Here is a 57,671-nt window from a genome sequence, read left to right on the forward strand (position 1 = left end):
CCGGCGTGGCCGTTCAGGTGCTGATGGGTGAAGCTGCCTGACTGTTCGTGAACGGCGTAGTCGTTGCGGCAGATGCATTTTGTTTCCCCTACGGCTTCAAGCGCGCCTAAGATCTCGCGAATTTCACCGCGCAGTCGCCAGGCATCATGACCCACGCGCGCAAAGGTCAGTTCTGCTTCACTGAGGTTCATTAACCCTGCAATATCGCGCGCATACTTACCCGGGTTTTCTTCTTTTAGCGCCAGCCAGCGCGTGTAGTGATCCATTGTCTTTTCCTTCTGAATAGTTTCCCCGCGGGGAATTACCACTGATAACTCACAAAAATCTTGCCGTTACGACCGTCCTGCGGAATACCCTGAGGAGACCAGTACTCCTTGTCGAAGGCGTTACCCAGCACCAGCGTGGTGGTGATGCCCTTTAGCTGCTCCTGGCCCTTATAGCTGATGTAGATGTCGTTGACCGCATAGCCCGGCTGTTTGCTGTAACTGCTGCTGACATGGGTTGAACGATCGACAAAGGTGCCGATCCAGCCCACGGAGAAGCCGCTTTGCGCCACCGGAATATCCAGCCTGCTGGTGACGGTGTCCGGGTTGATGCTGGAGATGTACTCGCCGGTATCGGTATCTTTTCCGCGCGTGCGGTTATAGGCCAGATCGAGGTTAAACAGGTCGGCCGAGTATTTTGCCATCACGTCCCAGCCCCAGATTTTGGCGTTCGGAACGTTGTACGACATGGTGGTCGCCGCGGCAAAATTGACGGTGGTGGAGATGTAATCTTTGGCTTTGGTATCGAAATAGCTGGCCTTGAACTCCAGCCCGTCGTTGGCGAGCATCAGGTCGTCAAAGCGCAGGCCAAAACCAAACTCCTGCGTTTCGTTGGTTTCCGGGCGCAGGTTCGGGTTAGGCACCCAGTAGTTAGTGTAGAAACTGCCGATGGAGAAGTGTTTGGCGTCGTTATACATCTCGCCCATGGTCGGGGCGCGGAAGGCCTGAGCGTAAGAGCCAAACAGCATCAGCCAGTCGGTAGGGCTGACGGTTAACCCGGCGCGGGAGGACCACTTGTCGGCATCCACGTCGTCGTAGCCCTCGCTGCTACCCCGATAGTTGTCATAGCGCGTGCCGCCCAGCAGGGTAACAGGCAGATCGCGCAGGGTGATTTCATCCTGCAGCCAGCCGGAGCTAAAGTCGATTTTCGCCTCCGGGAAGCCGGTGGTGGTGCCACCCGGACGTTGTTCCTGACGATAATATTCCCCGCCGTAGGTCAAAAGGTGAGAGGCAAAGGTGTCGCCGAACAGGCGGGTACGGTTTTCTACTTTGCCGCCTTTGGTGGTCTGCTTGCGGAACTCACCGGTGCTGTCGATGTTCTGGGCATTTATGCGCACCTCTGACCAGTAAACTTTTGCATCGGCGTTCAGCCAGTCGTTCCCTTCCGGCGCCAGACGGTAACCCAGCAGTGCATCACGCTGGATGGTGGAGCGGTCGGTGATGGGGTTGCTGCTGGTGGCATCGGGGGTTTGCGGGTTTTTCGGCTCCTGCGCGGCGTTGTTGTAGTAGCGCAGGGAGCCGCTTAACGTCTGAGCCGGGTCGATTTTCCAGCTGCCTTTCGCCAGCATGTTATTAATGGATTCGTCGTTTGGGGCACGCTTGCCGTCGCTCTGGCGGATATCGCCGCGGTCACGGCTGGACCATGACACCAGACCGTCAAGCGTATCGGTGCGGCCATAGGCGCTGGCCCCCATCCCGAGGCTATGATCGCCTGTCGCACCGGTACCAAATACGCGGTAACCGCTGTTTTTGCCCGGTTCCAGGAGATCTCTGGCGTCAACGGTGTCATAGGAAATCACGCCACCCAGCGCACCGCTGCCGTAGAGCAGCGCCGACGGACCGCGCACAACTTCGATACGTTTGATCAGCGCCGGGTCGAGGAACGTGCTGTTGAGGTGTCCGGTGTCGGTACCCTGACGCACGCCGTCAAATAGCACCAGCACGCCGCGTCGGTCATAACCGCGCAGATTAACGTCCTGACCGTTGGTGCGGCCGGTGCCGTCCAGCGTCAGGCCTGGCACGTTACGCAGCAGGTCGGCGGCAGAGCTGGCGGTCTGTTTTTCCGGGGCAGCGGCGTCAATCACGCTCACCATCATTGGGGCTTCGAAGGCGCTACGGGCGTTGCCGGTAGCGGTGACGGTTATTTCATCTGCGGCAGCAAACGCGACGCCCGGCAGGGTACTGACAATCGCCAGCGCCAGAAGTGACGGGCGTAAACATGCGGTATGCAGGTGTGGCATAGCAACTCTCCATAAAGAATCGAAAGCGCTGGCTGCCTGGGGATCACCTGGGTGGCTGGCGAATGTTTTGGTTTATTTTGTGAGGATCAATTTTCCGGCATTCGTCTGGCGCAGCAGGTAGTGCTGGCCGGCATGCTCGATAATCACCCGCCCCTCATCACCCAGCAGGCTTTTGCTGTCGATGCGACGATCGGTGGAGGCAGGGGCGGGCGCTGTGTGTGTTTTTGCTGGCGTTGCCGCGCGGTTATCCGTAGGTGACATAATGTTTATAAATAACAATCAATGTAACAATGATAATCATTATCAATAAACTGCAATTTCACGGCAAGCGTTTTTGTGAAAATAATGTGACGGGATCAAATTTTGGGGGAAGGTGCGGTCTGATGCCCTCACCCCGACCCTCTCCCACAGGGAGAGGGAGAAGGGCACGAACCGTAGGCCGGGTAAGCGCAGCGCCACCCGGCGGGGGTCAGAAGCGCGTATCTATCGCAGACGCCAGCTTTTCCAGCAGCAGTTCGCTGTCTTCCCAGCTCAGGCACGGATCGGTGATTGACTGGCCGTACACCATCTGCTGTCCGGCAACGATTTTCTGCGTGCCTTCCTTGATAAAGCTTTCGGCCATAATACCCGCGATGGCGGTTGAACCGCTGCGGATCTGCTGGCAAATTTCATCGCAAACGTCCAGCTGGCGGCGGTGCTGCTTCTGGCAGTTACCGTGGCTAAAGTCCACCACCAGATGTTCCGGCAGATCGAATTCGGCCAGTGTTTCGCACGCGGCGGCGATATCGTCGGCATGGTAATTGGGTTTCTTCCCGCCACGCATAATGATGTGCCCGTAAGGGTTACCGCTGGTCTGGTAGATAGTCATATGACCACTTTTATCCGGCGACAGGAACATGTGGCTGGCACGCGAGGCGCGGATCGCGTCAACAGCGATACGGGTGTTGCCATCGGTCCCGTTTTTAAAGCCGACCGGACAGGAGAGGGCGGAGGCCATCTCGCGGTGGATCTGGCTTTCAGTGGTGCGTGCGCCGATCGCGCCCCAGCTGATCAAATCGGCAATAAATTGCCCGGTCACCATATCGAGAAATTCAGTCGCCGTTGGGACGCCCAGCTCGTTGACCTGGAGCAGCAGCTTGCGTGCCAGTTCGATACCGTGATTCACACGATAGCTGCCGTTGAGATCGGGATCGGAAATCAGCCCTTTCCAGCCCACCACGGTACGCGGTTTTTCAAAGTAGGTGCGCATCACAATTTCAAGGCGATGCTGATACTTATCCCGCAGTCCCTGAAGGCGTTTGGCATAATCCAGTGCTGCATCCAAATCGTGGATAGAGCAAGGGCCAATCACGACCAGAAGACGCTTGTCTTCACCGTTCAGGATTTTTTCAATACGTCGGCGGGAGGCCGTAACATATTCCGCAACCGCGGCGGAAACGGGGTGCCGCTGAGCCAGTTCAGCCGGAGTGACCAGGCTGTCAATGCGCGCCGTGCGGAGTTCGTCGGTTTTATTCATGATTTGTCTCAGAAAATTTTTGCTTCATCGGCAGACTACCGGGAAGTGATGGGCATCACATTAAACCAATCCCTGCTGATTTCAAGTTCGGGGCGATACCGCCCCGTTGTTGCAGAGGATGATACCCGAATCTGAGTTAATGTACTAGCATATTAGTACATTCGACGATTAAGTCCCATGATGTCGAGAATTTTGGTGGCGATCTCTTCTACCGAATAGTTAGTGCTGTTCAGCCACGGGATCTGGTTTTTGCGGTACAGCGCTTCCACTTCGGAGACCTCCATGCGGCACTGGCGCATGGAGGCGTAGCGGCTGTTCTCGCGGCGCTCTTCGCGGATCGCGGCCAGACGCTCCGGGTTAATCGTTAGTCCGAACAGTTTGTGCTGCAGCGGCTTGAGCGCAGCAGGCAGCACCAGGTTATCCATGTCGTCGGCAATAAAGGGGTAGTTGGCGGCGCGAATGCCGAACTGCATCGCCAGATAGAGGCTGGTCGGCGTTTTACCGCAACGCGACACGCCAAGTAAAATCACCTGTGCCTGGTCGAGATTGCGCAGAGAAATACCATCATCATGCGCCAGGGTGTAGTCGATGGCGGCAATACGCGCATCGTATTTGGTCAGGTTGCCAGGGTTCAGCCCATGGGTACGGTGGGCGATAGGCGTCGGGTCAAGCTTCAGCTCGCTCTGGAGCGGGGCCACCAGCGCCTGGACGATATCCTGGCAGAAGCCCTCGCTTTGCAAAATGATGTGGCGAATTTCGGGGATAACGATGGAGTAGAACACCAGCGGACGGACGCCGGTCTGCTGGTAGATGGCGTCGATCTGGTCCTTCACCGCTTTGGCGCGGCTCTCATTTTCCACGAACGGCAGCGTGATGCTGTTAATCGATACGGGGAACTGCGACATGACCGCGTGGCCCAGCACCTCGGCGGTGATCGCCGTACCATCAGAAATATAAAAAACGTGACGATCGACAGCATTATCCATTTTACCCACCCTGAATATCATACGTAATTGTCTGAAAGCATAAATTAAAAAAGTAATTTACACAGCAAAGAACTTATCCTAATTATGAATGAAACACTGTTTTTGATTTTCCTGAAAAGTGGATTTCATTTTTCAAATAGCGACTTTATTTTTGTGGTTAACGGCTGAATATAGAGGAATCATCGGGTTAATCGCTGGTGGGAAACTATCCGAAAAGTTGAAAATTTAAATTGCTTACACGATTCACCGTTTTTTTAGCGCAAATAAATATGCCAGTATAAATACGTAGTCAGGTGTTACTTACTCCGATCAAATATCACAAAAGGATTGTTTCGATGTCCAACAATGGCTCGTCACCGCTGGTGCTTTGGTATAACCAACTCGGCATGAATGATGTAGACAGAGTTGGGGGCAAAAATGCCTCCCTGGGTGAAATGATTACAAATCTGTCCGGTATGGGTGTTTCCGTACCAAACGGGTTTGCCACAACCGCCGATGCGTTTAACCTGTTTTTAGACCAGAGCGGTGTAAACCAGCGCATTTACGACCTGCTGGATAAAACGGATATTGATGATGTGACCGAGCTTGCTAAAGCCGGGGCGCAGATCCGCCAGTGGATCATCGACACACCTTTCCAGCCGGAACTGGAAAAAGCCATTCACGATGCTTACAACCAGCTCTCCGCTGACGATGCGCAGGCCTCCTTTGCCGTGCGTTCTTCCGCAACCGCAGAAGATATGCCGGACGCGTCGTTCGCCGGGCAGCAGGAAACCTTCCTGAACGTTCAGGGCTATGATGCGGTGCTGGTGGCCGTGAAGCACGTATTTGCTTCCCTGTTCAACGACCGCGCCATCTCCTATCGCGTGCACCAGGGCTACGACCATCGCGGCGTCGCGCTCTCCGCTGGCGTCCAGCGCATGGTGCGTTCAGACGTAGGCTCATCCGGCGTGATGTTCTCCATCGATACCGAATCGGGGTTCGACCAGGTGGTGTTCATCACCTCTGCATGGGGCCTGGGTGAGATGGTGGTGCAGGGCGCGGTGAACCCTGACGAATTTTATGTACACAAGCCTACGCTGGCCGCGGGTCGCCCGGCGGTGGTGCGCCGCACCATGGGCTCGAAAAAAATCCGCATGATCTATGCCCCAACTCAGGAGCATGGCAAGCAGGTTAAGATTGAAGATGTGCCGCAGGAGCAGCGCGACCGCTTCTCCCTGACCGACGCCGAAGTGCAGGAACTGGCGAAGCAGGCGGTGCAGATTGAAAAACACTACGGCCGTCCGATGGATATCGAATGGGCGAAAGACGGGAACACCGGCAAGCTGTTTATCGTCCAGGCGCGTCCGGAGACCGTCCGTTCTCGCGGTCAGGTGATGGAGCGTTATACGCTGCACGCCCAGGGCAAAATTGTGGCGGAAGGTCGCGCGATTGGTCACCGCATCGGTGCCGGTCCGGTGAAAGTGATCCACGACATCAGCGAGATGAACCGTATTGAGCCAGGCGACGTACTGGTGACCGACATGACCGACCCGGACTGGGAACCGATCATGAAGAAAGCGGCGGCCATCGTCACCAACCGCGGCGGTCGTACCTGCCATGCGGCGATCATTGCCCGCGAACTGGGTATTCCTGCGGTTGTCGGCTGCGGTGACGCAACCGAACGCATGAAGGACGGACAGAACGTAACCGTCTCCTGTGCCGAAGGCGATACGGGCTACGTGTATGCCGATATCCTCGACTTCAGCGTGAAGAGCTCCAGCGTGGATACCATGCCGGATCTGCCGCTGAAAATTATGATGAACGTCGGTAACCCGGACCGTGCGTTTGACTTCGCCTGCCTGCCGAACGAAGGCGTTGGCCTGGCGCGTCTGGAATTTATCATCAACCGCATGATCGGCGTGCACCCGCGTGCGCTGCTGGAGTTTGACGACCAGGACGCGAAACTGCAGAACGAAATCCGCGAGATGATGAAAGGCTACGACTCGCCGAAAGAGTTCTACGTTGGCCGTCTGACCGAAGGGATCGCCACGCTGGGCGCGGCGTTCTACCCGAAACGCGTGATCGTGCGTCTGTCTGACTTTAAGTCAAACGAATACGCCAACCTGGTCGGCGGTGAGCGCTACGAGCCGGAAGAAGAGAACCCAATGCTGGGCTTCCGCGGCGCCGGACGCTACGTGTCCGACAGCTTCCGCGACTGCTTCGCGCTGGAGTGTGAAGCGGTGAAACGCGTGCGCAACGACATGGGGCTGACCAACGTCGAAATCATGATCCCGTTCGTGCGTACGGTGGATCAGGCGAAAGCGGTAGTGGACGAGCTGGCGCGTCAGGGGCTCAAGCGCGGTGAAAACGGACTGAAGATCATCATGATGTGTGAGATCCCGTCCAACGCCCTGCTGGCCGAGCAGTTCCTCGAGCACTTTGACGGCTTCTCTATCGGCTCGAACGACATGACGCAGCTGACGCTGGGTCTGGACCGTGACTCCGGCGTGGTCTCTGAGCTGTTCGATGAGCGTAACGAGGCGGTGAAAGCGCTGCTCTCCATGTCCATCCGTGCGGCGAAGAAACAGGGTAAATACGTCGGGATTTGTGGTCAGGGTCCTTCTGACCATGAAGACTTTGCCGCCTGGCTGATGGAGGAGGGGATTGATAGCCTGTCCCTGAACCCGGACACCGTGGTGCAAACCTGGCTGAGCCTGGCGGAACTGAACAAGTAACGCCAGCATGACCCGAAAAGGCGAGGATATTATTCCTCGCCTTTTTTATTTCATTTCATATTTGCTCCCCATCACAAATAAAGTAAAAAACCAAATATCATAATTTGTCTGTTAATTTAGACAATTGTTAGCGCGCAAAGCGTTGCTAATACTTGAGCCTTACTGCGCATTTCTCTTCAGAAGATGCGCAACTGGTTGAAATACGTTTTAACCTGATAAAAAGGCAAATAACAATGACACTTTCCTCTGTATTGCGTACCAAAGATAAAATAGGTTATGGCTTAGGTGATATGGCCAGCGCGCTGGTCTGGCAAACGGCCACGTTATTTCTTGCTTACTTCTATACGGATGTTTTTGGTTTACCCGCGGCCATTATGGGGACCATGTTTTTAGTGGTGCGCGTGGTTGATGCGTTTGTCGACCCGTGCATTGGCGCACTGGTTGACCGCACCCAGACGCGTCATGGTCGTTTCCGTCCCTGGCTGCTGTGGTTTGCCATTCCTTTTGGCGTGAGCTGCCTTATCACCTTCTATGTACCGGACGTCGGGCCGACGGCTAAAATCGTTTATGCCTGCCTGACCTACGCTATCCTGAGCCTGATTTACTCCGCGATTAACGTGCCTTACTGCGCCATGCCGGGCGCACTGACGCTGGACCCGCGCGAGCGTCACTCCCTGCAGTCATGGCGCTTTGGTCTGTCATTTATTGGCGGGTTGATTGTGACGGTTATCGCATTGCCGCTGGTCTCACTGCTGGGCCAGGGCAACGTGCAGAAAGGCTATTTCTATGCCATGAGCCTGATGGGGCTGCTGGGCATTGTGCTGTTCTTCTGTTGCTTCCTGATGACCCGCGAGCGGTATTCTCCGCGCAATGATACCTCCGGCTCCATGCTCACCGATTTAAAACTGCTGGGCCGCAACAGCCAGTGGCGTATTGTGTTCCTGTTTAATATTTTGCTGCTGACCGCGGTGGTAACGCGCGGCTCCGCCACGATGTATTACGTGAACTACGTGCTGTTGCGCCCGGATCTGGTATTTGCCTTTATTGTTTCCGGAATGGTGGCCTCCTTAAGCGGCGCATTATTATCTGAACGGCTGCTGGGGAAATTTGACCGCGTTCGTGCTTACCAGTGGACGATTATTTCCTTCGTCATTTTCGGCGCGCTGATTTTCTTCCTGCCGCCTTCGCAGGTCTGGCTGATCTTCGGCCTTAACATTGTCTTTAGCTTTATTCAAAACCTCACCACACCGCTCCAGTGGACCATGTTCTCCGATGTGGTCGACTACGAAGAGCATCGCAGCGGCCGTCGCCTGGACGGGCTGGTCTTCTCCACCGCGCTGTTTGCCATCAAATTTGGCCTGGCGCTCGGCGGGGCGGTGGTGGGCTGGGTACTGGGCATGGTGGATTATACGCCGGGCCAGGCAGCCCAGACGCCGCACGTGCTGTCGACCATTAACGCGCTTTTCACCCTTATCCCATGCGCGCTGTTCCTCTGCATGGTGGCGCTACTTTCCATCTACAAGCTTAACAGCCGGCTGGTGGATTCCATCGCCCGTGAGCTGGCCAGCAAGCGTGAGGTCAGACCCGAAGCGGGGCAGCTCAGCCCGGCAACCCCTTCCGCACTACAGGAGTAAAACATGACAGCTATCTATAAGGACGCGGGACGTCCCGTGCACGAGCGCGTCGCCGATTTACTGGCGCGTATGACCCCGGAAGAGAAGTTCGCCCAGATGCATGCCTACTGGCTGATCCTCGACGAAAACGGTAACCACCGCGAGAGAAGCGATCTGAGCGACGAATTCGCCGGTGTGAGCGAGCAGGCGTCGCTCGGGGAACGGCTAAAACTGGGCGTCGGGCAGATCACCCGCCCGCTGGGCACCCATATTGTTGACGCAAAAACCGGCGTGCGCGCGGCGAACCGCCTGCAACGTATGATGATGGAAGAGACCCGTCTCGGCATTCCTGCGCTGTTCCACGAGGAGTGTCTGGTAGGACTGCTGTGCAAAGACGCAACGCTGTTCCCGTCCTCGCTGAATTACGGTTCCACCTGGAACCCTGAACTTGTGCAGCGTGCAGCAGAGCAGATTGGCAAAGAGGCGCGCTCTGTGGGCTGCCAGCAGGGGCTGGCCCCGGTACTGGACGTTTCCCGCGACGTGCGCTGGGGCCGCACCGAAGAGACCTTCGGGGAAGATCCGTGGCTGGTGGGGGTGATGGCGACGGCATACGTCAAAGGGTTGCAGAGCGACAAGCGCGATCTGCTGGCGACGCTTAAGCATTACGTGGGTCACTCGTTCAGCGAAGGGGCGCGCAACCATGCTCCGGTCCACCTGGGCTTTAGCGAGCTGAACGACACCTTCCTGCTGCCGTTTGAAATGGCGGTCAAGCTGGCCAATGCCGGTTCGGTGATGCCCGCCTATCATGATATTGATAATCAGCCGGGACACAGTGACAGCTTCCTGTTGACCACCGTGTTGCGTGAGCACTGGGGTTTCGATGGCATCATTGTCGCGGATTATGGCGGCGTCAGCCTGCTGCATCAGCACCATGGCATTTCCCACGATGCGGCGGAATCGGCCGCACTGGCATTTAACGCCGGGCTTGATGTTGAACTGCCGAAAGATGACTGCGCACGACACCTCGCAGAGGCCGTTGAGCGTGGGCTGATTTCCATGGACAAAGTCGATGAAATCGTGGGGCGCGTGCTGACCGAAAAATTCCGGCTGGGGCTGTTTGAACACCCGTATGCCGACGAAAACGGGATCGATCTGCAAAACGAGGCAACCCGCCAGGTCGCGCGGGACGTGGCGACGCAATCTGTCACGCTTCTGGAAAACAACAGCATTTTGCCCCTCGGTGGAAAACCGCGCGTGGCGCTGGTGGGCCCGACCGCAGACGATCCGCTGGCCCTGCTCAGCGGCTACAGTTTCCCGGTTCACCTGATTATCAGCGATATGGTGGAGGAGACTTCGCAGGTGACGACTCCGCGCGCGGCGCTGGAACATTACCTGGGCACAGCGAACGTGCGCTACGCCAAAGGGTGTCACATTATCGAAAAACGCATGGCGGGTGCACCTGTCTTCCCTGGCGACAGCGGCGGTAAACCGATGCAGCAGTCACCGGTTTCGCAGAGTACCGCCTTGATCCCCGAGGCGGTAAACGCTGCGCAGCAGAGTGATGTGGTGGTGGCCTGCGTCGGCGACCTCGCAGGGCTGTTCCAGAGCGGCACGGTAGGGGAAGGCTCCGATACCGACTCGCTAAACCTGCCCGGCGTGCAGCAACAGCTACTGGACGCGCTGGTGGCAACCGGAAAACCGGTCATCGTTGTCATGACCGGCGGGCGTCCCTACAACCTGCAGGGGATGGAGGATAAGGTCGCGGCGTTGATGATGGCATGGGCGCCAGGGCAGGAAGGTGGCTGGGCGATTGCGGACGTGCTAACCGGTCGCGCCGAGCCGCAGGGGCGCCTGGTGGTGAGCATGCCGAAAAGCGCCGGCGCGATGCCGTATTACTACAATCACAAGCTGAAAAGCGGCGGGACGCCGTTCGCGTTCCACTTCGGTGCACGTTATCCGTTTGGTTTCGGTCTCGGCTGGACGCAATTTAGCTGGGGAGCCGCGAAGGTAGCGGCAGCGAGCGTGCCAGTCGACGGCGAGGTGGTCATCAGTCTGGATGTCACCAATAACGGCGAACGCAGCGGCAGCGAAGTGGTGCAGGTTTACGTCAGGGATAAGGTCGCCACGCAGGTACGACCGCTCCAGGAGCTGAAGGCCTTCCAGCGCGTCACGCTCTCGCCGGGGGAGACCGCCACGCTGAACTTTACGCTGCCGGTGGAGATGTTTAACTTCACCCGTCGTGATGGCAAGCGCATTGTTGAGCCGGGTGAGTTTGAACTGCAGATTGGCGCATCGTCGGCGGACATCCGTGAGATCGTGTCGGTCAACGTCACCGGGGAGACGCGGGTTGTACCTGCTGAATGGCGGATGATCAGTACCTGTGAAGTGACACGCGCGTAGTCAGGATAAAAAAAAGCCCATCGTGGGAGATGGGCAAAGACTACACACAGCAATTCGTTGTTTCACTCAGGGGATTTCCATGCTTATAAATCAAGGTGTTGATCTATAACCGTGAGCTAATAGTAGGCATGTGCGCTTTTAGCGTCGATCAGATTCGTCTCAATAGTTAAAGAGAAGTAAAGATTTCTTGAGGTTTATAGCAGACTTACTGTTGAAAGGGCGGGTCTGACCAGTGTACAACGAATAAATACTTTAGCAGCGTTTAAGTATTATGGGGAAGAATGTAGGCCGGGTAAGCGTTAGCGCCACCCGGCAACAAAACTTAATGCGTGTTCTTCTCTTCCAGCTCTTCCAGTTCGCCCAGAATCACGTCCGGGTCAGTTTCCGGCGGTGGAATTTCATGCACCCAGGCGGAGAACAGACGCCAGGTCACGGCGAGCAGTACCGGGCCAATAAACAGGCCAATCATTCCGAAGGCAATCAACCCACCGATCACCCCGGAGAGGATCAGAATCAGCGGCAGGTCTGCGCCCATGCGGATGAGGATGGGGCGAATCACGTTATCCATGGTGCCGACCACGCAGCTCCACACCAGCAGAACCGTTCCCCACGTGGTGTCACCTGTCCAGTAAAGCCAGATAATGCTGGGAACCAGCACCAGTAAGGGGCCCAGTTGCGCAAGACAGGTCATCAGCATGACAACGGTAAAGACGGTCGCGTACGGGACACCGGAAATCGCCAGGCCGATACCGCCCAGCACCGCCTGTACCAGGGCCGTTACCACCACGCCAAGCGCCACGGCGCGCACGGCCTGTGCCGCCAGCAGCACGGCGGCATCGCCGCGTTTGCCCGCCAGTCGGGTGGCAAAGTGACGAACGCCTAACGCCACCTGCTCGCCGCGCCAGTAGAGCAGGGCGCTGAACAGCAGCATCAGGGTACAGTGCATCATAAAGCGACCAATATGGGCCGCCTGACCCACAAACCAGGTGGTGGTGGTGCCAATATACGGACGCACTTTCGCCATCAGCGCGCTGCCGCCCATCTCCAGCAGGCTGTGCCAGCCGCTATAGAGTTTGGCACCCACAACAGGGATGCTGTTCAGCCAGGCGAGATCCGGCAGCGTCAAATCGCCACTGGTAACGGCACGAATCACCGGACCACTGGAGTCCACAAGGCTATTAACCAGCAAGGCAATCGGAATAATAAACAGCAGGAACAACAGCAGCGTCATCACCAGTACGGCGAGACCGCGACGGCCGAACAGCAGTTTCTGCAAACGCAGCAGCAAAGGCCAGGTAGCCACCACAACGGTTCCGGCCCAGGCGAAGCCGAGAATAAAGGGTTGAACGATCCACAAGCATGCAATAATCATGAGGGCCAGGAACAGCACCGACAGCAAAATTTGCGCAACATCCCTGGGCTGGCGAACATTGACCATAAATAAAACTTTCCTTAAAAGAACGCCAGTATGGCTGGCGGGAACGGAAAACCGCGTCTCTCTAATCATTAATGATCTCAGCGGTTTTTGACAGGCGGATTTTGCCCGTAATTCTACGAAGCACATAAGAAAAAAATGTGATAAAACTTTCCAGACACAACGCAAACGATTTCACATTACTCTAATTAGGGTCGACAGTAATGATCCCACAGATTTCTCAGGCACCTGGCGTCGTTCAACTGGTGCTTAATTTTTTGCAGGCACTGGAGCAACAGGGTTTTACAGGTGATACCGCCACGAACTATGCCGACAGGCTGACGATGGCCACCGATAACAGTATCTACCAGCTTCTTCCCGATGCCGTCGTTTTCCCTCGTTCAACCGCCGACGTGGCGCTGATTGCCCGGCTGGCCACGCAAGAGCGGTTCGCCTCTCTGGTCTTTACGCCGCGTGGCGGCGGCACCGGGACCAATGGTCAGGCGCTGAACCAGGGCATTATTATTGACATGTCGCGCTATATGAACCGCATCATTGAGATCAATCCTGAAGAGGGATGGGTGCGGGTTGAAGCGGGCGTCATCAAAGATCAGCTAAATCAGTATCTCAAGCCTTACGGTTACTTCTTCGCGCCGGAACTCTCCACCAGTAACCGTGCGACCCTTGGGGGCATGATCAATACCGATGCGTCCGGTCAGGGGTCGCTGGTCTACGGAAAAACCTCCGATCACGTGCTGGGCGTGCGTGCGGTTCTGCTGGGTGGCGATATTCTTGATACCCAGCCGATGCCGGTCGAACTGGCGGAAACGCTGGGTAAAGATAACACCACCATCGGGCGTGTTTATCGCACGGTGCTGGAGCGCTGTCGTGACAACCGCCAGCTGATCCTCGATAAATTCCCCAAACTGAACCGCTTCTTAACGGGCTACGACTTGCGTCACGTCTTTAACGACGATCTGACGCAGTTCGATTTAACCCGGGTGTTGACCGGCTCTGAAGGCACGCTGGCGTTTATCACCGAGGCGCGGCTGGATATCACCCGTTTACCGAAGGTGCGTCGCCTGGTGAACGTCAAATATGACTCCTTCGACTCCGCGCTGCGTAATGCACCGTTTATGGTTGAGGCGCAGGCGCTGTCGGTAGAAACCGTCGACTCTAAAGTGCTGAATCTGGCGCGGGAGGACATTGTCTGGCACTCCGTGCGGGAGCTGATTACCGACGTGCCGGATAAAGAGATGCTGGGTCTCAATATCGTGGAGTTTGCTGGCGATGACGCGGAACTGATTGAAAGCCAGGTGACGACGCTCTGCCAGCGTCTGGATGATCTAATTGCGCAGGGTGAAGGCGGCGTGATTGGCTGGCAGCTCTGTAACGATCTGGCCGGTATTGAGCGTATCTATGCGATGCGCAAAAAAGCCGTGGGCCTGCTCGGCAATGCAAAAGGCGCAGCGAAGCCGATTCCGTTTGCCGAAGACACCTGCGTGCCGCCTGAGCATCTGGCGGATTATATCGTTGAGTTTCGCGCGTTGCTGGACAGCCACGGCCTGAGCTACGGCATGTTCGGCCACGTCGATGCCGGGGTGCTGCACGTGCGCCCGGCGCTGGACATGTGCGACCCGCAGCAGGAGATCCTGATGAAGCAGATCTCTGACGATGTGGTGGCCTTGACCGCCAAATATGGCGGTCTGCTGTGGGGGGAGCACGGGAAAGGGTTCCGCGCGGAATACAGCCCGGCCTTCTTCGGCGAACAGCTCTATGCGGAATTACGCAAGGTCAAAGCGGCCTTCGACCCGCATAACCGCCTCAATCCCGGAAAGATCTGCCCGCCTGAAGGCGTGGATGCGCCAATGCGCCAGGTGGATGCCGTAAAACGCGGGACTTACGACAGGCAGATCCCAATTGCGGTACGTGCCTCCTGGCGCGGCGCGTTGGAGTGTAACGGCAATGGTCTGTGCTTTAACTTCGATGTGAAAAGCCCGATGTGTCCGTCGATGAAAATCACCAGCAACCGTATCCATTCTCCGAAAGGGCGGGCGACCCTGGTGCGCGAATGGCTGCGCCTGCTGGCCGATCGCGGCGTTGATCCGCTCAGGCTGGAGCAGCAGATACCGGAAAAACGGGCCAGCCTGCGCTCGCTGATTGAGCGCACCCGCAATAGCTGGCATGCCAGTAAGGGCGAGTATGATTTCTCCCATGAGGTGAAAGAGGCGATGTCCGGCTGTCTGGCCTGTAAAGCCTGCTCGACGCAATGCCCGATTAAGATCGATGTGCCGGAATTCCGCTCGCGCTTCCTGCAGCTCTACCACACGCGCTATCTGCGCCCGGTGCGAGACCATCTGGTGGCAACCGTGGAAAGTTACGCACCGCTGATGGCGCGCGCGCCTAAGACCTTTAACTTCTTTATCAACCAGCCGCTGGTGCGCAAGCTCTCCGAAAAGCATATCGGTATGGTCGATCTGCCGCTGCTGTCGGTGCCGTCTCTGCAGCGCCAGCTTGTCGGGCATCGCTCGGCAAACATGACCCTGGAACAGCTTGAGGCGCTCACCCCCGAGCAAAAAGCGAATGTCGTGCTGGTGGTGCAGGATCCGTTCACCAGCTACTACGACGCCCAGGTGGTCGCGGACTTCATCCGCCTGACCGAAAAACTGGGGTATCAGCCCGTGGTTCTGCCGTTCTCGCCCAACGGCAAGGCGCAGCACATTAAAGGCTTCCTGACGCGTTTTGCGAAGACCGCGCGGAAAACCGCTGACTTCTTAAACCGTGTGGCGCAACTGGGTATACCCATGGTCGGCGTCGATCCGGCGCTGGTGCTTTGCTATCGCGATGAATATAAACAGACGCTGGGTGATAAGCGCGGCGAATTCCACGTCATGCTGGTGCATGAGTGGCTGCCGGCAGCCCTGGAAGCGCGCGCGATTCAGGATGTCAGCGGTGAACCGTGGTATCTGTTCGGCCACTGCACGGAAGTGACGGCGCTGCCCGGCGCCCCGGCGCAATGGGCATCCATTTTTGCCCGGTTCGGGGCGAAGCTGGAGAGCGTTAACGTGGGCTGCTGTGGGATGGCCGGTACGTACGGTCATGAAGTGAAAAACCACGCCAGTTCGCTCGGCATCTATGAGCTGTCCTGGCACCAGGCCATGCAGCGTTTGCCGCGAAACCGCTGTCTGGCGACGGGCTACTCCTGTCGCAGCCAGGTGAAACGGGTAGAAGGTAACGGCGTACGCCACCCATTACAGGCTTTACTGGAGATAATTGGATGATCTGGAAACGTGCCGTCACGCTGCAGGCGCTGAATGCCATGGGAGAGGGGAATATGGTGGGGCTGCTGGATATCCAGTTTACCCGCATTGGCGACGATGATATTGAGGCCACAATGCCTGTCGATCATCGGACTCATCAGCCGTTTGGTTTATTGCACGGCGGTGCGTCCGTGGTGCTGGCCGAAACGCTGGGCTCGGTTGCAGGGTATCTCTGCACCGAAGGGGAACAGAAGGTGGTCGGGCTTGAGGTGAATGCCAACCACATTCGCTCAGTGCGCAGCGGACGCGTACGCGGTATTTGCCGCGCGCTCCATGCCGGCAGCCGTCACCAGGTGTGGCAGATTGATATCCTCGATGAGCAGGATCGCCTATGCTGCTCGTCGCGTCTGACGACGGCGGTCGTGTAAAGTTTTCAGATGAATTGCCTTTGGTCAAAAACTAGCCAGCAGGTTGTGATATACTGGTCAGGATTTGTACATAAGCGAGGACATCATGGATACTGAAATAACCCCAACACAGCTGGCAATTGAATATTTACGTCGCGATAAGAGCAACCTGTCTCCGGCGCAGTACCTGAAAAAGCTGAAACAGCTTGAGCTGGAATTTACAGATTTGCTGGCGCTCTCTTCGAATGAACTGAAAGAAGAGATCTATTTTGCCTGGCGGTTGGGCGTTCACGTCCATTGAGTGAGTGTTGTTGAAAAGGCCGCAATTGCGGCCTTTTTTGTGCCTGACATTCAGTATCTGGCAGGAAGTTTGTTGATTTTAAGGAGACGGCCTTCTTCCATTTCGATAAACCCGCCGGTTTTTAAATCGGCCAGAATACGCATGACCCCGCTTCGGGAGAGCTGGGTTTTCTCCCTGATATACCTTTCCGCCGTCACGCTGCCGCGATAGCTCTCATCTTCCTCCATCAGCTTTATGAGCTGCTGGCGAATCATCTCATACGCCGTCGGTGCCCCCTGAGGCATCACGTTGTTATAAAGACGGCTATAAACAAACATGAGCTGTTTTGAAAGCAGCCCCCACAAGGCCTTTTCTTTGATGATGTCATTAACCCGCTTGGCGGTGAGCGTGCCTATCAGGCAAGGGCTTACGGTCTTGAGGTAGTCATTAAAATAAATGTCGGTCAGATTAGCGAGGCCGAAGAGGGCGGGGCTGCGGGCCGTGGAGAGCATCATATCGTCGCTTCTTCTGTAGATAGCGACCGTCCCCTCAAGAATTAAATAGCACATTCCCTGACCATCGATCTGAAGGTCAAGTCGCTCGCCGCGAGCGGTTTGTCGTGTCGTACAGTCAGGCAATAAGTGAGAAATAAGCTCTTGCGCGTAGGGTGAGCCACGTTGAGGCTTTTCTGGAAGGGACATGGTCGCTGCTAACCTTTAAATAAACCTGGCTAAGTATAGCGTCTATCGTCTCTGGCGGCACGGCGGCGGTCAATATTTTCGTGGCAGATGATGAATGTCGAGCAACACGCCACGCTCCATGGTGATGTACTTCCCGGTGCGCAGTTCCGAGAGGATACGCATAATTCCGCTGCGTGAAAGATAGGTCCGGCTTTTGATGTAGGCTGCCGCCGTCGTATTTAACCGGATTGCGTCGGGTTCCTGCATCAGTTCTACAAGCTGGAAGCGGATAATATCGTAGGCCGACATTTGCGATATTTGTGCGCAATGTTCGTAGACCCGCGAGGCGGTATAAATAAGCAGCTTAGAAAAGTGCTCCCATAAATTATGTTGCGACACAATTTGATTGAAGCTCTCCAGCGGCACGCGGGCGATCTCTGCGGTCTCCAGCGCCCGGACATACAGGTGCTCAGAGGAAAACTGACTGCTGACACCGAGAATAAAAGGGGCCGATTCAGAGTTTAAAACAATGCCGTCGCCGCGCCGATGAAGCGCCACGCTCCCCTGGAGAAGCAAAAAGCATTGCCGAATATCATCTTTATAATAATGTACCGTTTCGCCACGGCCGATGATCATTCTGTTGGCCACGGGCAAAACATGTTTAATCAGCGTGTCTATATGGGCGAACGGTTTTAAATCCAGAACTGAGGACTGGTGATTATTCAGTTGGGTGGTTAAACGCGTATTCATAAGATACCTCACAGCGACGCTTTGTATGATCAATTTTTGATCTGCGAATGGAATTATCTTAAAAATGAAGAACTCAGGGAATATTCCCCGCAGGTCTAAAAGTAGACCGGGGGATCTCAGGCGTCTAACGTTCTGAATCACAGGAGAAAGTGTGTCGGGTCTACAATTAGACTCGCTCACTATTCGATAATTTTCTGCTGTGATAAATGTTGTTTTTTCGTTAAATCACAGTCTACAGCTAGACCATAAAAAAGTTGTTTTCAGGAAAATGATTATATAAATTTTATCCAGTCAGTCAGAAAGACCTTATGCTATCGATTGGGAAATAAAAGAATGTTAACTGGTTCTTTTATCGGCTTTCTGCTACGTGAATTTCAATAATAAATAAAGTTATCCAGTAAACAGGAACATGATGATTATGAAAAAGAATATTATTTTAGCAATGGTAGCGGCAGGTTCCGCCTTAATGATGGGCAATGCCTTTGCGGCTGCGGGCACCGTAAACTTTAATGGCAACATCCTGGATTCAGCCTGCGATGTTGCGGTGGCCTCTCAAAACCAGGTGGTGGTATTAGGTGATTATTATAAAACAGAATTTCCAACCACCGGTTCAAGAACGGCGGCAACGAAATTCAATATTATTCTGAAGAATTGTCCGGTAACCGTGACCAGTGCCAAAGTCCGTTTTGACGGCACGCCCGATATGACCAATACGGATCTGCTGGCGATTGATACGTCCGTCGCCGGTGCCGCAACCGGGGTTGCCATCAATTTGATGACTGCTGATAAAGCTGACCTGCCGCTGCATAGCAGCAATAGCTACAACTATTCGTTAAGCAGCAGTGCTGACAATACGTTGGATTTCTATGCGCAGTATATTTCAACGGCGGCAGCGGTAACATCCGGTCCTGCAAACTCCGTCGCTAACTTCTCTGTTGTTTATAACTAATTACTCAGCAGCAAAAAGTCCGCTCCGCAAGGTGTTGTGTGGGGGCAGTCATTGCCCCCTTGTATCAAGAGGTTCAAAATGAATGTTATTAGCAAAGCCCTGCTGAGCGCGGCTGTTATTATGGCGTCGCTGTCACAGGCTTCTGCCGGGGTTATTATTGGCGGTACCCGCGTTATTTTTGATGGTGGAAAAAAAGAAGCCTCCATCAGCATCAATAATGCGGATGAAGCCCCTTACTTAATCCAGTCCTGGATTGAGATGCCAGAAGGTAATGCTAATAAAGCGCCTTTTATCATCACCCCACCGCTCTACAGGCTTAACGGTGGTCAGCAGAATATTGAACGTATTTTGATCACCGGCTCGTTGCCGCAAGATAAGGAAAGTCTGTTCTGGCTGAACATTAAAGCGATACCGTCAGCCACGAAACAGGTTAATTCATTGCAGATTGCCGTGAAGACACGCATCAAGCTTATTTATCGTCCGGAAAAGCTGAAGGCGTCAACGCCGGAGGATCAGGTAAATAAATTAACCTGGTCCCGCAGCGGAAATAAAATCCAGGTCTCTAATCCTACACCCTATGTCATTAACTTTAATGACATAAACGTCGGGGGTAAAAAACTGGAGGAGGCCTCCTGGGTGGCACCGGGCGCAGTGGCTGCATTTAGCTTACCGCCCGGCATTTCTGGCAATCAGATCCAGTTCAGCGTGATTAACGATTATGGCAGCCCGGGAATAAGACACCAGGCCAGTTTTTAATAGTTGAAAAACGGGCGCTCTCATTAGTGGGTCAGGTTTATGATGATGGCAACGAAAAATATAAAAATGCAACCCGCGCGTCTGGCTGTTTATATCACCTTCGCGCTGACGCATGCTGTATCTGTGGCGCATGCCCGGGAAACCTTTAACGCCGAGCTGGTGGAGCTGGATAATCCCGGGATGGCAAAAGCCGATTTATCTGCGTTTGAATCCGGTTCGCAGGCACCAGGGAAATACCATGTTGATATCATTCTTGACGACCAGCTTATTGAGACGGGCGATATTGATTTTATTGCAGTAAACGATGAGAAGGGAAATGACAGCCTGCTGCCTTGTCTGAGTATTGCACAGCTAAAAAGCTGGGGCGTCAAAACCGCACTGTTCCCCGGCCTGACGAGCGAAACGACATCCTGTGTCAACCTGCAGGCAATCCCGCATGCCAGTACCGATTTTCAGTTCGGCGCGCAGCGGCTGGTCATCAGTATTCCTCAGGCCGCGATCGATCTGCCTGCACGAGGGTATGTTTCGCCGGAACAATGGGATGAAGGGATCACCGCCGCGATGCTCAACTACAGCCTGAGCGGGGCGAACAGCCGGGCAAAACAGGCCGGCATTAAGAACAGTAACAGTCAATACGCCAACTTACGCCCGGGCATTAACGTTGGGCCGTGGCGGCTGCGCAACTACACCACCTGGTCGCGGGATGAGACGGGCCAGGACACGTGGGATACCGTCTACACCTACGCACAGCTGGCCATTATCCCGCTCAACGCACAGCTCACCCTGGGCGATAGCGCCGCGCCCGCAGACGTGTTCGACAGTATGCCGTTTCGCGGCGGACAACTGGCTTCCGACGACGACATGCTGCCGGATTCGCTGAAAGGCTATGCACCCGTGGTTCGCGGTATCGCGCGGACCAATGCCCAGGTGGTGGTGCGGCAAAATGGCTATCAGATTTATCAGACCTATGTTGCGCCTGGTGCATTTGAAATTACGGATATGTACCCCACGGGCGGCGCGGGCGATCTGGATGTCACCATTAAGGAAGCTGACGGCAGTGAGCAACATTTCACTCTACCGTATGCCTCGTTGCCGGTATTACAACGCGAGGGGCGCCTGAAATATGCGGTGACCGGGGGCCAGTACCGCTCTTATAACCATAACGTTGATAAGACGCCGTTTGGGCAAATCACCGGGATCTATGGTCTTTCGCGGGGCGTCACGCTCTACGGTGGGTTGCAGGCGTCGAGCAAATACCAGTCTGTCGCAGCCGGGCTCGGGAAAAACATGGGCGATTTGGGTGCGATTTCTGCGGACGTGACCCAGGCCTGGTCCACCCCGCAGGACGGCAAAAAATCCAACGGGCAATCCTGGCGCGCGCGTTACAGCAAGAACTTTGTGGGAACCGGAACCCAGTTTTCGATTGCAGGCTACCGCTACTCGACCCGCGGTTACTACGGCATGCAGGAGATCCTCGATTCCTGGGGTGACAGCACTGCGCTTCAGGACCGGCGTCGCAACCGGGCCGAACTGACGATGAGCCAGACGTTGGGCAGCAATCTGGGTTCGCTGACCCTGAGTGCGGCCCGTGAAGACTACTGGAATTCGGGTAAAACGATGGCGTCATACAGCCTGGGTTACAACAACTACTGGCACAACATCAGTTACGGACTGACCTGGACTTACAGTAAAAACGGCAGTGCGGGTTCTTATGATGGTAATAAACGATACGACAGCGATCGGCTCCTGGCTTTCAACGTCAGTATTCCCCTTGAGAAATTTTTGCCGCAAACCTGGGCTAACTATGGCGTGAGCGCCAGTCAGCATAACGGCACCACACACAACATCGGTCTGAACGGGGTGGCGCTGGAAAACCATGCGCTGAACTGGAACGTGCAGCAGGGGTACGGGTCGGATGGCGTGGGCTACACGGGCAACCTGAATGGTGATTATAAAGGAACCTACGCTGAACTGACGGCGGGCTACAGCTATGACAAAAACAGCGAGCGCCTTAACTATGGCCTGCAGGGAGGCGTTCTCGCTCACCGGGAAGGGATCACCTTCTCACAGCCTCTCGGTGAGACCAATGTGCTGGTTAGCGCCCCGGGTGCGCACGATGTTGATATCCGTAATCAGGCGGGGGTCAAAACGGATTACCGGGGCTATACGGTGGTCAGTAATCTCTCCGTTTACCGTAAAAATGAGATCGCCCTTGCTCCGGAAAGTATGCCGGATGATGTTGAGCTGGAGATTAATACCCGCACAGTGACCCCGACGCGTGGCGCGATCGTGGTGGCTGATTATCAGGCGAAGGTGGGGCGCCGTGTGTTGTTTAATTTAACGCATAACGGCCAATTTGTTCCCTTCGGGGCAATGGCGAGCCTGAACGGTGTGGATAACAGCAGCGTTATTGTTGGCGATAAAGGACAGGTCTATCTCACCGGTCTGGATGCACGGGGAACGGTCGTTGTGACCTGGGGGACGGAAAGCGACCGGCAATGCCGCGCACCGTTCGTCCTCCCTCCGCCATCATCGGCAGGCGGAATTACCGAACTCAACGTCAATTGTCTTTAGGGTTTTTTAAAATGCGCTTAATTACGATGATATGTCTGCTGTGTATCGCAGCAGGCTGGAGCAGTGCCCATGCAGGCACCTGCACGACGATTACGCCCCAGGAATCTACGTTGTCCATCGACACCATTACGGTGCAGCGCGATGTGGCCGTTGGTACCGTTTTATTTTCGCGTAATGCGTCAATCACCAGCGCCTATTTAACGGGATGCACGAGTCCGGTAATGCTGGGATTTAGCATGCGATATCTGAATGCAACCCAGAGCGCTTTCGGAAATCACGTCTATGACACAAACGTAAGTGGAATTGGTATTCGTTTTTCATCTGGGGGATATTTTGAAAATCCGACCAATACCTTTTCTTATACCGCGCAGGCCAGCTATGTCGAATGGTGGGGCGGTAAAATAGAACTTATCGTGACCGGACCGGTCGCGTCAGGTTCACTCACGCCGGGAGTACTGGGCGTGGTGATGCTGCAGGGGAGCGATGGCATTTACCGTGATGCTCTGACGACCACGCTGCTGGGGGGAACGGTTAACGTGCTGGCCTGCAGCATCACCACCCCGCAGCTGACGTTCCCTATCGGCGATATTTCTGCGGCGACGTTTGGCTCGACGGTGGGCACCACACCGGCGGGCGCCCGGAATACGCAAAATCTTGGACTTAACTGCGATCCTGGCGCCAACGTGAATGTTTCGATCAGCGGTATTCAGAACCCGGACGTTGCGACGACGAGCGTGCTGGCACTTACGGGGCAAGGGAATACCGGCACGGCGAAAGGGGTTGGCGTTCAGTTGCTCTATAACGGCACGCCGCTGGCGTTAAATACGCGCCTGCCGTTAACCGTTGCCGCGGGCGGTCAGCAGACATTTCCGTTAACGGCGCGTTATTACCAGACAAAAACGACGGTTGAGCCCGGCACGGCCAATGCCTCTGCGACCTTAAATTTGACGTATCAGTGATGGATAAAGCGATGAATATTTTGCGCACGGCCGCGCTCGCCGCCACAGTAATAAGCAGCAATATCTTTGCGGCGGACAGCGTTAATGTCAGCGTTACCGGCAATATTATTGCCGCTCCGTGTATATTCAATGGAGGGAATGCCAGTCTGAATATTAATCTTGGCAATATACAGGCATCAAATATGGCTACGCCGGGATCTTCATCCGATCCTGTGCCCTTTAACCTGTTATTTACCCAGTGCCCGACGGGGACGCGCAGCGTGACGGTCTCCTTTACCGGCACTCCCGATCCGGATGCGGGAGCGGATTATTACATGAACAGCGGTTCGGCCACGCACGTTGCGATTGCGATGAGTGAGGCCGCGACAGGCGTGCTGAAAGGAACGGGTGCAAGCCTCACTCAACCTGTTTCAGCAGACAGAACGGCAACGATAGCCATGCTGGCATCGGTCAGATCCTTCACCGGCGGTGCGACGCCGGGGAGCATCAGTGCCGTCGTGGTCATGACGATGCAGTACAACTGATATGCTGAATATTGTGATTAAAGAGACCGACGCATTTTTCAGAGCGGGGTTGCAGTGTTTTCTTGTGGACTTCTTCTTTCATAATTTCAAACATCTGCTTCACTTTGACGGCGAACTTTCTCATGAAAATGTCAGTGCCGCCGATATTATTTTTCTCTCTTTATGTCAGGGGGAAACCCTGACCTGTTATCCTGAATTACAGGCGCGGAAAAAAGGAATTGTGGTTGGGCTGGTGGATGATGAACACCGTTTCTCGACATATCCGTCCTGTTTTCAGGATATGATTTTTATCTCGCGCCGCGCGTCGCTGGACAGGATCACCGAGGCGCTGTTTATCGCATGGTACCGCACACAGCTCTCAAGCTTTCACTGGAGGAAGAGAAGCTGCAGCGAATGCCAGCATAAAATATTATCGCCACAGCAAATTCGCGTTATGGTGAATTTTTACAGAGGATTATCGGTAGGGCAGATCGCGAATAAGCTTAAAACAAGTGATAAAACTATTTTTACCCATAAATATTTGCTGATGCAAAAATTCAACCTGCGCAGTGATTTTGAGCTGGTGGCTTTGATTCACAGGATGGTGGAGAAGAATACCCCTGGAAACCGGTTGCGAGACTATCTGACTCACCATCATGGTTAACCAGTATTCCCAATAACATACCAGGGGCGCAATAGTGTCATTCATTATCGCGCCCCTGATTCTGCGAATTACAAAACCGTTAAGCCTCTTTTCCTTACACGTTCACGGCATTGATCAACCGCGTTTTCATCGTCTGGTAAGACGATGCCGCAAAATCCTCCGCCCAGCGCTGGTCCTCAATGGCTTCCAGCGTTACCGCGCAGTACTTGGTTTCCGGCGTTTTAGAGACAGGGTCAAGGTTGTCCTGCGTTAACTCGTTGCAGGCGCCAATCCACCACTGGTAGGTCATATAGACCGCACCGGCGTTGATACGCTCACTGATGCTGGCGCGGGTGATGACCTTGCCCCTGCGTGAACTAACCCACACCAGCTGGCCGTCACGGATGCCCAGCTTATCCGCATCGGCTGGATGCATCTGTACCCGGCCAGGTTCGTCGGCCAGGCTTTGCAGCGCGGCGCAGTTCCCGGTCATTGATCGGCAGGAATAATGTCCCACTTCACGCACCGTGCAGAGCACAAGAGGGTAGTCATCATCAGGGGTTTCTGCCGGTGCGCGCCACGGTGCAGCAAAGAGCTGCCCCTTGCCGGTTGGGGTGTCGAACTGATTGTCTTTGTACAGGTATGGCGTTCCCGGATGATCCAGCGTCGGGCACGGCCACTGCACGTGGCCCATTTCGCCCATTTTTTCATAGGTCACCCCATAGAAAAGAGGGCACAACGCGCGCATCTCGTCCCAGATCTGCTGGTTATCGTCGTAGTGCATCGGATAGCCCATTTCGGTGGCGAGCAGGCTGATGATCTCCCAGTCACGCTTAACGTTGCCGCTGGCCTGAATGGCCTGGCCAAAACGCTGGAACCCCCTGTCGGCACAGGTAAAGACGCCGCCGTGTTCCCCCCAGGAGGTGGCAGGGAGCAGCACGTCAGCCACTTCCGCCGTTTTGGTCATAAAGATGTCCTGAACCACGACAAAATCGAGAGCGTCAAAACCGCTGCGGACCAGGCCGAGATCGGCTTCCGTCTGGAGCGGATCTTCCCCCATGATGTAATAGGCTTTGACCTTGCCTTCCAGCGCCAGGTGAGGCACTTCGGTAATGCGCGTCCCGACGCGATCGTCCATCTTGTTGACGTCAATTCCCCAGGCATCGGCGAACTTCTGTCTGACGGCGGGATCGGTCACATCCTGATAGCCGGGGAACATATTCGGCAGCACGCCCATGTCACAGGCACCCTGAACATTGTTTTGTCCACGCACGGGACCGACGCCGACGGCAGGACGGCCGAGATTGCCGGTCAGCAACGCCAGGCTGGAAAGTCCTTTAACCACATCCACAGCCTGACCAAACTGGGTCACGCCCATTCCCCACATCACGGTGGCGGAAGGGGCCGCCGCGAACGTACGCATTGCCTGACGAACGTCACTGGCGGGAATGCCGGTGAGGTGTTCAACCCGCTCTGGCGCATACTCTTTGACCGTCTGCCGATAGGCTTCAAGCCCTTCAGTAAAGCGTGCGACGTAGTTTTTGTCGTACAGCTCCTCTTCCAGCAGCACATAGCCAAAAGCGTTGACCAGCGCCATGTTACTGCCGTTTTTCAACTGTAGATGCTGGTCGGCAATGCGCGCCGTTTCGATGCGGCGCGGATCGCAGACGATGATTTTTGCACCGTTTTCCCGGGCTTTCAGCACGCGACGGGCGACGATAGGGTGGGAGTCTGCGCAGTTGTAGCCAAATACCAGCAGACATTTTGAGTTTTCAATATCGTTGATTGAATTACTCATTGCGCCGTTGCCAAGCGTCTCCTGTAAACCGGCCACGGAAGGGCCGTGACAAACGCGCGCGCAGCAGTCTACGTTGTTCGTGTTCAACACCGCACGGGCAAATTTTTGCATCACGTAGTTGGTTTCATTACCGGTGCCGCGTGATGAACCGGTGGTCATGATCGCGCGCGGACCGAATTGCGCTTTGATACTGCTGAGCTTGTGGGCGGTGTAGCGGATAGCCTCTTCCCAGGTCACGGGGGTGAATGCCTCTCCCTTACGATAACGGATCATCGGTTGGGTCAGGCGGGGAGTGAGCAGACGGGTGTCGTTGAGGAAGTCCCAGCCGTAAAATCCTTTCAGGCACAAGGTCCCCTGGTTTGTGACCCCCTCTGCCGCTTCGGCACGGAGGATACGGTTATTTTCAACAACAAGGTTTAATTTGCAGCCTGCACCACAGTAAGGGCAGACGCTGGCGATTTTTTTCATCAATAACAGACCTGTTAAGAAATGAAGCAAAATGACTGGTAAGCCCAGTCCCCTAAAAGGGATTAAGCAGAAACCATGCCATATTTAAAGTGCTTGTTTTACAGGGTGTTATGAGGGCGGGGGCGTGTCATCGTCAAATGTTCGTCAGTTTTGACGATGACACGAGAGCAGCGGCTGGGAATTAAAGGTCGTCCATGGTGTAACCCACGATGATTTCAAGCGTCTTACGAATAACATCCGCCTGAACAACATCATGGGTGGCTTCCAGCGTCTGGATGAGCCACAGAATGATGGCTTTATTTGACAGATGGCCTTCGGAAGCCAGAACACAGCGTACTGCAGTAGAAAAAACAGCGGACTCTTCAGCAAAACGATCGCCTGCGTGACGGAAATACTCCGACAGCGCGCTTTCTAAAAAAGCAGAATGGTATTCGGGTTGAAGCTGAATATTTTGTCTCATTTGTTCTCACCGTAGCTGTTAAATTGCAGTCAATGTATTTTTTTGGGATCGGACGGTTTTCCATTTCCAAATAACGGCACTACATTGTCTCGGTTATCATTGAGAGGTCCCTCTCTTGTTATTCGTCCTTGCGCGGTTCTGCGACGTTTTAATGGCAAGCTGTTTGAGCCGATTTCGGCAATCACCTTCGCCAGTGTCTCCCGCCGCCGGGGATCCTTTTCATGTACTTTCATATCCCGCAGACGCTGTACAAGAGCCTCAGTGGTGATCGGGCCGTGCTCTTTCAACAGAGAAAGAACGGCTTCCCCAATCAACTGGTCAGTCAGCTTATCTGCGTCACTGCTATTCATAACCTTACCGTTCGAAGAGCAGACCAAGCAGCATGTGATAGTGCTCTTCCTCTTCAGGGCCATCGGCTTTTTCGAGGCGGCTTAACAGCTTGGTACAGAGCGATTTGCGATTAAGGTTTCGCCCATCGCTCAGGATTTCAACCACAACTTGTCCCAGCGTTTCCTGTTGAGTGGGAAGCGCGGCTTTTTCGAAGTACTGTGCGATCGCTGCTGCGGAATCTGCGACGTAACCTTTCTGCTGCATGTTTCGCTCCTGTAAAATTTTGTAATCAGTAACGTTACATTTAAGGTATACACAATTTCCAAATCTGTACATAAAAAATGTACAGATTTTTAATGAAATTAGGATATATTTTATAAATTCTTTATTTTTCAATTTGTTGTGTGTTGTTCATGAAACGGTAATGTTACAGAATATATTGTACAAATTGACGAGCCACTGTTAAGTTGTACAGCGCCCCATAAATGCACCATTAACGGTCGTAAATGATTGAGATGTAAATTATTTGTCAGGCAATTAATGTGCTATAAAAAGAAGTCTCCCCACATGTTTTTGTGGTCAAACCTTAACCCCCCAGGACTCGCATGCTTACAACCATCATTTACCGCAGTCACATCTGCGAGGACGTGCCAGTGAAAGCGCTGGAAAATATGGTCGCTGCTGCAAATAGTAAAAACCGGCAATCCAGCGTCACGGGGATCTTGCTGTTCAACGGCACACATTTTTTTCAATTGCTTGAAGGGCCTGCGGAAAACGTAACGTCCATCTACGAACAGATCTGCTCTGACACGCGCCACCATAATGTGGTCGAGCTGATGCGCGATCACGGGCCTTCACGGCGTTTCGGTAAAGCGGGTATGGAACTCTTTGATTTGCGCCAGTACGACAGGGAAGAGGTGCTCCAGCAGGTGCTTGATAAAGGCACAACCCGCTACCAGTTGACCTACAACGACCGAGCGCTGCAGTTTTTCCGCACCTTTGTCGAGGCCACAGAGAAAGCCAACTATTTTGAGCTGCCGCCTGCGGATTCCTGGGATTTCGTCCCGGAAGAAACGCGCTTATCTGCGCAGCCTGAAGTCGTGGCAAAAGGGGCGGACTGTAGCTTTGCGTTTCAGCCTATCGTCGATCCTTTCATGCAGCAGGTTGTCTCCTGGGAAGCGCTTCTGCGCACTCCATCCGGTGACTCACCGGGAGCGTATTTCGCCAATCGCACGCGTGAAGAAGTGCATGCTTCTGATTTGCAAAGCAAACAGGTAGCTCTCTCCATGGCCAGCGCGCTGGGGTTACAGGATCAGACTTTATCCATCAATCTGCTGCCTATGACGCTGGTCAACGTGCCCAATGCCGTGGACTTTCTGCTCACCGCTATTGATGCAAATGGCTTTGTGCCGGAGCAAATTGTGGTGGAGTTTACCGAAAGTGAAGCCATTTCCCGTTTCGATGAGTTTACGCATTCGGTCAGACAGCTAAAAAGTGCGGGTATCAGCGTAACCATCGATCACTTCGGTGCCGGTTTTGCCGGGTTGCAGCTCCTGGCGCAATTCCAGCCGGACAGAATTAAGATTAATCGCGATCTGGTCGCGAACGTGCATAAAAGTGGCCCACGGCAGGCCATTATTCAGGCGATAATCAAATGCTGTGCCTCACTGGAAATACAGTTTTGCGCGGTGGGCGTGGAGAAGGCGGAAGAGTGGATGTGGCTGGAGTCTGCGGGCATTTCTCAGTTCCAGGGGCATCTTTTTGCCAGCCCCCGACACGGCGGTATCCCGGCTATCGCATGGCCAGAGAAAAAATACGATTTCTGACGAAGCTGTACAAAAACCTGCAGACTTGACTGTACGGCAGGCAAAATTTGTACAACAATGTATTAACAGCTGGATGGCCTTGCAGGCCATTCACCCGTGCAAAATGAGGTCTGAATTCTACAAATGGTTTGTACAATCTGATAAGGTTGGTGTAATTAGGTATGGAAGTTCTGAGCGTGAGGGAGTTAATGGCCTATTACAGTATCGGCGAAGTGGCCGAACGATGCGGTATCAACCCCGTTACGCTGCGTGCCTGGCAGCGCCGTTATGGATTGTTGAAGCCGCAGCGCAGCGAAGGGGGTCATCGTCAGTTTGACGACGAAGATATCCTGCGTATCGAAGAGATCAAGCGCCTGATGAAAAGCGGCGTTTCGGTCGGAAAAGTAAAATCCTTGCTGGAAAATAAGGAAGTGATGACTCAGGGTAACTGGGCTTCTTTCCAGGAAGAGATGATGACCGTTCTGCGTTACGCCAGCCCGGCAAAGCTGCGCGCCAAAATCGGTGAATTCCGCCGCGATCACGCGATGGATGCGCTGATCGATAACATCATTTCACCCGTCCGTCAGCGAATGAATCAGGATCAAAACACCGTACGCCATATGGCGAGTCTGTTTGACGGTGTCCTGATTGAATTTGCGATTGCAAGCCTCGCGGAATCGCGCAAGAAAGCGGGTAAAGACGCACTGCTGATTGGCTGGGAATGCGATGACCGTACACATCTTTGGCTTGAAGCCGCGCGTTTAGCCCAGAAAGGCTGGCATATTGACGTGCTGGCGGAACCCATTGATTCGCCGCGTCCTGAACTGTTCCCCGGGCAAAAAATCTTCGTCTGGACGGGAACATCGCCAACGCCCCGTCAACAGGAACAGCTCGATCACTGGCGTGAGCAGGGATTTAGCGTTTCATTTCACCACTGATTATCTGAGGCCTTGCGGCCTTTTTTTTTGTTTTTTCTCCTTTCCAGAGCAAAAGCTATCTTAAAAATAGGCATTTCCGATGCATATTTTACGTCCCCGTTTTGCGCTTTCTCGCTGATTAAATAAGCCATTATTTTTCAAAGTATTGAACAATTACATCCATCCCGCCCGCATCTTCAGACAGGGTCTATGCTTAATAAAAGTAGACAAAAAGGGCGGTTTAGCCGAATGCCCCTGCTGACAGAGGGTTGAAGTGATAATCGTTATCACTAACATGGTGTTATGCCCTGATGGCTAATCAGATGAGGTGGGCCTATGGAACTGCATTCAGAAACCTTCAATCCTGCCGATTTTGCCTGGCGTGGTTTGACGCTCACGCCTGCGGCGGCAGCGCATATCCACGAGCTGGTGGCGAAAAAGCCCGAGATCCTCGGCGTACGTTTAGGCGTTAAGCAGACCGGTTGCGCGGGCTTTGGCTACGTGCTGGATACTGTGACCGAACCCGAAAAAGATGATCTGGTCTTTGAAACCGACGGTGCGAAGCTGTACGTCGCGCTGCAGGCCATGCCGTTTATTGACGGCACGGAAGTGGATTATGTACGGGAAGGTTTAAACCAGTTATTCAAATTTCATAACCCGAAAGCTCAGAACGAATGCGGCTGCGGCGAAAGCTTTGGGGTATAGGCGGTACTATGTCTCGTAATACTGAAGCAACGAGTGATGTAAATACCTGGAGCGGCGGGCACTTTAATTATAAAGAAGGGTTCTTCACGCAGCTGCAGACCGATGAGCTGGCGAAAGGCATCAACGAAGATGTCGTGCGCGCCATCTCGGCCAAACGCAACGAACCCGAGTGGATGCTGGAATTCCGCCTGAGCGCTTACCGTGCCTGGCTGGAGATGGAAGAACCGCACTGGCTGAAAGCCCATTATGACAAGCTGAATTATCAGGATTACAGCTACTACTCTGCGCCATCCTGCGGCAGCTGCGATGATACGTGTGCTTCGCAGCCCGGTGCAGTACAGCAGACCGGTGCGGAGAACAGCTTCCTCAGTAAAGAGGTGGAAGAGGCGTTCAATCAGCTCGGCGTCCCCGTGCGCGAGGGGAAAGAGGTCGCCGTAGACGCTATTTTTGACTCCGTTTCGGTGGCGACCACCTATCGTGAGAAGCTGGCGGAGCAGGGGATTATTTTCTGCTCCTTTGGCGAAGCGATTCATGACCATCCTGAGCTGGTGAAAAAGTACATCGGCACCGTGGTACCGAGTAACGATAATTTCTTCGCCGCGCTCAACGCGGCGGTGGCGTCGGACGGGACCTTTATCTACGTGCCGAAAGGCGTGCGCTGTCCGATGGAGCTCTCCACCTATTTCCGCATTAACGCCGAAAAAACCGGACAGTTCGAACGCACTATTCTGGTGGCGGATGAAGGTAGCTACGTCAGCTATATCGAAGGGTGCTCCGCCCCGGTGCGCGACAGCTATCAGCTGCACGCGGCGGTCGTTGAAGTCATTATTCACAAAGACGCTGAGGTCAAATACTCAACGGTGCAGAACTGGTTCCCCGGCGACGGCAATACCGGTGGGATCCTGAACTTCGTCACCAAGCGTGCGCTGTGTGAAGGTGAAAACAGCAAAATGTCCTGGACGCAGTCGGAAACCGGCTCAGCCATTACCTGGAAGTACCCGAGCTGTATTCTGCGCGGGGATAACTCCATCGGTGAGTTTTATTCTGTGGCGCTGACCAGCGGACATCAGCAGGCCGATACCGGCACCAAGATGATCCACATCGGTAAAAACACCAAATCAACCATCATATCGAAAGGGATCTCCGCCGGGCACAGCCAGAACAGCTATCGCGGGCTGGTGAAAATCATGCCAACGGCGACCAACGCCCGTAACTTCACCCAATGTGACTCGATGCTTATCGGGGCCGACTGCGGAGCGCATACCTTCCCGTACGTCGAGTGCCGTAATAATTCAGCGCAGCTGGAGCATGAGGCGACGACGTCGCGTATTGGGGAAGATCAGCTCTTCTACTGCCTGCAGCGCGGGATCAGTGAAGAAGATGCCATTTCGATGATTGTGAACGGCTTCTGTAAGGACGTGTTCTCTGAACTGCCGCTGGAATTCGCCGTTGAAGCACAAAAACTCCTCGCCATCAGTCTTGAACACAGCGTCGGTTAAGGGAAAGCACATGTTACGTATTAAAGATTTACAGGTTAGCGTGGAAGATAAAGCGATCCTGCGTGGCCTCAATTTTGACGTCAAACCGGGTGAAGTTCATGCCATCATGGGGCCTAACGGCTCCGGGAAAAGTACGCTTTCAGCAACGCTGGCGGGACGTAAAGATTACGAAGTGACGCACGGCTCGGTCGAATTTAACGGCAAAGATCTGCTGGAGATGTCGCCGGAAGATCGCGCAGGTGAAGGTATCTTCATGGCCTTCCAGTATCCGGTCGAAATTCCGGGCGTCAGCAACCAGTTCTTCCTTCAGACGGCGCTGAATGCGGTGCGCAAGTATCGCGGACTGGAGGCCCTGGATCGCTTCGATTTCCAGGATCTGATGGAAGAGAAGATCAAACTGCTGAAAATGCCGGAAGACCTGCTGACCCGTTCGGTCAACGTTGGTTTTTCCGGTGGCGAGAAAAAGCGTAACGATATTCTGCAGATGGCGGTGCTGGAGCCACAGCTGTGCATTCTGGATGAGACCGACTCCGGTCTGGATATCGACGCCCTGAAGATTGTCGCTGACGGGGTGAACTCCCTGCGTGACGGCAAGCGTTCGTTCATTATCGTCACTCACTACCAGCGTATTCTCGACTACATCAAGCCGGATTACGTCCACGTGCTTTACCAGGGACGCATTGTGAAATCCGGTGATTTCACGCTGGTTAAACAACTGGAGGAGCAGGGTTATGGCTGGCTTACCGAACAGCAGTAATGCACTCCAGCAGTGGCACCGGCTGTTCGAGGCGCAGGGGAATCGCTCTGAGCTGGCGCAGCAGCACCTGCAGCAGATGCTGCGCCTCGGCCTGCCGACGCGTAAACATGAAAACTGGAAATATACCCCGCTAGATGGCCTGCTGAGCGGCGAGTTTGTGGCGCGTCCGGCGGCGATCGGTCCGGAGCGACGAGATGCCCTGGCGTTGACCGTGGATGCGGTACGGCTGGTCTTTGTCGACGGCGTTTATCACCCTGAACTGAGCGATGACACCCGGGAGAGCGGTTACGGGATTGTGATTAACGACGAACGCCAGAGTCTGGGCGCCCCGGTTCAGCCGGAGGTTTTCCTGCATTTGACCGAGAGCCTCGCCCGCAGCGTGACGCATATCCAGGTTAAGCGTAACCAGCGTCCGGCCAGGCCGTTGCTTCTGATGCATATCACCCAGGGCGTAGAGGGCGATGAAATCAACACCGCCCACTATCGCCACCATCTTGAACTGGCCGAAGGGGCCGACGCGACGGTGATTGAGCATTACGTGAGTCTCAATGACACCCGCCACTTTACCGGGTCGCGTCTGACGATGAACGTTGCCGCCAATGCGCAGCTCCACCACATTAAGCTGGCGTTTGAGAACCCCCAGAGCCACCACTTCGCGCATAACGATATCCTGCTGGGACCGGATGCCGCGGCGTACAGCCATAGCTTCCTGCTCGGCGGTGCGGTGCTGCGCCATAACACCAGTACCCAGCTTAACGGTGAAAATACCACGCTGCGTATCAACAGCCTGGCGATGCCGGTCAAATCAGAAGTGTGCGATACGCGCACGTGGCTTGAGCACAACAAAGGTTACTGCAACAGCCGCCAGCTGCACAAAACCATCGTCAGCGATAAAGGACGCGCGGTATTTAATGGTCTGATTAACGTCGCGCAACACGCCATCAAGACTGACGGGCAGATGACCAACAACAATCTCCTGCTGGGACGCCTGGCGGAGGTCGACACGAAGCCGCAGCTGGAGATTTACGCCGACGACGTAAAATGCAGCCACGGCGCCACGGTCGGGCGGATCGACGACGAACAGATGTTCTACCTGCGTTCCCGCGGTATCGACCAGCAGGCGGCGCAGAAAATGATTATCTATGCCTTTGCGGCGGAGCTTACGGAAGCGCTGCATGATGGCGTACTGAAGCAGCAGGTGTTGGCCCGTATTGGTCAGCGTCTGCCCGGAGGCGAAGCATGAGTTTTCCCGTAGAGAAAGTACGGGCAGATTTCCCGGTTCTGACCCGTGAAGTGAACGGTCTGCCGCTGGCTTATCTCGACAGCGCGGCCAGCGCGCAGAAACCGAATCAGGTGGTGGATGCGGAAGCCGAGTTCTACCGCCACGGTTATGCAGCAGTACATCGGGGGATCCATACCCTGAGCGCGGAAGCCACCCAGCGCATGGAGAACGTGCGCACGCAGGTGGCTGCCTTCCTCAATGCGCGATCGCCGGAAGAGCTGGTGTTTGTGCGCGGCACCACCGAGGGGATTAACCTCGTCGCTAACAGTTGGGGTAACGCTCAGGTCCATGCCGGGGATAACATCATCATTACCCAGATGGAGCACCACGCTAATATCGTACCGTGGCAAATGCTGTGTGAGCGCGTTGGCGCGCAATTACGCGTCATCCCGTTGAACCTCGACGGAACGTTACAGCTTGAGCAGCTTGACGCCTTGCTGGACGATAAAACGCGGCTCGTGGCGGTCACCCAGGTCTCTAACGTTCTGGGTACTGAAAACCCGGTTGCGGAGATTGTCGATAAGGCCCATCAGGCCGGGGCGAAAGTGCTGATTGACGGTGCACAGGCGGTAATGCACCACGCGGTGGATGTCCAGGCGCTGGACTGCGACTTCTACGTGTTCTCTGGACACAAGCTTTATGGCCCAACCGGTATCGGCGTGCTGTATGTGAAAGAGGACATCCTGCAGGCGATGCCGCCGTGGGAGGGGGGCGGGTCAATGATCGCTACCGTTAGCCTCTCGGAAGGGACCACCTACGCCCGTGCGCCGTGGCGTTTTGAGGCGGGCACGCCCAACACCGGTGGGATCATCGGGCTGGGGGCGGCGGTGTCTTACGTTTCCGGAATTGGTCTTGATGCCATTCACGAGTACGAACAGCTGCTGATGCATTACGCGCTGCAGGAGCTGGCCAGCGTGCCGGACCTGACCTTGTACGGGCCGGCTGACCGACAGGGTGTGATTGCCTTTAATCTGGGACAACACCACGCCTATGACGTGGGCAGCTTCCTCGACAATTACGGCGTGGCCGTGCGCACCGGGCACCACTGCGCCATGCCGCTCATGGCCTTTTACCAGGTTCCGGCAATGTGCCGCGCATCGCTGGTGATGTATAACACAATGGAAGAGGTCGACAGGCTGGTGGCGGGACTAAAACGCATTCACCAGTTGCTGGGCTGACAAAGAGGCGAACGATGGCAGAACTGCCGGATAAAGAGAAATTGCTGCGCAACTTTGGGCGTTGCGCAAACTGGGAAGAGAAATACCTCTACATCATTGAGCTGGGGCAGCGTCTGCCGCCGCTTAGTGAAGAGGCGCATACCCCGGAGAACAGTATTCAGGGCTGTCAAAGCCAGGTGTGGATTGTGATGGCGCAGTCTGACGATGGCACGATAACCCTGCAGGGTGACAGCGATGCGGCAATAGTAAAAGGGCTGATTGCGGTGGTCTTTATTCTTTATCACCAGATGTCAGCGCAGGATATTGTCGCCTTCGATGTCCGCCCGTGGTTTGAAAAAATGGCCCTCACCCAACACCTCACCCCGTCTCGTTCCCAGGGACTGGAAGCGATGATTCGCGCCATTCGCGCCAAAGCGGCAATCCTTAGCTAGACTTACAGAACAGCATTCATTCTGTTTCGCGAGGTGGTTCCCGCCTCGCTGGTTTTTCAGCTTTCTGGCATTCTGCCAGTGAATAAGGAATCTCAGCATGAAGCGCGCGTCTCTCATAACTCTATTACTCCTCAGTTCGCTCGGTGCACTTAATTCGGCCCGCGCGATGGACTATCCGTTGCCGCCCGCAGGCAGTCGCCTGATTGGGCAAAATCAAACCTACACCATACAGGAAGGGGATAATAAGCTGCAGACCATCGCCCGCCGGTTTAATACCGCGGCACAGGTGATCCTCGAAACGAACAATACGATTGCGCCGGTAAACCCTGCACCGGGAACCGTTATCACGATCCCGTCGCAGATGCTGCTACCCGACACGCCGCGCGAGGGTATTGTTGTGAACCTCGCTGAGCTGCGGCTTTACTATTTCCCGCCGGGAGAGAACATTGTCCAGGTTTTCCCCCTTGGCATCGGGCAACTGGGGCTGGAAACACCGGTGAGCACGACCCGCGTCAGTCAAAAAATCCCGAACCCAACCTGGACGCCGACGGCCGGTATCAGAGCCCGTTCGCTGGCGCAGGGAATTAAACTGCCTCCTGTGGTTCCCGCAGGGCCAAATAACCCGCTGGGACGCTATGCCCTGCGTTTGGGTATTGGCAATGGGGAATATCTTATCCACGGAACCAGTGCGCCAGACAGCGTTGGCTTGCGCGTCAGTTCCGGCTGTATGCGAATGAACGCCCCGGATATTAAAGCCCTGTTCGAACAGGTACGGGTTGGTACTCGGGTACAAATCATCAATGAGCCAGTGAAATTCGCGGTTGAGCCGGATGGTAAACGCTATATTGAGGTCCATCGTCCGCTGGCGCAGGTGGAAGGTGAAAACCCACAGATTTCGCCCATTACGCACTCCGCCGACTTTGCGACCTTTGTTTCACAGTCCGGAAGCGATAAGGCGCTGATCGATAAAGCCCTGGCGCGCCGTGCGGGGATCCCGGTTATGGTTTCTGCGGGAAGCGGCCCGTCGGCCAGTAACAGCGTATTGTCAGTGCAGAACAGTCGTGTGTCCGCGGCGGTAGCGGAAGAGGCAGGGGAGAAGATGACGCAGTAGAGCCGTATGACGCAGGCAAAAAAAATGGCGCACAATGTGCGCCATTTTATTAACAGGTACTATTACTTACGGTATTTAGTAGCCTGGTTGTCCAGACGCTGGTTAGCGCGAGCTGCGTCGTCTTTAGCAGCCTGAACGTCGGAACGCATTGCGTTCACGTCGTTGCTCAGCTGGTCAACTTTAGCGTTCAGAGTCTGAACGTCAGAAGACAGCTGATCGATTTTAGCGTTGCTGGAGCAACCAGCCAGCAGAGTAGAACCCAGGATTACCGCGCCCAGTACCAGTTTAGTACGATTCATTATTAATACCCTCTAGATTGAGTTAATCTCCATGTAGCGTTACAAGTATTACACAAAGTTTTTTGGGTTGAGAATATTTTTTTGATGGGAATACGCCTATTTTTGATCGTTCGCTCAAAGAAGCATCGAATCGGCCCTTTTTGAGTAAAAAGCTATGTAAAAAAAGGCATTTTTCATCGGATTCATCTTAGATAATTCGCAATTAAATAGAAAAACCCGATTTGCTTTTTGAATGAGTTTGGCTAATGACTGGAATAAAAAAAGCGCCCATTGGGCGCTTTTTATCAAAATTAATTCGTTCGTGAATTATTACAGCACGTGAACGGATGCAGTATTGGTCGTTCCGCTTGGTACCAGCGCACCAGAAACCATAACCACAACGTCGCCTTTCTGTGCCAGACCGCTTTCCAGAGCCATGGCTTTACCCTGAATGTAGAAATCGTCAGTAGAGGCAATCTCTTTAACCAGGTGTGCAACGACGCCTTTGCTCAGCACCAGCTGACGCGCGGTGGTTTCGTTGGTGGTCAGGGCCAGGATAGTGGCATCCGGGAAGTATTTACGCACTGCACGCGCAGATTTACCGCCCTGGGTCGCAACCACAATCAGTGGCGCTTCCAGTTTCTCAGCAGTTTCTACCGCACCGCGGCAAACGGCTTCGGTGATGCGCAGCTTGCGGCTGTCGTTATTGAAGTCCAGACGGCTGGTCATCACGCGGTCAGTACGTTCACAGATGGTCGCCATAATGCCAACCGCTTCCAGAGGATATTTCCCTTTTGCGGATTCGCCGGACAGCATAACAGCATCGGTACCGTCGAGGATGGCGTTAGCCACGTCGCCTGCTTCAGCGCGGGTTGGGCGTGGGTTTTTGATCATAGAGTCCAGCATCTGCGTCGCGGTAATAACCACTTTACGCGCGCGAACACATTTTTCGATCATCATCTTCTGCGCGAAGATCACTTCTTCAACCGGGATTTCAACGCCCAGGTCGCCACGTGCAACCATGATGCCGTCAGACGCTTCGAGGATTTCGTCGAAGTTGTTCAGGCCTTCCTGGTTTTCGATTTTGGAGATGATCTGGATCTTCTCGCCGCCGTGCGCTTTCAGGTGCTCGCGAATTTCGACCACGTCAGAACGCTTACGGATGAAGGACGCTGCAACGAAGTCAACGCCTTGTTCGCAGCCGAATATCAGGTCTTGCTTGTCTTTTTCAGCCAGTGCTGGCAGTGCGATAGAAACGCCCGGCAGGTTAACGCCTTTGTTTTCGCCCAGGTCGCCGTTGTTCAGCACTTTACAGATAACCTTGTTACCTTCAATCGCGGTCACTTCCATACCGATCAGACCATCGTCGACCAGGACGGTGTTACCGACGGACAGATCGCTGGTGAAGCCTTCATAGGTGACCGCAACGATTTCGCTGTTACCGACTACGGATTTGTCGGTGGTGAAGGTAAAGGTCTGGCCCGCTTTCAGAGAGACGTCGTTGCCGCCTTCCAGTTTGATGGTACGGATTTCCGGACCTTTAGTGTCGAGCAGGATAGCCGCTTTTTTACCGGTTTTGCTCATCACGTTGCGCAAGTTCTGGATACGCTGACCGTGTTCTGCATAGTCACCGTGAGAGAAGTTCAGACGCATCACGTTCATGCCGGCGTCCAGCATTTTGCTCAGCATCTCTTCGGATTCGGTTTTCGGGCCGATAGTACAAACAATTTTCGTCTTTTTCATGACAGTCTTAGTCTTTAAGTTGGGAAGGATATGGAAATCTCGCTCCGGGGGCGCACCGCCGCAGAGTCAAACCTGTGTTGCAAAAGAGTATATGACACGCACTAAGGATAGGAGACATCAAATGAGCGTGCAGAAGAAAGTGTGCCTGAGTGACAGCCCAACGAAGGAGAGGAGAAGTTGTACGTTGTTTTTTGTATTCCAAGCGCTGAAACCATTCACCAGGGATTTGGCGCGCATTATACGCTGATTTTAAGATAAAAGGAAAATGGAAACGGTGTTTCAGAAATAATCAATGCCGTTTTACATAATATTGTTATCAACGCGTTAAGCCATGATGACAACTTATCGCGGCAGGTGATTGACCTGCCGCATTTTGCTTATTTTTGCAGCGCCTGACTGAGGTCGGCGATGAGGTCTTTAGGATCTTCAATCCCCACCGACAGGCGAATCAGCTGTGGCACAATACCGTTTGCCAGCCGTTGCGCCAGCGGAATCGAGGCGTGCGTCATGCTGTAAGGCTGGCTCACCAGACTCTCCACGCCGCCCAGGCTTTCCGCAAGGGTGAACAACGTCAGGTTGCGAATCACCTCTGTGGCGCGTTGCGCATCACCTTTCACCACGACAGAAATCATCCCGCCGGGCAGCGCCATCTGCGTGCGGGCAAGCTGATATTGCGGGTGCGACTCCAGTCCGGGATAAAAGACCCGTTCAACCAGCGGATGCTGTTCCAGCCATTGCGCAATCGCCAGCGCGTTGCTGCTGTGTCTCTCTATGCGGAGCGAAAGGGTACGAATACCGCGCAGGGTCAGGAAGCTGCTAAACGGGTCCAGTACGCCGCCGACCGCGTTCTGCAGGTAGCCAAGCCTGTCCGCCAGCGCCGGATTATCACCCACCACCGCCAGCCCGGCCACCACGTCAGAGTGGCCGTTAAGGTATTTGGTTGCTGAGTGCACCACGATGTCGAAACCCGACGCCAGCGGACGGTGAATGACCGGCGATGCGAAGGTGTTATCCGCCACGCTGATAACGTTATGACGACGGGCGATGTCAGCGATAGCCGCTAAATCCGCCAGCTTCAGCAGAGGGTTGGTAGGTGTTTCAACCCAGATCATGCGGGTGTCCGGGCGAATAGCCGCCTCAAGCCCGGCTAAATCGTCCGGCTTAACCCAGCTGACCTGCAGACCGGTGCTGCGTTTGCGGACATTTTCAATCAGGCGATATGTGCCGCCGTAGACGTCATCAATGGCGACAATATGGCTGTCTTTATCCAGCAGTTCAAGCACGGTGGAGATGGCGGCAAGACCGGATGCAAAGGCGTAGCCGCGCGTTCCGCCTTCCAGTTCGGCGATGGCGGTTTCGAGCGCATGGCGCGTCGGATTGCCGCTGCGGGAATACTCATAGCCGGTATGCTCCCCGGGAGAGGGTTGCGCAAACGTCGAGGTGGCGTAAATCGGCGGCATAACGGCGCCATGCTGATCATTGAACGCGCCGCTGTGGACGCTCAGGGTTGCCAGGTTTTTCATCATCTGTTCCTTATGGCTGAAGACGGTTGCGCCACGCGGTCAGCACGTCGCTGCGCGTAATCAAACCGAGAAAACGGTCGTTGTCATTAATGACGGCCACCAGACCGCGGTCGAAGATGGCGTGCAGGGCGCTTTCCGGGGCGCGTTTATCGAGAAATTCCACCTGACGCGTCATGGCCTCTGTCACGGGAAGGGCGAAGCGGTCAGCTTCACCGCCGATATGCCGCAACAGATCCCACTCGTCGATAATGCCGACGACCTGACCGTTTTCCAGTACCGGCAGTTGGGAGATGTCGTACAGGCGCATGCGCGCCAGAACGGTGGAGAGCGTGTCATCCGGGGCGGCGGTGACGGTAGCGCCTTCATCGTGGCGCAGGGCAATGTAGTCAGAGAGATCGCCTGCCTGAGGGCGCGTGATGAGCCCCTGCTGGCGCATCCAGTCGTCGTTGAACATCTTCGAGAGATATTTATTGCCGCTGTCGCAGGCGAAGGTCACCACGCGTTTCGGCGTGGTTTGCGCATGGCAATATTTCAGCGCCGCCGCCAGCAGGGTGCCGCTGGAGGAGCCCGCCAGAATGCCTTCCGTTTTCAGCAGTTCACGCGCGGTGGCAAACGCTTCGCGGTCGGTAATGCGCCACGCGCGGTTCACGCCTTCAATGCGGGCCAGCGGTGGAATAAAGTCTTCGCCAATGCCCTCAACCAGCCAGGCGCCCGCATCGTGGTAGCGACCGGTCTCGACCTGATCGGCGAGCACAGAACCTGCCGGGTCGGCCAGCACAAACTCCGTATGTGGCGAATGCTCTGAAAACCACGCCTGCAGGCCGCCCAGCGTGCCGCCTGAGCCGACGCCGACCACGATGGCGTCAATCCGGCCGTCAAGCTGCTCATACAGTTCCGGTGCCGTGGTGGTGCGGTGTGCCAGCGGGTTGGCCTCGTTATTGAACTGGTCGATATAAAACGCGCCGGGCAGTTCATCGGCCAGGCGCTGGGCGTAATCCTGGTAATAGGCCGGATGCCCCTTGTTGACGTCGGAACGGGTCAGTACCACCTGGGCACCCAGCGCGCGCAGGTGGAAAATCTTCTCGCGGCTCATTTTGTCCGGCACCACCAGGATAAGCGTATAGCCTTTCTGGGCGGCGATCAGCGCCAGCCCGAGGCCGGTATTCCCCGCCGTTGCTTCAATAATCGTGCCACCCGGCCGTAGCTGGCCGGTACGCTCCGCGTCGTTAATCATCGATAACGCCACGCGATCTTTAATGGAGCCGCCGGGGTTTTGGTTCTCCAGCTTCAGAAACAGCGAGCAGGGACCGGTATCAAGCTTATGCAGCTGGATCAGCGGTGTCCGGCCAATCAGTTCGGTGACGGAGTGGTAAATCGTCATGATGTTTTCCTTTCTGGGTGTCATGACGGGATGATAGGGCGGTGAAATTTTCGCAATAAAGAACACTTCACTGCTTTTTATAACAGACGGGAATATCAGTGCTGTTTTTGGATGTCAGGACAGCAAGACGTAAAGTTGTCTGGAAGTGAGGATGGCTATCTCGGCATAAAATGCTGCAATAATGACCGTTTTTTTAGCATATCAGTTAAGCGTTATGCGTCTGGCAGATAATCATTGCTGAAATCAATCTAAATACTTCCCGCCGTGTAGCGTCGTTGTTTATTACTGAAAGTTATAACACATGCTTTTTTGTTCATTTAAAAACTGATAACGCCTGTTTACTATCGTTTGGACATCCATACTTCTAAACCGCCATTGGCGGATCGGATAATGAATTAGAATGATTGTACTCAGAAATATTTCGAAGGTTTTTGACAACGGTAAGGCGGCGCTCACAGCCGTTGATAACGTCAATTTGACGATTGAGCAGGGACAGGTTTACGGCATTATCGGCTACAGCGGCGCCGGGAAAAGCACGCTGATTCGTCTGCTAAACGGTCTGGAGAAACCCAGCGCTGGCAGCGTCACGATTAACGGGCAGGACATCTCCGCCGCAAAAGGTGAAGCCCTGCGTCAGGCTCGCCTGAAAATCAGTATGGTGTTCCAGCACTTCAACCTGCTGTGGTCGCGCACGGTGAGTGAGAATATCGCGTTCTCCATGCAGATCGCCGGTGTGCCAAAAGCCAGAATCAAGGCTCGCGTGGCGGAACTGGTGGCGCTGGTGGGTCTGAAAGGGCGTGAGAATGCCTACCCGTCACAGCTGAGCGGCGGACAAAAACAGCGCGTGGGGATTGCGCGCGCGCTGGCCAATAACCCGGACGTTTTGCTGTGTGATGAAGCCACGTCCGCACTCGACCCGCAGACCACCGATCAGATCCTCGATCTGCTGCTGGATATCAACCGTCGTTTCAAGCTGACCATCGTGCTGATCACCCACGAAATGCATGTGGTGCGCAAGATCTGCGACCGCGTGGCGGTGATGGAGAACGGTAAGGTGGTGGAAGAGGGGGATGTGCTGAGTGTATTCACCCATCCGCAGCAGCCGATTACGCAGCAGTTTGTCCGCCAGGTAAGTCAGTACGCCGAGGAAGAAACCTTCAATACCGAACTGGCAAACGATCTGGAAGGCACGGTCATCCGTCTGACCTTTACCGGCCACAGCACGCACAAGCCGGTCGTGGGTGAGCTGACCCTGCGCTACGGTCTGCCGTTTAACATCCTGCACGGGAAAATGACGCAAACCGCCCACGGCGTTTTCGGCCAGCTCTGGGTCCACGTCGTGGCATCTGATGAACAACTGAACAATATCCTCGCCGACCTGAAGCACAGCGATATTGAAGGCGAGGTCATTAAACATGGCTGAGAATCTCTTCCCGCACCTCAAATGGGATCAGCTCTGGTCGGCGACGCAGGAGACGCTGTACATGACCGCGCTTTCCGGGGTGGCGACCTTTGTGCTGGGGATCGTGCTGGGCCTGGCGCTGTTCTTAACCGCGCGCGGCGGGCTGTTTCAAAACCGCACGGTCTACAGCGTGATTTCGATTGTGGTGAACGTGTTTCGCTCAATACCGTTCATCATTCTGATCGTCCTGTTGATCCCGTTCACCAAGACCATCGTCGGTACCATTCTTGGTGCCAACGCGGCGCTGCCGGCCCTGATTGTGGGGGCCGCGCCGTTCTACGCACGCCTGGTGGAGATTGCCCTGCGCGAAGTGGACAAAGGGGTAATCGAAGCAACGCGCTCAATGGGCGCACGACTAAGCACGCTCGTGTTTCGGGTTTTACTGCCGGAATCATCACCTGCACTGGTATCAGGGATAACGGTAACGCTGATTGCGCTGGTGAGTTACAGCGCCATGGCGGGGGTGATTGGCGCCGGCGGTTTGGGAAATCTGGCTTATCTGGAAGGATTCCAGCGCAACCATGGTGACGTCACGCTGGTGGCAACGGTGACCATTCTGATCATCGTTTTCATTATCCAGTTCTGCGGCGACGCTATGACTTCTCTGTTAGATAAACGCTAATAAATACACACAGGAACCACATCATGAAAAAAACACTGACACTGATCGCCGCAGCCACCCTGAGCGCCCTGAGCTTCGCCTCCTGGGCGGATACGCTGACTGTGGGCGCATCCAACACCCCGCACGCCGAAATTCTGGAGCAGGCAAAGCCGATTCTGGCGAAGCAGGGGATTGACCTGGAGATTAAACCGTTCCAGGACTACATTCTGCCCAACACCGCGCTGGCGGGTCATGACATTGACGCCAACTATTTCCAGCATATTCCTTACCTGAACAGCGTGCTGAAAGATCACGCGGGCGATAAGGATTACGATTTTGTCAGTGCGGGTGCTATCCACATTGAGCCAATCGGTATCTACTCCAAAAAGTACAAGTCGCTGAAGGACCTGCCGGAAGGCGGTAAGATCATTATGCGTGATGCCGTTTCCGAAGAAGGCCGTATTCTCTCCATCTTTGAAAAAGAGGGCGTGATCAAGCTGAAGCCTGGCATCGACAAAGTGACGGCGCGTATCAGCGACATCGTTGAGAACCCGAAGAAGCTGCAGTTCACGCCTAACGTCGAAGCCTCTCTGCTGCCGCAGATGTACAACAACGATGAAGGCGCTGCGGTAGTGATTAACGCCAACTATGCGATTGACGCCGGTCTGGACCCGGTGCACGACCCGATTGCGGTAGAGAGCGGTGAAAATAACCCGTACGCCAACATCATTACCGTGCATCGCGGTGACGAGAAGAAGAAGGACATCGTCGCACTGGTGAACGTGCTGCACTCCAAAGAGATTCAGGACTGGATCCGCACCAAATACAAAGGTGCTGTGATTCCGGTTAATAACTAATTAGCTGATTTTACAGATGAAGCCCGGCGAGATCCTCGCCGGGCTTCTTTTTTGTATCCGGCAGGAGAATCATTTAAGCTCAACGTTTAAAAGGCAACGGAGTGATGACGATGGGTAACGTGACCAAAGATGAAGCGCTGTACCAGGAGATGTGCCGGGTGGTCGGTAAGGTGGTGCTTGAGATGCGTGATTTAGGGCAGGAGCCGAAGCATATTGTCATTGCGGGTGTGCTGCGCACGGCGCTGGCGAACCAGCGCATCAAGCGCAGCGAATTGACAACCGAAGCGATGGAGACGGTGGTTAAAGCGCTGGCCGGGTGATGCGCCCGCGTTTCGCGCGTTTCTCAGATCCCGCATATCAACAGTCGTTATTGTTATTTCCCCTCCATTGTTAATGGGTGTTTTACTGAACGCAGGTGAAGCAAGAGGGGCAAGACGATGAAAAAATGGATCAGCACGTTACGGCGGTTTTTTGCCACCCGACCTGTGAATGCGGAGAACAGCGCGCAACGTGTTCTTGAGTCAATACTGCCTGCTGCCAGCCTGTACGGTGTGGACGTTGCTAACATAGACCCGGAGTGGTTCCATGATAAAACGTCACGCTGAACTGCGCCGCACGCGCGAAATGTACTGGAATGAGCTGTGCGTTACGTCTGTAAAGCCACAATGAGGAGAAAAGTACGCGGTGAATCATTCGGTTAATTAACCCGTTGTTTGTTACCTATAGGTCCTTTCATTAATGGAGATAATGATGAAACGGACCACGTTAACCGCGGCTCTTTCAGCCCCTGCGTTACTTCTCGCCATGCATGCGGCGCACGCTGCGCCACAGGCTCATGTCGTCTGCGGCTACTCCCATACCCTTGGCGATGATGCAATTATGATGTTTGGCAGGCCCAACGAGGCCATGCTGCATGACTTCTTCGGCAACACGCACACCGATGCCAGCTCGAGCCGGGAAACCCTGCGCACGCTGGAAGAAACAACCTGCGATAACAAAGCGGATAGCTCGGCATACTGGGCACCTTCGCTGCGGCTGCCTGATGGCACTATCGTAAAACCCGCGTATCAAAAAACCTATTATCAGGCTTCGAATGTGGAAACCTGGCCGCTGCAGCCTTTCCCGGCGGGGCTATCACTGCTGGCGGGGGATCACCATGGATCTGCGCCTAACCCGCATATCACGTTCTTATGTGCTAACGGCAAAGGTTACACGACAAAAACAGGCGAAGTGTGCGGGCTACGCAAGGCGGGAGACGCCGTGCAGTTTAATATCGGTATTCAGTTTCCCAACTGCTGGGATGGCGTGAATCTCAAGCCCGCTCACGGCGTTGCCAATGCGACGTACGATACGAAAGGGCAATGCCCGACCGCGTTTCCGGTGAAAATTCCGACCGTGAACATGAACATCGCTTATGTGCTTCCGACAATTTCATCCCTTGATACCAGCAAAGTACAGCTTTCCCTCGATCCCATTATGCATGGTGACGAACGCGAAGAACGCTGGGGAAGTCTCTACACTGCGCATGCTGATTTCATGAATGGCTGGACGGAAGAGGGGGCGCGCTTTATGACCGAGCTGTGTATGAATCGCGGGCTGGACTGTGGCACGACCGTGCCATATGCCTATTCAAAAGCGCAGGCAAACGTCTGGCTAAGCAGCCTTGAGCCGGGGCTCTCCCAGCCTCAGCCGCAGGCTTTGCTGGTGCAGGATAACTGGCAGAACGGAGGCCGAACGCAAAACAGTGAAACCCTCTCACTGGTAAAGTTTACGATCCCGCCGCTGCCAGCGGGACAGGATCCTTCTCTGTTTAAATATCGCGTTCGCATATACGGCGGTAAGGTAGAAACTGACGGCGCCGATCAGATCTTCTTCTATCCGGCCAGCAACGACTGGGATCCTGCAACGGTGAGATGGGCTGACCGCCCGGCCTGCAACTATCGATCCGATGCTGTGCTGTATCTCAACCACTCGCGCGAGTACAGAATGGTGGATGTCGACAAAGCCGTGCGCAAGGCGCTGGCGGAAGGGAAAACCGAAATCTCGTGGTATATCGGCGGCGACCGCCAGGGAAACCATTACCAGTTTGAACCGGCTTCTTCGGCGCAAAGCCTTGTACTGATGCTGACGGGATTTAAAAAGACGCCTGAACTGTAGCTCTCCGTTGAGTGCCAAAAAAAGCACCGGCTGACCGGTGCTTTTTATCAGATCTTGCAGGCATCACCGCAGTCGTCGTCGGCGACAATCGCCTGGGCTTTTTTGTCCGCGTCATCCAGTCCGTTAAAAACCAGGTTATCGAGATCAATTTCCATGTTGCACCTGCTATGTTCAGTTATTGATACGGGCACAGTATAGGGCAAAAAAAGCCAGCAATGTACCACGCAGCACATAAGGATAATCCCTGCCATACTCAGTGCTTTATCACTGAGGAGCGCTCATGATTACACTCTGTAAAACCTGCGGTACCTCCTACGATGCACAGCCGGAAAGATGCCCGATTTGCGAGGATGAACGGCAGTATGTCCCGGCCAGCGGCCAGGCGTGGATCGAGTATGAGACGGTAACGGCCACGCACGCGAATAAATGGCAGCAGCTGGAGCCGCAGTTGTACAGCATCAAAACGGTACCGTCTTTTGCGATTAACCAGCGCGCGTTGCTGCTGCGTACCCCACACGGCAATATTTTGTGGGACTGCATCGCCAACCTTGACCCGGCCACCCACGCTATCATCACCGCGCTCGGCGGCCTCCGCGCCATTGCGATTTCCCATCCGCACTATTACACCACCATGCAGGAGTGGGCCGCGGCGTTTGATGCGCCGGTCTATCTGCACGCCAGCGATCGCGAGTGGGTGATGCGCGCCAGTCCGGCGATTAATTACTGGGAGGGCGATGCGCTGGAGATCGTGCCATCGGTTACTTTGCTGCGTCTCGGCGGCCATTTCGCAGGCGGCACGGTGCTGCACTGGCAGGAAGGCGAGGGCGTTTTGCTGGCGGGGGATATTCTGCAGGTCACCCCCGGGAAGGATGCGGTGTCGTTTATGTGGAGCTACCCGAATATGCTTCCGTTGCCTGCCCGCAAGGTTGAGGAGGTCACCCGGCGCCTGGTGGGCAAATCTTTCACCCGTCTTTACGGCGCGTTCGAAGGGCAGAACATTCCGGCGAATGCCGACGCTATCGTACAGCGGTCGGGCCAGAAATATATTGCTTGTCTGAAGTGAAGCGCGATGGGTAAAATTTACGAGTGTGATCGCGATCATACCTAAACTAAAACAGATAAAAGAGAAATTGCTATGCAACATATCATTGAAGGTTTTCTCAGCTTTCAAAAAGAGATTTTCCCGCAACGTAAAGAGCTCTTTCGCAGTTTAGCGTCCAGCCAGAATCCCAAAGCGCTGTTCATCTCATGCTCCGACAGCCGTCTGGTCCCGGAACTGGTTACTCAGCAAGAGCCGGGACAACTCTTTGTCATTCGTAATGCTGGTAATATTGTACCGCCGTTCGGGCCTGAGCCTGGCGGTGTCTCTGCCACTATCGAATACGCGGTTGTGGCGCTGGGCGTGACGGATATCGTCATCTGCGGCCACTCCAACTGTGGCGCGATGAAGGCGATTGCCGATAACGCGAACCTGGAGCCGATGCCTGCTGTTTCACACTGGCTGCGCTATTCCGATGCGGCCAAAGCCGTGGTTGAGAAGAAAACCTGGGATAAGCCGCTCGATAAAGTGAATGCGATGGTGCAGGAGAACGTGTTTGCGCAACTGAGCAACATTAAGACTCACCCGTCCGTCGCGGTGGGGCTGCGTAACAACTCCCTTCGCCTGCACGGCTGGGTCTATGACATTGAAAGCGGCGAAATTCGTGCCCTGGATAAAGCGACGAAAACCTTTGTCTCGCTGTCTGAAAACCCGGACGTCTTCTTCGAGTAATATCGCGTTGCAGGGCATGGAAGCCCTGTCAGTTCTCTACGTACGGTAATCGACGCCGTAAACCTGTGGCCGGTTTTTCAGCCGCCCTGGCCATCGCCTCTGCAATCTCTGCACACTCCGCCAGCCCCTGAACAAAGGGATGATCGTGCATCAGCCACGGTATCGCGCCAAACGCGATGCGCCCGCGAACCGTTTCAGGCGCATTTAGCGTGTAATCTTCACCGACATCGGGTATCTCGTCGCCGGTCGTTTCCAGCGCTCTGCGCAGTGAGGGGAAAGGCAGATCTTTGGTTTTGAGCGGCTTTTGCCCGCGTGCATCGATGAAAACGTCAAAGCGGTAAACGGTCTCTTTTGTGGACACCACCGTGCGGTCGCTGCCAACATCCAGCGTATAGTCGTCGCCCAGGGCCGCCACGCTGATGATGCCAGCCTCGCGAAGCGCAAGCAGTCTGCGGATAGACTGCGGAGGGATCGCCGCATAGTTGTCGATAAACACGCGGGCCAGCCCGTTTTTGAAGCGCTCTCTGTCCTGATCGCTAAGATGGGGAACAATCTCCTGAACGACCTCATGCAGCCGAAGGACGGTATAGCGCCAGGCGACGGTGCGCCGTTCGCGTTTGTTCCGTTCAACTTCATTGAGGTTCTCTTCCGCCCAGCTAAACGGACCGTGCTGTTGACGATCCTCAAACCAGGCGTCACGCAGGCTGTCGGCGTTGTGGCGTTGCAGAGAAATTTTCTCGCACCATGCCGGGTCGGCACGTTGAAGCTCTTTCACCATCAGGGCAAAAATGCGGTCAAGCAGGCCATCCGATCCTTTGGCTATCTCGCCTTCAACCACGGATGCGGTTAAAACGGACAGCGGTTCGTAAGGGATAGGGCAGTAAAAATCGGCTTCCGGCAGAATGCCTGTCCGCGACATCAGCGTAATGTTTAACGCTTCACTGCCTTTGTCCAGGATGAATTTACCGTCACGGAACTCACCGTGCTGCATCACCACCGCCATCGCCGCATCCAGACCGCTTAACGATGTTCCCATAATGCCAACGCGGCAAGGGGGAATGCGGGCGTCCATCAGACCGGACCACGGGCTTGGGAAGAATGTGCGCGTGGCTTCGTCCTCGTCTGGCCAGACGTGACCGGTGGCGATAACCGCAAGCTCAAAGCGTTCAGGAAAGATGTTGCCATTGACGGAAAGCGTGACGCCGGTTGAGGAGGGAATGACGTCGGTAACGGCGGCGGATTCATGGATGTTAACCTCGAACCCCTGCTTTTTAGCTTCTTTGACGATGGTTCGAAAGCTGTCGCGAAAATATTCACCCAGCAGGATCCGGGGCAGGAACTGCCGATCGTGGAGCGTGGTTTTATCTACCTTAAAACGCGCCAGGTGCGCTTCACTCTGTCCCTTCAGCCAGTCGAGGTAGGTCATAAAAATGGGCGGGATTTCAATGCTCGCAATGTTCGCCAGCATCAGGCGAGAATTATCGTCGTCGTTATAAGGCATGCCCACGCCAGCGTCATCGGCCTGTTCAAAGACGGAAACTGAGAGCGGGGTGCTGTTTTTAAGCAGATGATAAAAGGTGTAAATCCCTGTGGGGCCGGAGCCGATAATGGCGATACTCTTCATCAACGCGCTTCCTGTATTTTTTCCATAAGAAAAGCGTAGCAGGAGAATAATGATGAAAATAAGGGATTAAGAAAAATCAGGGTATCTGAAGAGGATTTGCACAATTTCAGGACTGAAATGGTGCGTCCGAGTGGACTCGAACCACCGACCCCCACCATGTCAAGGTGGTGCTCTAACCAACTGAGCTACGGACGCAGAATGGTGCGTTCAATTGGACTCGAACCAACGACCCCCACCATGTCAAGGTGGTGCTCTAACCAACTGAGCTATGAACGCAACGTGTTGTCGGTGACAACGGGGACGAATATTAGCGGCACAGCATCAAGGTGGCAAGAGGGAAAATGCATTTTTCTCTCTGATTTCACGCGATTGCTTCATTACCGCGCAAAGTGAAGAGAAAGTAGCCGCCAGCAGACGGCTACTGCGTATTTAACGCGCAGCGCGTTGCAAAATCACGGTTGATGGCTGGCGCTGCAGGAAGCGCATGCGCATCATCATCATGATCGCGGCTGACGTCAGACCAATGATAAAGCCCATCCAGAACCCGGCGGGTCCCATGCGGTCAACCACCAGATCGGTCAGGGCCAGGATGTAGCCGCACGGCAGTCCCAGTACCCAGTAGGCGATGAAGGTGATAAAGAAGATGGAGCGCGTATCTTTGTATCCGCGAAGCACGCCGCTGCCAATCACCTGGATAGAGTCTGAAATCTGGTACACCGCGGCGAGCAGCATCAGGTGCGAGGCCAGTGCCACCACTTCCGGGTTGTCGTTATAGAGCAGGGCAATTTGCTCACGTAATGCAACGGTAAAGAGCGCCGTACAGACCGCCATGCAGACACCGACGCCCAGCCCGGTCCGTGCGGCCGTTTGCGCATCCAGCGTCGAGCCCTGGCCCAGACGGAAGCCGACGCGAATCGTCACCGCCGCCGCCAGCGACATCGGCAGAACGAACATCAGGGAGCTGAAGTTGAGCGCAATCTGGTGCCCGGCCACGTTAACGATCCCCAGTGGGGAGACCAGCAGGGCGACGACGGCAAAGAGCGTCACTTCAAAAAACAGGGCCAGCGCAATCGGCAAGCCTAACTGCATCAGGCGCGTCATGATGCTCCAGTCCGGCGTACTGAATCTTTTCTCATTACGAATATCGCGCATAGAGCGGGCGTGTTTCACAAAGGTAAGCATACAGAAGAACATCACCCAGTAGACCGCCGCGGTTGCCACGCCGCAGCCGACGCCGCCCAGCTCTGGCATCCCGAAATGACCGTAAATAAAGATATAGTTCACCGGAATATTCACCAGCAGGCCGATAAAGCCCATCACCATCCCGGGCTTGGTTTTCGCCAGGCCTTCGCACTGGTTACGCGCCACCTGGAAGAAGAGGTAGCCCGGTGCCCCCCAGAGCAGGGCACGCAGATAGCCCACGGCTTTGTCAGCCAGTGCCGGGTCAATGTTATCCATCGCGCGAATGATATGACCGGCGTTCCAGAGCACGACCATAATCAGCACGGAGACAAATCCGGCCAGCCAGAACCCCTGGCGGACCTGATGGGCAATGCGTTCGCGACGTCCCGAACCATTAAGTTGAGCAATAACCGGCGTCAGCGCGAGCAGCAGACCATGGCCGAACAGGATGGCCGGAAGCCAGATTGATGTACCGATGGCGACGGCCGCCATATCAGTGGCGCTATAGCCACCTGCCATGACGGTATCCACAAATCCCATTGCGGTCTGGGCCACTTGCGCGATGATCACTGGTATCGCCAGTGCCAATAACTGCCGCGCTTCATTCATGTACTTCTGCACGTGAACACCTTTATTTTGTAGTTATAAGAGAGACTAAAAAAAGCCGCCGTAACGGGCAGCAAGAAGAAAATGCGGGGGGTGCCAGCTATTGTAGCGGGCTTTAGCTATTTATCTAGTGAAAAAATCGCCAGAAAATGCGCTCCGCTGGCAACCTCTTTTTCCAACTGTTATTGTGGTGGGATTAAACGGTGTAACCACCGTCCGGAGAAAACAGGAGTTGTAAGCATGTTTACTGGTATTGTGCAGGGCACTGCCAAAGTGGTGTCCATTGATGAAAAACCTAATTTTCGTACGCATGTTGTAGAGCTGCCGGAATATATGCTTGATGGCATCGAAACCGGCGCCTCGATTGCCCATAACGGCTGCTGTCTGACCGTCACCGAAATTAATGGCAACAAGATCAGCTTTGATTTAATGAAAGAGACCCTGCGTATTACTAATCTGGGCGAGCTGGCTGTAGGTGATACCGTCAACGTTGAGCGTGCGGCGAAGTTCAGTGATGAGATTGGCGGCCATCTGATGTCGGGGCACATCATGACCACGGCTGAAGTGGCGAAAATCGTGACCTCGGAAAATAACCGTCAAATCTGGTTCAAAATGCAGGATCCGTCATTAATGAAATACATCCTCTATAAAGGATTTATTGGCATTGATGGGATTAGCCTGACGGTTGGAGAAGTGACGGCAACGCGTTTTTGCGTGCATTTAATTCCTGAAACGCTGCAACGCACCACGCTGGGTTCGAAAAAACTCGGGCATCGCGTGAATATCGAAATCGATCCGCAAACCCAGGCGGTAGTGGATACGGTTGAGCGCGTGCTGGCGGCAAAAGAAGCGGCAATAATAACGAGCACAGAAGACGAATAAAAAATAACCCCGGGTAACCGGGGTTATTTTTTTTAGCGGGCGACCCGCAAGCCGTGCTCAATCCCTCGGCTGAAAACAACCTGCCAGAGCTGAATATCCCGCGCGCGAAACGCCCCCGCGCAGGCATTCAGATAATAGCTAAACATCCGCTTGAATCGTTCAGAGTAGTTGTCCGCAATCTCCGGCCAGGCTTCCTGAAAACGTGCATGCCATGCCATCAATGTGGTGTCGTAATCCGCGCCAAAGTTATGCCAGTCTTCCATCACGAAATGGGACTCGCTGGCGTTGGCAATCTGGCGCACGGACGGTAAACAGCCATTCGGGAAGATGTATTTGTTGATCCACGGGTCGACGTTGTTGTCGGTGCGCTTAGACCCGATGGTGTGCAGCAGGAAAATGCCGTCTGGTTTCAAATTGCGATCCACGACGTCAAAATAGGTGTCGTAGTTTTTCGGGCCAACATGTTCGAACATACCCACGGAGACAATACGATCAAACTGTTCGTTCAGGTCACGGTAATCCTGCAGCCGGATGTCAACATCAAGACCCTGGCAGCGTTCTCGCGCCAGCTTTTGCTGTTCTGCTGAAATCGTGACGCCGACGACGCTGACGCCATAGTGCTTCGCCATAAAATACGCCAGCCCACCCCAGCCGCAGCCGATATCCAGCACACGCATTCCGGGCTCAAGCTGCAGTTTCTCGCTAATCAGACGCAGCTTGGCCTGTTGCGCCTCTTCAAGCGTCGATGCCTCTTTCCAGTAGGCGCAGGAATATTGCATGAAGGGGTCCAGCATACGGCTGAACAGGTCGTTGCCAAGGTCGTAGTGCTCTTTGCCGACGATCCAGGCGCGTTTTTTACTTTGCAGGTTAAACAGGCGGGCTGAGGCGACGCGCAGGGTGTCTTTCAGATGGCGAGGGAGTTGATTTTCCAGACCAGCACGCAAAACGCGGGTGAAAAATATATCCAGCCGTTCGCATTCCCACCAGCCATCCATATAACTTTCTCCCAGGCCTAACGATCCCTCTCGTAACACGCGTTTAAAAAAGTCGGGATGTTTAACCTGAGGATCGGATGGCGATGATCCATTAATCGTGATGCCTGCTCGACCTAACAGTTCACTGACGATCCGGGACCAGTTATCGTCCGGAACGCTGACTTCTTCTATACACGATGAACTCATAGCTTCTCCATCACCCTACTGTGATCAGAACCTTCAAACAGCGTAGACGCTTTTTTTGGTTTGTGAGAAATCTCACGGTATATACCGCGAGGCTAGTATCCGACGTAGAACAGAGGAAGGGAGATAACCCTTGCCGAAATGCCTTCCATGGTAAAACGGGAGCACTCCGGCTCCCGTTAACACTTAATATTTATCGTATTTAATCGAACCAAATTTAGTATAGGCCGCAAAATTTGGTGATTCAATAGAAAATTGTTAGCAACCTAATCACCGAAAAGTTACATAATTTTTGCAGTAATTACGCATGTGACGTTTCTGCCTGCGCGCGGTTATCCTGCGCACGCTGCGCGGCTGCCTGCATACGATAGCCCATTCCGGCCAGCGCAACGGTAACCAGCATCACGCTGGTGGTGGTCAGGAGCGGCGTGGCAATCAGCGCCGAGACCACCAGACTGGCCAGGAAGCACAGCCCCAGTTGCAGCGTATTCTGAAGTGCGGCCGCACGGCCTGTCGCCTGCGGGAAGGGACGAAGCGCCTGCGCCACAACGATAGGGTATATCGCGCCGTTCGCGATGGCCATTACGCAGAATGGAATCAAAATTTCAGCCAGACCGATGCCGGGAATAAAGCCGACGGCCCAGGTCCCGATAACGCTCAACGCATACAGCACCAGCAACCACGGCAGCATCTGCTGGCCTTCCCATTTTTGCAGCACCGCGCGACAGCCGTACCCGCCAACCAGGAACGCGATGGTCTGCGGAACATAGCTCAGACCGATGGCCGCCGGGCTGTAGCCCATATCGTGCAGAATAAAGGGTGAACCGGTCAGCCATGCGAAGAAGCTCGCCGAGCAGGCAGCATAAATCAGCACATTACCGCGATACGCTTTGGCGCTCAGCAGGGAGGCAAAGGTAATTGGGCTGGCGTCGGCATGCGCCTCTTTTTTATGCGCGGGCTTGAGGGCGAACGCCGGCAGCATCAGGATCAGCGTGATGGCAAACAGCGTGGCAAAGATGGCCTGCCAGTCGAAATGCGCGAGGATCCAGCTACCCAGCAGCGGGGCGAGGGCAGGGGAAAGCCCCACCAGCGGCATAATGGTCGCGAAAATTCGGTTTGTACGGTTCGCCGGATAGTAGTCGGTGACCAGCGCCTGCCAGGTGACGGCTGCGGCGCAGACGCCGACTGCCTGAATAAACCGCAATACCAGCAGCCAGGTGGCGTCGCGAACCCATAGCATCCCCAGACAGCCCACGGCAAAAATGGCCAGACCGAGCAACAATACCGGCTTGCGGCCAAAGCGATCCGAGAGCGGTCCCCACAGCAGCTGCGCGAAGGCAAAACCGGCGAGGAACAAACTCAGGCTGGCGCTGATCGCGGCGGCAGGGGTTTGCAGATCTTCCTGCATGGCGGCGAAAGCCGGCAGGTACATATCGGTGGCTAAAAAGCCCAGCACGCTTAAGCCGCCGAGCCAGACTAAAAAACCTTTCCTGGGTTGCATTGTTTTCTTCTCCTGAGGAGGCAGGTGTACATTGGCGCAGAGTGTAGGGAGTGCAAAGCGGCTTGTGAAACGCTAATATTTGGCGGGTGCATTCAAATTTTTTGCAGGCAGAAAATGTGGTCAGATTATTCTCTTGAAGTGGTCGATGCTGTCGCGCGTAACGGCAGCTTTAGCGGCGCAGCGCAGGAGCTGCACCGCGTCCCGTCGGCAATCAGCTATACGGTGCGTCAGCTAGAAGGGTGGCTGGCCGTTCCGCTGTTTGAACGGCGACATCGTGATGTGGAATTAACGCCTGCCGGGGCGTGGTTTTTGAAAGAAGGGCGTTCTGTTATCAAAAAAATGCAGATCACCCGCGAACAGTGTCAGCAGATCGCTAACGGCTGGCGGGGGCATCTTTCCATCGCGGTCGATAATATCGTGAAGCCGGAGCGCACCCGGCAAATGATCGTCGATTTCTATCGTCATTTTTCTGACGTTGAGTTGCGTGTTTCGCAGGAAGTGTTCAACGGCGTGTGGGACGCGCTGTCGGACGGCAGGGTAGAAATGGCGATTGGGGCGACGCAGGCGATTCCGGTTGGGGGACGCTACGCCTTTCGCGATATGGGGATGCTGAGCTGGAAATGCGTTGTGGCACGCGATCATCCCCTGGCGGCCATGGAGGGGCCGTTAAGCGACGATACCCTGCGTAACTGGCCGTCGCTGGTGCTGGAGGACACCTCCCGCTCACTGCCCAAGCGTATCACCTGGCTGCTGGATAACCAGCGTCGCGTGGTCGCCCCGGACTGGGAATCGTCGGCGACCTGCCTCAGTGCAGGGCTGTGCGTCGCGATGGTGCCCGTTCATTTTGCGCGCCCGCGAATCGACACCGGCGAGTGGGTTGAACTGACGCTGGAGAATCCGTTCCCGGATGCGGCTTGCTGCCTGACCTGGCAACAAAATGATGTTTCACCTGCTATGGCCTGGCTGCTGGATTATCTGGGGGACAGCGAAACGCTTAACCGGGAATGGTTACGGGAGCCAGTGTGACTGGCTCCGTAAAGCGATTAACGACGGTAGTCGCGGAACGGACCATCCGCAACGGAACGGCGTTCGATGAGGCGCGGGTGGACTTCAATGGACTGCGACTCTTCACGTTTGTTGACGATCCTGTCGAGCAGCATGTTGAAGGCCGTTTCACCCAGCGAATCTTTCGGCTGGTGAATGGTGGTCAGCGCAGGGGTAAAGAAGCGCGCGTTGCGCACGTTGTCATAGCCGATCACGGAAATGTCCTGCGGGACGCGCAGACCCAGCTCATCGGCCGCACAGAGCGCGCCCATCGCCATGATGTCGCCCCCGCAGAAAACGGCGGTAGGACGATGTTGCTGGGAGACAATCTGCTGCATCGCGCGGTAGCCTGATTCCGGCTCAAAGTCACCCTGTACGATCCAGTTTTCTGGCACGGTGATCAGTGCTTCTTCCATCGCTTTCATAAAGCCAGCCAGACGACCTGCGCCGGT

Annotated in this window: 54 protein-coding genes, 2 tRNA genes and 1 other RNA gene (2 of these 57 cut by a window edge); 31 read left to right on the top strand and 26 right to left on the bottom strand. The window is 54.8% G+C overall.

Translation table 11 applies throughout. The features are described from left to right. The 5 genes from A4308_RS13940 to ppsR form a co-directional block, all read right to left on the bottom strand. A protein-coding gene (locus tag A4308_RS13940; protein ID WP_045281802.1) for a hemin-degrading factor crosses the window boundary here: on the bottom strand, positions 1–266 show its 5' portion. The gene continues 763 nt to the left of window position 1, outside the view; 266 of the gene's 1,029 nt are visible here — the first part of the coding sequence; its start codon is at positions 264–266; the stop codon falls past the left edge of the window. 35 nt (positions 267–301) lie between these two features. Further along, complete coding sequence (locus A4308_RS13945; protein WP_063308639.1) at positions 302–2,284, bottom strand: TonB-dependent hemoglobin/transferrin/lactoferrin family receptor; 1,983 nt, start codon at positions 2,282–2,284, stop codon at positions 302–304. A 72-nt stretch (positions 2,285–2,356) separates the two neighbouring features. Beyond that, positions 2,357–2,545, bottom strand: a complete 189-nt coding sequence (gene hemP, locus A4308_RS13950) for a hemin uptake protein HemP (protein WP_032636863.1) — start codon at positions 2,543–2,545, stop codon at positions 2,357–2,359. 208 nt (positions 2,546–2,753) lie between these two features. Then, complete coding sequence (aroH, locus tag A4308_RS13955) at positions 2,754–3,800, bottom strand: 3-deoxy-7-phosphoheptulonate synthase AroH (RefSeq protein WP_045281996.1); 1,047 nt, start codon at positions 3,798–3,800, stop codon at positions 2,754–2,756. 152 nt (positions 3,801–3,952) lie between these two features. Then, positions 3,953–4,786, bottom strand: coding sequence for a posphoenolpyruvate synthetase regulatory kinase/phosphorylase PpsR (gene ppsR / locus A4308_RS13960; protein WP_014883510.1), 834 nt, complete (start codon positions 4,784–4,786; stop codon positions 3,953–3,955). A 335-nt stretch (positions 4,787–5,121) separates the two neighbouring features. Here ppsR and ppsA point away from each other — a divergent pair, with 335 nt between their 5' ends. The 3 genes from ppsA (at position 5,122) to A4308_RS13975 (ending at position 11,513) form a co-directional block, all read left to right on the top strand. Further along, a complete protein-coding gene (gene ppsA / locus A4308_RS13965; RefSeq protein ID WP_014883511.1) occupies positions 5,122–7,500 on the top strand; it encodes a phosphoenolpyruvate synthase in 2,379 nt (792 codons plus the stop codon). A gap of 233 nt (positions 7,501–7,733) precedes the next feature. Beyond that, positions 7,734–9,134: an MFS transporter gene (locus tag A4308_RS13970; RefSeq protein WP_045281997.1), complete on the top strand. Its 1,401-nt coding sequence runs from the start codon at positions 7,734–7,736 to the stop codon at positions 9,132–9,134. 3 nt (positions 9,135–9,137) lie between these two features. Further along, positions 9,138–11,513 (top strand): glycoside hydrolase family 3 N-terminal domain-containing protein, encoded by a 2,376-nt coding sequence (locus tag A4308_RS13975; protein ID WP_063308640.1) that lies wholly within the window; start codon positions 9,138–9,140, stop codon positions 11,511–11,513. Between the two features lie 5 nt (positions 11,514–11,518). Here A4308_RS13975 and rprA read toward each other — a convergent pair. After that, an RNA gene (rprA, locus tag A4308_RS13980) (antisense sRNA RprA) lies at positions 11,519–11,626 on the bottom strand. Between the two features lie 209 nt (positions 11,627–11,835). Continuing rightward, entirely contained in the window at positions 11,836–12,951 is a 1,116-nt protein-coding gene (ydiK, locus tag A4308_RS13985; protein WP_014883514.1) for an AI-2E family transporter YdiK, read from the bottom strand. A gap of 200 nt (positions 12,952–13,151) precedes the next feature. Here ydiK and ydiJ point away from each other — a divergent pair, with 200 nt between their 5' ends. The 3 genes from ydiJ to A4308_RS14000 all read left to right on the top strand — a co-directional run bounded on the left by ydiJ (position 13,152) and on the right by A4308_RS14000 (position 16,895). Beyond that, positions 13,152–16,208: a D-2-hydroxyglutarate dehydrogenase YdiJ gene (gene ydiJ / locus A4308_RS13990; RefSeq protein WP_045281999.1), complete on the top strand. Its 3,057-nt coding sequence runs from the start codon at positions 13,152–13,154 to the stop codon at positions 16,206–16,208. Then, positions 16,205–16,615, top strand: a complete 411-nt coding sequence (menI, locus tag A4308_RS13995) for a 1,4-dihydroxy-2-naphthoyl-CoA hydrolase (protein ID WP_014883516.1) — start codon at positions 16,205–16,207, stop codon at positions 16,613–16,615. Before ydiJ ends, menI begins: the two co-directional genes overlap by 4 nt. A gap of 85 nt (positions 16,616–16,700) precedes the next feature. Beyond that, positions 16,701–16,895, top strand: a complete 195-nt coding sequence (locus A4308_RS14000) for a YdiH family protein (protein ID WP_003857766.1) — start codon at positions 16,701–16,703, stop codon at positions 16,893–16,895. Positions 16,896–16,945: 50 nt separating this feature from the next. Here A4308_RS14000 and A4308_RS14005 read toward each other — a convergent pair whose 3' ends face one another. Both A4308_RS14005 and A4308_RS14010 read right to left on the bottom strand, forming a co-directional pair. Further along, entirely contained in the window at positions 16,946–17,575 is a 630-nt protein-coding gene (locus tag A4308_RS14005; protein ID WP_045282000.1) for a helix-turn-helix domain-containing protein, read from the bottom strand. A 69-nt stretch (positions 17,576–17,644) separates the two neighbouring features. Continuing rightward, complete coding sequence (locus A4308_RS14010) at positions 17,645–18,304, bottom strand: helix-turn-helix domain-containing protein (RefSeq protein WP_045282001.1); 660 nt, start codon at positions 18,302–18,304, stop codon at positions 17,645–17,647. 418 nt (positions 18,305–18,722) lie between these two features. On the opposite strand from A4308_RS14010, the gene A4308_RS14015 reads away from it, so the two are divergent. From A4308_RS14015 to A4308_RS14040, 6 genes are all read left to right on the top strand, one after another. Beyond that, entirely contained in the window at positions 18,723–19,253 is a 531-nt protein-coding gene (locus A4308_RS14015) for a fimbrial protein (protein ID WP_032645360.1), read from the top strand. A gap of 78 nt (positions 19,254–19,331) precedes the next feature. Then, entirely contained in the window at positions 19,332–20,009 is a 678-nt protein-coding gene (locus A4308_RS14020; RefSeq protein WP_045282002.1) for a fimbrial biogenesis chaperone, read from the top strand. Positions 20,010–20,054: 45 nt separating this feature from the next. Next, on the top strand, positions 20,055–22,583 hold the full coding sequence (locus tag A4308_RS14025; RefSeq protein WP_049010375.1) for a fimbria/pilus outer membrane usher protein: 2,529 nt from the start codon (positions 20,055–20,057) through the stop codon (positions 22,581–22,583). An 11-nt stretch (positions 22,584–22,594) separates the two neighbouring features. After that, the gene (locus A4308_RS14030; RefSeq protein WP_045282173.1) at positions 22,595–23,542 is read left to right on the top strand and encodes a fimbrial protein; all 948 of its coding nucleotides are present in this window, start codon (positions 22,595–22,597) and stop codon (positions 23,540–23,542) included. Between the two features lie 11 nt (positions 23,543–23,553). Continuing rightward, positions 23,554–24,066 carry a fimbrial protein gene (locus tag A4308_RS14035; protein ID WP_023332796.1) on the top strand — a complete coding sequence of 171 codons (513 nt, stop codon included), beginning with the start codon at positions 23,554–23,556 and terminating at the stop codon, positions 24,064–24,066. A 1-nt stretch (position 24,067) separates the two neighbouring features. Then, positions 24,068–24,709, top strand: coding sequence for a helix-turn-helix transcriptional regulator (locus tag A4308_RS14040; RefSeq protein WP_023332797.1), 642 nt, complete (start codon positions 24,068–24,070; stop codon positions 24,707–24,709). A gap of 94 nt (positions 24,710–24,803) precedes the next feature. Here A4308_RS14040 and fdhF read toward each other — a convergent pair whose 3' ends face one another. From fdhF to ycgZ, 4 genes are all read right to left on the bottom strand, one after another. Further along, on the bottom strand, positions 24,804–26,954 hold the full coding sequence (gene fdhF / locus A4308_RS14045) for a formate dehydrogenase subunit alpha (protein WP_045282004.1): 2,151 nt from the start codon (positions 26,952–26,954) through the stop codon (positions 24,804–24,806). 181 nt (positions 26,955–27,135) lie between these two features. Beyond that, entirely contained in the window at positions 27,136–27,414 is a 279-nt protein-coding gene (locus tag A4308_RS14050; protein WP_063308641.1) for a biofilm development regulator YmgB/AriR family protein, read from the bottom strand. A gap of 29 nt (positions 27,415–27,443) precedes the next feature. Continuing rightward, positions 27,444–27,764 (bottom strand): hypothetical protein, encoded by a 321-nt coding sequence (locus tag A4308_RS14055; RefSeq protein ID WP_045282005.1) that lies wholly within the window; start codon positions 27,762–27,764, stop codon positions 27,444–27,446. A 4-nt stretch (positions 27,765–27,768) separates the two neighbouring features. Beyond that, entirely contained in the window at positions 27,769–28,008 is a 240-nt protein-coding gene (ycgZ, locus tag A4308_RS14060; RefSeq protein ID WP_008500634.1) for a regulatory protein YcgZ, read from the bottom strand. A gap of 341 nt (positions 28,009–28,349) precedes the next feature. On the opposite strand from ycgZ, the gene A4308_RS14065 reads away from it, so the two are divergent. The 9 genes from A4308_RS14065 (at position 28,350) to ldtE (ending at position 37,429) form a co-directional block, all read left to right on the top strand. Then, entirely contained in the window at positions 28,350–29,570 is a 1,221-nt protein-coding gene (locus tag A4308_RS14065; RefSeq protein ID WP_014883528.1) for a diguanylate phosphodiesterase, read from the top strand. A gap of 188 nt (positions 29,571–29,758) precedes the next feature. Continuing rightward, complete coding sequence (locus A4308_RS14070; protein WP_014883529.1) at positions 29,759–30,487, top strand: MerR family transcriptional regulator; 729 nt, start codon at positions 29,759–29,761, stop codon at positions 30,485–30,487. Between the two features lie 315 nt (positions 30,488–30,802). Further along, positions 30,803–31,171: a Fe-S cluster assembly scaffold SufA gene (sufA, locus tag A4308_RS14075; protein ID WP_008500631.1), complete on the top strand. Its 369-nt coding sequence runs from the start codon at positions 30,803–30,805 to the stop codon at positions 31,169–31,171. A gap of 8 nt (positions 31,172–31,179) precedes the next feature. Next, entirely contained in the window at positions 31,180–32,670 is a 1,491-nt protein-coding gene (sufB, locus tag A4308_RS14080) for a Fe-S cluster assembly protein SufB (RefSeq protein WP_045282006.1), read from the top strand. Positions 32,671–32,680: 10 nt separating this feature from the next. Continuing rightward, positions 32,681–33,427 (top strand): Fe-S cluster assembly ATPase SufC, encoded by a 747-nt coding sequence (sufC, locus tag A4308_RS14085; RefSeq protein WP_063308642.1) that lies wholly within the window; start codon positions 32,681–32,683, stop codon positions 33,425–33,427. Beyond that, positions 33,402–34,670, top strand: a complete 1,269-nt coding sequence (gene sufD, locus A4308_RS14090) for a Fe-S cluster assembly protein SufD (RefSeq protein WP_014883532.1) — start codon at positions 33,402–33,404, stop codon at positions 34,668–34,670. The genes sufC and sufD overlap by 26 nt, the downstream gene beginning before the upstream one ends. Continuing rightward, a complete protein-coding gene (sufS, locus tag A4308_RS14095; protein WP_045135082.1) occupies positions 34,667–35,887 on the top strand; it encodes a cysteine desulfurase SufS in 1,221 nt (406 codons plus the stop codon). The genes sufD and sufS overlap by 4 nt, the downstream gene beginning before the upstream one ends. Before the next feature lie 14 nt (positions 35,888–35,901). Then, entirely contained in the window at positions 35,902–36,318 is a 417-nt protein-coding gene (gene sufE, locus A4308_RS14100) for a cysteine desulfuration protein SufE (protein WP_014883534.1), read from the top strand. Between the two features lie 97 nt (positions 36,319–36,415). Continuing rightward, positions 36,416–37,429, top strand: coding sequence for a L,D-transpeptidase LdtE (ldtE, locus tag A4308_RS14105; RefSeq protein WP_032636838.1), 1,014 nt, complete (start codon positions 36,416–36,418; stop codon positions 37,427–37,429). A gap of 62 nt (positions 37,430–37,491) precedes the next feature. On the opposite strand, the gene lpp is transcribed toward ldtE, so the two are convergent. From lpp to A4308_RS14125, 5 genes are all read right to left on the bottom strand, one after another. Next, a complete protein-coding gene (lpp, locus tag A4308_RS14110; RefSeq protein WP_001082307.1) occupies positions 37,492–37,728 on the bottom strand; it encodes a murein lipoprotein Lpp in 237 nt (78 codons plus the stop codon). A gap of 309 nt (positions 37,729–38,037) precedes the next feature. Next, entirely contained in the window at positions 38,038–39,450 is a 1,413-nt protein-coding gene (gene pykF / locus A4308_RS14115; RefSeq protein ID WP_014883536.1) for a pyruvate kinase PykF, read from the bottom strand. 7 nt (positions 39,451–39,457) lie between these two features. Next, on the bottom strand, positions 39,458–39,652 hold the full coding sequence (ynhH, locus tag A4308_RS22985; RefSeq protein WP_418251742.1) for a protein YnhH: 195 nt from the start codon (positions 39,650–39,652) through the stop codon (positions 39,458–39,460). A gap of 175 nt (positions 39,653–39,827) precedes the next feature. Next, complete coding sequence (locus A4308_RS14120) at positions 39,828–40,973, bottom strand: trans-sulfuration enzyme family protein (RefSeq protein WP_045282009.1); 1,146 nt, start codon at positions 40,971–40,973, stop codon at positions 39,828–39,830. Positions 40,974–40,983: 10 nt separating this feature from the next. Further along, positions 40,984–42,354 (bottom strand): pyridoxal-phosphate dependent enzyme, encoded by a 1,371-nt coding sequence (locus tag A4308_RS14125; RefSeq protein ID WP_063308643.1) that lies wholly within the window; start codon positions 42,352–42,354, stop codon positions 40,984–40,986. A 400-nt stretch (positions 42,355–42,754) separates the two neighbouring features. Here A4308_RS14125 and A4308_RS14130 point away from each other — a divergent pair, with 400 nt between their 5' ends. From A4308_RS14130 to A4308_RS14155, 6 genes are all read left to right on the top strand, one after another. Continuing rightward, on the top strand, positions 42,755–43,777 hold the full coding sequence (locus tag A4308_RS14130; RefSeq protein WP_014883539.1) for a methionine ABC transporter ATP-binding protein: 1,023 nt from the start codon (positions 42,755–42,757) through the stop codon (positions 43,775–43,777). Then, positions 43,770–44,438 carry a methionine ABC transporter permease gene (locus tag A4308_RS14135; protein ID WP_045282011.1) on the top strand — a complete coding sequence of 223 codons (669 nt, stop codon included), beginning with the start codon at positions 43,770–43,772 and terminating at the stop codon, positions 44,436–44,438. The genes A4308_RS14130 and A4308_RS14135 overlap by 8 nt, the downstream gene beginning before the upstream one ends. Before the next feature lie 23 nt (positions 44,439–44,461). Continuing rightward, entirely contained in the window at positions 44,462–45,274 is an 813-nt protein-coding gene (locus A4308_RS14140; RefSeq protein ID WP_003857677.1) for a MetQ/NlpA family ABC transporter substrate-binding protein, read from the top strand. Positions 45,275–45,384: 110 nt separating this feature from the next. After that, positions 45,385–45,594: a fumarate hydratase FumD gene (gene fumD / locus A4308_RS14145; protein WP_014883541.1), complete on the top strand. Its 210-nt coding sequence runs from the start codon at positions 45,385–45,387 to the stop codon at positions 45,592–45,594. Between the two features lie 117 nt (positions 45,595–45,711). Continuing rightward, positions 45,712–45,879: a hypothetical protein gene (locus A4308_RS22640; RefSeq protein ID WP_014883542.1), complete on the top strand. Its 168-nt coding sequence runs from the start codon at positions 45,712–45,714 to the stop codon at positions 45,877–45,879. Between the two features lie 145 nt (positions 45,880–46,024). After that, positions 46,025–47,431, top strand: a complete 1,407-nt coding sequence (locus tag A4308_RS14155) for a DUF1996 domain-containing protein (protein WP_045282012.1) — start codon at positions 46,025–46,027, stop codon at positions 47,429–47,431. 47 nt (positions 47,432–47,478) lie between these two features. On the opposite strand, the gene A4308_RS22530 is transcribed toward A4308_RS14155, so the two are convergent. After that, entirely contained in the window at positions 47,479–47,586 is a 108-nt protein-coding gene (locus A4308_RS22530) for a hypothetical protein (protein ID WP_049010383.1), read from the bottom strand. 125 nt (positions 47,587–47,711) lie between these two features. Between A4308_RS22530 and A4308_RS14165 the strand changes: the two genes are divergently transcribed. Then, positions 47,712–48,494, top strand: a complete 783-nt coding sequence (locus A4308_RS14165; RefSeq protein ID WP_045282013.1) for an MBL fold metallo-hydrolase — start codon at positions 47,712–47,714, stop codon at positions 48,492–48,494. A gap of 72 nt (positions 48,495–48,566) precedes the next feature. Continuing rightward, entirely contained in the window at positions 48,567–49,202 is a 636-nt protein-coding gene (locus A4308_RS14170; protein ID WP_014883545.1) for a carbonic anhydrase, read from the top strand. Positions 49,203–49,230: 28 nt separating this feature from the next. Here the strand turns inward: A4308_RS14170 and A4308_RS14175 are convergent, their stop codons facing one another. The 4 genes from A4308_RS14175 to mdtK form a co-directional block, all read right to left on the bottom strand. Continuing rightward, the gene (locus tag A4308_RS14175) at positions 49,231–50,826 is read right to left on the bottom strand and encodes an FAD-NAD(P)-binding protein (RefSeq protein ID WP_063308644.1); all 1,596 of its coding nucleotides are present in this window, start codon (positions 50,824–50,826) and stop codon (positions 49,231–49,233) included. A gap of 118 nt (positions 50,827–50,944) precedes the next feature. Next, positions 50,945–51,021, bottom strand: a tRNA-Val gene (locus A4308_RS14180). Positions 51,022–51,025: 4 nt separating this feature from the next. Then, positions 51,026–51,102: transfer RNA gene (locus A4308_RS14185), tRNA-Val, on the bottom strand. Positions 51,103–51,255: 153 nt separating this feature from the next. After that, a complete protein-coding gene (gene mdtK / locus A4308_RS14190) occupies positions 51,256–52,629 on the bottom strand; it encodes an MdtK family multidrug efflux MATE transporter (RefSeq protein ID WP_014883547.1) in 1,374 nt (457 codons plus the stop codon). A gap of 225 nt (positions 52,630–52,854) precedes the next feature. Here mdtK and A4308_RS14195 point away from each other — a divergent pair, with 225 nt between their 5' ends. Next, on the top strand, positions 52,855–53,496 hold the full coding sequence (locus A4308_RS14195) for a riboflavin synthase (RefSeq protein ID WP_014883548.1): 642 nt from the start codon (positions 52,855–52,857) through the stop codon (positions 53,494–53,496). Between the two features lie 32 nt (positions 53,497–53,528). Here the strand turns inward: A4308_RS14195 and cfa are convergent, their stop codons facing one another. Further along, positions 53,529–54,677: a cyclopropane fatty acyl phospholipid synthase gene (cfa, locus tag A4308_RS14200; protein ID WP_014883549.1), complete on the bottom strand. Its 1,149-nt coding sequence runs from the start codon at positions 54,675–54,677 to the stop codon at positions 53,529–53,531. Between the two features lie 298 nt (positions 54,678–54,975). Beyond that, positions 54,976–56,175 (bottom strand): purine nucleoside transporter PunC, encoded by a 1,200-nt coding sequence (gene punC / locus A4308_RS14205; RefSeq protein WP_045282014.1) that lies wholly within the window; start codon positions 56,173–56,175, stop codon positions 54,976–54,978. A 114-nt stretch (positions 56,176–56,289) separates the two neighbouring features. Here punC and punR point away from each other — a divergent pair, with 114 nt between their 5' ends. Beyond that, positions 56,290–57,201, top strand: coding sequence for a DNA-binding transcriptional activator PunR (gene punR, locus A4308_RS14210; RefSeq protein WP_045282015.1), 912 nt, complete (start codon positions 56,290–56,292; stop codon positions 57,199–57,201). 17 nt (positions 57,202–57,218) lie between these two features. On the opposite strand, the gene purR is transcribed toward punR, so the two are convergent. Beyond that, positions 57,219–57,671: the final stretch of an HTH-type transcriptional repressor PurR gene (gene purR, locus A4308_RS14215; protein WP_014883552.1), read on the bottom strand. 573 nt of this gene lie beyond the right edge of the window; the window shows 453 of its 1,026 coding nt (coding positions 574–1,026); its start codon lies beyond the right edge, outside the window; its stop codon occupies positions 57,219–57,221.

Source organism: Enterobacter sp. ODB01, from assembly GCF_001623605.1.
GTDB classification, from domain to species: Bacteria; Pseudomonadota; Gammaproteobacteria; order Enterobacterales; family Enterobacteriaceae; genus Enterobacter; species Enterobacter kobei.

Coding starts and splice junctions, on each gene's coding strand:
- A4308_RS13945 (WP_063308639.1), bottom strand. CDS start 2,284: ATGCCACACCTGCATACCGCATGTTTACGCCCGTCACTTCTGGCGCTG.
- hemP (WP_032636863.1), bottom strand. CDS start 2,545: ATGTCACCTACGGATAACCGCGCGGCAACGCCAGCAAAAACACACACA.
- aroH (WP_045281996.1), bottom strand. CDS start 3,800: ATGAATAAAACCGACGAACTCCGCACGGCGCGCATTGACAGCCTGGTC.
- ppsR (WP_014883510.1), bottom strand. CDS start 4,786: ATGGATAATGCTGTCGATCGTCACGTTTTTTATATTTCTGATGGTACG.
- ppsA (WP_014883511.1), top strand. CDS start 5,122: ATGTCCAACAATGGCTCGTCACCGCTGGTGCTTTGGTATAACCAACTC.
- A4308_RS13970 (WP_045281997.1), top strand. CDS start 7,734: ATGACACTTTCCTCTGTATTGCGTACCAAAGATAAAATAGGTTATGGC.
- A4308_RS13975 (WP_063308640.1), top strand. CDS start 9,138: ATGACAGCTATCTATAAGGACGCGGGACGTCCCGTGCACGAGCGCGTC.
- ydiK (WP_014883514.1), bottom strand. CDS start 12,951: ATGGTCAATGTTCGCCAGCCCAGGGATGTTGCGCAAATTTTGCTGTCG.
- ydiJ (WP_045281999.1), top strand. CDS start 13,152: ATGATCCCACAGATTTCTCAGGCACCTGGCGTCGTTCAACTGGTGCTT.
- menI (WP_014883516.1), top strand. CDS start 16,205: ATGATCTGGAAACGTGCCGTCACGCTGCAGGCGCTGAATGCCATGGGA.
- A4308_RS14000 (WP_003857766.1), top strand. CDS start 16,701: ATGGATACTGAAATAACCCCAACACAGCTGGCAATTGAATATTTACGT.
- A4308_RS14005 (WP_045282000.1), bottom strand. CDS start 17,575: ATGTCCCTTCCAGAAAAGCCTCAACGTGGCTCACCCTACGCGCAAGAG.
- A4308_RS14010 (WP_045282001.1), bottom strand. CDS start 18,304: ATGAATACGCGTTTAACCACCCAACTGAATAATCACCAGTCCTCAGTT.
- A4308_RS14015 (WP_032645360.1), top strand. CDS start 18,723: ATGAAAAAGAATATTATTTTAGCAATGGTAGCGGCAGGTTCCGCCTTA.
- A4308_RS14020 (WP_045282002.1), top strand. CDS start 19,332: ATGAATGTTATTAGCAAAGCCCTGCTGAGCGCGGCTGTTATTATGGCG.
- A4308_RS14025 (WP_049010375.1), top strand. CDS start 20,055: ATGGCAACGAAAAATATAAAAATGCAACCCGCGCGTCTGGCTGTTTAT.
- A4308_RS14030 (WP_045282173.1), top strand. CDS start 22,595: ATGCGCTTAATTACGATGATATGTCTGCTGTGTATCGCAGCAGGCTGG.
- A4308_RS14035 (WP_023332796.1), top strand. CDS start 23,554: ATGAATATTTTGCGCACGGCCGCGCTCGCCGCCACAGTAATAAGCAGC.
- A4308_RS14040 (WP_023332797.1), top strand. CDS start 24,068: ATGCTGAATATTGTGATTAAAGAGACCGACGCATTTTTCAGAGCGGGG.
- fdhF (WP_045282004.1), bottom strand. CDS start 26,954: ATGAAAAAAATCGCCAGCGTCTGCCCTTACTGTGGTGCAGGCTGCAAA.
- A4308_RS14050 (WP_063308641.1), bottom strand. CDS start 27,414: ATGAGACAAAATATTCAGCTTCAACCCGAATACCATTCTGCTTTTTTA.
- A4308_RS14055 (WP_045282005.1), bottom strand. CDS start 27,764: ATGAATAGCAGTGACGCAGATAAGCTGACTGACCAGTTGATTGGGGAA.
- ycgZ (WP_008500634.1), bottom strand. CDS start 28,008: ATGCAGCAGAAAGGTTACGTCGCAGATTCCGCAGCAGCGATCGCACAG.
- A4308_RS14065 (WP_014883528.1), top strand. CDS start 28,350: ATGCTTACAACCATCATTTACCGCAGTCACATCTGCGAGGACGTGCCA.
- A4308_RS14070 (WP_014883529.1), top strand. CDS start 29,759: ATGGCCTATTACAGTATCGGCGAAGTGGCCGAACGATGCGGTATCAAC.
- sufA (WP_008500631.1), top strand. CDS start 30,803: ATGGAACTGCATTCAGAAACCTTCAATCCTGCCGATTTTGCCTGGCGT.
- sufB (WP_045282006.1), top strand. CDS start 31,180: ATGTCTCGTAATACTGAAGCAACGAGTGATGTAAATACCTGGAGCGGC.
- sufC (WP_063308642.1), top strand. CDS start 32,681: ATGTTACGTATTAAAGATTTACAGGTTAGCGTGGAAGATAAAGCGATC.
- sufD (WP_014883532.1), top strand. CDS start 33,402: ATGGCTGGCTTACCGAACAGCAGTAATGCACTCCAGCAGTGGCACCGG.
- sufS (WP_045135082.1), top strand. CDS start 34,667: ATGAGTTTTCCCGTAGAGAAAGTACGGGCAGATTTCCCGGTTCTGACC.
- sufE (WP_014883534.1), top strand. CDS start 35,902: ATGGCAGAACTGCCGGATAAAGAGAAATTGCTGCGCAACTTTGGGCGT.
- ldtE (WP_032636838.1), top strand. CDS start 36,416: ATGAAGCGCGCGTCTCTCATAACTCTATTACTCCTCAGTTCGCTCGGT.
- lpp (WP_001082307.1), bottom strand. CDS start 37,728: ATGAATCGTACTAAACTGGTACTGGGCGCGGTAATCCTGGGTTCTACT.
- pykF (WP_014883536.1), bottom strand. CDS start 39,450: ATGAAAAAGACGAAAATTGTTTGTACTATCGGCCCGAAAACCGAATCC.
- A4308_RS14120 (WP_045282009.1), bottom strand. CDS start 40,973: ATGAAAAACCTGGCAACCCTGAGCGTCCACAGCGGCGCGTTCAATGAT.
- A4308_RS14125 (WP_063308643.1), bottom strand. CDS start 42,354: ATGACGATTTACCACTCCGTCACCGAACTGATTGGCCGGACACCGCTG.
- A4308_RS14130 (WP_014883539.1), top strand. CDS start 42,755: ATGATTGTACTCAGAAATATTTCGAAGGTTTTTGACAACGGTAAGGCG.
- A4308_RS14135 (WP_045282011.1), top strand. CDS start 43,770: ATGGCTGAGAATCTCTTCCCGCACCTCAAATGGGATCAGCTCTGGTCG.
- A4308_RS14140 (WP_003857677.1), top strand. CDS start 44,462: ATGAAAAAAACACTGACACTGATCGCCGCAGCCACCCTGAGCGCCCTG.
- fumD (WP_014883541.1), top strand. CDS start 45,385: ATGGGTAACGTGACCAAAGATGAAGCGCTGTACCAGGAGATGTGCCGG.
- A4308_RS22640 (WP_014883542.1), top strand. CDS start 45,712: ATGAAAAAATGGATCAGCACGTTACGGCGGTTTTTTGCCACCCGACCT.
- A4308_RS14155 (WP_045282012.1), top strand. CDS start 46,025: ATGAAACGGACCACGTTAACCGCGGCTCTTTCAGCCCCTGCGTTACTT.
- A4308_RS22530 (WP_049010383.1), bottom strand. CDS start 47,586: ATGGAAATTGATCTCGATAACCTGGTTTTTAACGGACTGGATGACGCG.
- A4308_RS14165 (WP_045282013.1), top strand. CDS start 47,712: ATGATTACACTCTGTAAAACCTGCGGTACCTCCTACGATGCACAGCCG.
- A4308_RS14170 (WP_014883545.1), top strand. CDS start 48,567: ATGCAACATATCATTGAAGGTTTTCTCAGCTTTCAAAAAGAGATTTTC.
- A4308_RS14175 (WP_063308644.1), bottom strand. CDS start 50,826: ATGAAGAGTATCGCCATTATCGGCTCCGGCCCCACAGGGATTTACACC.
- A4308_RS14195 (WP_014883548.1), top strand. CDS start 52,855: ATGTTTACTGGTATTGTGCAGGGCACTGCCAAAGTGGTGTCCATTGAT.
- cfa (WP_014883549.1), bottom strand. CDS start 54,677: ATGAGTTCATCGTGTATAGAAGAAGTCAGCGTTCCGGACGATAACTGG.
- punC (WP_045282014.1), bottom strand. CDS start 56,175: ATGCAACCCAGGAAAGGTTTTTTAGTCTGGCTCGGCGGCTTAAGCGTG.
- punR (WP_045282015.1), top strand. CDS start 56,290: ATGTGGTCAGATTATTCTCTTGAAGTGGTCGATGCTGTCGCGCGTAAC.